The sequence below is a fragment of the Enterobacter sp. WPR_3_1 genome (genome assembly GCF_003635055.1).
GTDB classification, from domain to species: Bacteria; Pseudomonadota; Gammaproteobacteria; order Enterobacterales; family Enterobacteriaceae; genus Enterobacter; species Enterobacter ludwigii.
In genome coordinates this window covers 1,147,829-1,205,499 of the sequence record NZ_RBXU01000008.1, presented here as the reverse complement: position 1 = coordinate 1,205,499, position 57,671 = coordinate 1,147,829, and the positions used below count along the sequence as shown (strand labels likewise).

At 54.1% G+C, this 57,671-nt stretch carries 53 protein-coding genes (2 of these 53 running past the window's edge); 33 read left to right on the top strand and 20 right to left on the bottom strand.

Going from position 1 to position 57,671, the window contains the following annotated elements; genetic code table 11:
• Positions 1–223, bottom strand: partial view of an NmrA/HSCARG family protein gene (locus BJ887_RS07575; RefSeq protein WP_121339684.1) — the start only. 740 nt of this gene lie to the left of the window's left edge; 223 of the gene's 963 nt are visible here — the first part of the coding sequence; its start codon is at positions 221–223; the stop codon falls past the left edge of the window.
• Positions 224–315: 92 nt separating this feature from the next.
• Here BJ887_RS07575 and BJ887_RS07570 point away from each other — a divergent pair, with 92 nt between their 5' ends.
• Positions 316–1,227 (top strand): LysR family transcriptional regulator, encoded by a 912-nt coding sequence (locus BJ887_RS07570; RefSeq protein WP_229216819.1) that lies wholly within the window; start codon positions 316–318, stop codon positions 1,225–1,227.
• 61 nt (positions 1,228–1,288) lie between these two features.
• On the top strand, positions 1,289–1,771 hold the full coding sequence (locus BJ887_RS07565) for a GNAT family N-acetyltransferase (RefSeq protein WP_025204203.1): 483 nt from the start codon (positions 1,289–1,291) through the stop codon (positions 1,769–1,771).
• Here the strand turns inward: BJ887_RS07565 and BJ887_RS07560 are convergent.
• The gene (locus BJ887_RS07560) at positions 1,725–2,603 is read right to left on the bottom strand and encodes a LysR family transcriptional regulator (RefSeq protein ID WP_014170051.1); all 879 of its coding nucleotides are present in this window, start codon (positions 2,601–2,603) and stop codon (positions 1,725–1,727) included. The genes BJ887_RS07565 and BJ887_RS07560 overlap by 47 nt on opposite strands.
• Positions 2,604–2,702: 99 nt before the next feature.
• On the opposite strand from BJ887_RS07560, the gene sad reads away from it, so the two are divergent.
• From sad to BJ887_RS07515, 9 genes are all read left to right on the top strand, one after another.
• Positions 2,703–4,091 carry a succinate-semialdehyde dehydrogenase gene (sad, locus tag BJ887_RS07555; RefSeq protein ID WP_121339682.1) on the top strand — a complete coding sequence of 463 codons (1,389 nt, stop codon included), beginning with the start codon at positions 2,703–2,705 and terminating at the stop codon, positions 4,089–4,091.
• A gap of 116 nt (positions 4,092–4,207) precedes the next feature.
• A complete protein-coding gene (locus BJ887_RS07550) occupies positions 4,208–5,797 on the top strand; it encodes a methyl-accepting chemotaxis protein (protein ID WP_121339681.1) in 1,590 nt (529 codons plus the stop codon).
• Between the two features lie 62 nt (positions 5,798–5,859).
• On the top strand, positions 5,860–6,786 hold the full coding sequence (gene glsB / locus BJ887_RS07545) for a glutaminase B (RefSeq protein WP_025204200.1): 927 nt from the start codon (positions 5,860–5,862) through the stop codon (positions 6,784–6,786).
• Positions 6,786–7,142 carry a DUF4186 domain-containing protein gene (locus tag BJ887_RS07540; protein ID WP_014170055.1) on the top strand — a complete coding sequence of 119 codons (357 nt, stop codon included), beginning with the start codon at positions 6,786–6,788 and terminating at the stop codon, positions 7,140–7,142. The genes glsB and BJ887_RS07540 overlap by 1 nt, the downstream gene beginning before the upstream one ends.
• 113 nt (positions 7,143–7,255) lie before the next feature.
• Entirely contained in the window at positions 7,256–8,701 is a 1,446-nt protein-coding gene (locus tag BJ887_RS07535; protein ID WP_020884148.1) for a GGDEF domain-containing protein, read from the top strand.
• Positions 8,702–8,810: 109 nt separating this feature from the next.
• Positions 8,811–9,776, top strand: coding sequence for a sensor domain-containing diguanylate cyclase (locus BJ887_RS07530; protein ID WP_014170057.1), 966 nt, complete (start codon positions 8,811–8,813; stop codon positions 9,774–9,776).
• An 82-nt stretch (positions 9,777–9,858) separates the two neighbouring features.
• On the top strand, positions 9,859–10,386 hold the full coding sequence (locus BJ887_RS07525) for a GNAT family N-acetyltransferase (protein WP_020884147.1): 528 nt from the start codon (positions 9,859–9,861) through the stop codon (positions 10,384–10,386).
• A 117-nt stretch (positions 10,387–10,503) separates the two neighbouring features.
• Complete coding sequence (locus BJ887_RS07520; protein WP_121339680.1) at positions 10,504–11,955, top strand: tagaturonate reductase; 1,452 nt, start codon at positions 10,504–10,506, stop codon at positions 11,953–11,955.
• A 202-nt stretch (positions 11,956–12,157) separates the two neighbouring features.
• Positions 12,158–13,072 (top strand): bestrophin family protein, encoded by a 915-nt coding sequence (locus tag BJ887_RS07515; RefSeq protein WP_014170060.1) that lies wholly within the window; start codon positions 12,158–12,160, stop codon positions 13,070–13,072.
• Here BJ887_RS07515 and BJ887_RS07510 read toward each other — a convergent pair.
• Positions 13,060–13,608: a GNAT family N-acetyltransferase gene (locus tag BJ887_RS07510; protein WP_020884145.1), complete on the bottom strand. Its 549-nt coding sequence runs from the start codon at positions 13,606–13,608 to the stop codon at positions 13,060–13,062. The genes BJ887_RS07515 and BJ887_RS07510 overlap by 13 nt on opposite strands.
• 143 nt (positions 13,609–13,751) lie before the next feature.
• On the opposite strand from BJ887_RS07510, the gene BJ887_RS07505 reads away from it, so the two are divergent.
• From BJ887_RS07505 to BJ887_RS07485, 5 genes are all read left to right on the top strand, one after another.
• Complete coding sequence (locus tag BJ887_RS07505) at positions 13,752–14,192, top strand: GNAT family N-acetyltransferase (protein ID WP_014170062.1); 441 nt, start codon at positions 13,752–13,754, stop codon at positions 14,190–14,192.
• Between the two features lie 145 nt (positions 14,193–14,337).
• Complete coding sequence (locus BJ887_RS07500) at positions 14,338–15,333, top strand: alpha/beta fold hydrolase (protein WP_020884143.1); 996 nt, start codon at positions 14,338–14,340, stop codon at positions 15,331–15,333.
• 44 nt (positions 15,334–15,377) lie between these two features.
• Positions 15,378–16,118 (top strand): response regulator, encoded by a 741-nt coding sequence (locus BJ887_RS07495; RefSeq protein WP_025204193.1) that lies wholly within the window; start codon positions 15,378–15,380, stop codon positions 16,116–16,118.
• Positions 16,115–17,413: an ATP-binding protein gene (locus tag BJ887_RS07490; RefSeq protein ID WP_121339679.1), complete on the top strand. Its 1,299-nt coding sequence runs from the start codon at positions 16,115–16,117 to the stop codon at positions 17,411–17,413. The genes BJ887_RS07495 and BJ887_RS07490 overlap by 4 nt, the downstream gene beginning before the upstream one ends.
• Before the next feature lie 137 nt (positions 17,414–17,550).
• A complete protein-coding gene (locus BJ887_RS07485; RefSeq protein ID WP_121339678.1) occupies positions 17,551–18,741 on the top strand; it encodes a cytochrome c biogenesis protein/redoxin in 1,191 nt (396 codons plus the stop codon).
• A 6-nt stretch (positions 18,742–18,747) separates the two neighbouring features.
• Here BJ887_RS07485 and tam read toward each other — a convergent pair whose 3' ends face one another.
• Positions 18,748–19,506, bottom strand: a complete 759-nt coding sequence (gene tam / locus BJ887_RS07480) for a trans-aconitate 2-methyltransferase (protein ID WP_104439986.1) — start codon at positions 19,504–19,506, stop codon at positions 18,748–18,750.
• An 82-nt stretch (positions 19,507–19,588) separates the two neighbouring features.
• The gene (locus BJ887_RS07475) at positions 19,589–20,173 is read right to left on the bottom strand and encodes an NUDIX domain-containing protein (protein WP_121339677.1); all 585 of its coding nucleotides are present in this window, start codon (positions 20,171–20,173) and stop codon (positions 19,589–19,591) included.
• A gap of 86 nt (positions 20,174–20,259) precedes the next feature.
• Here BJ887_RS07475 and BJ887_RS07470 point away from each other — a divergent pair, with 86 nt between their 5' ends.
• The gene (locus BJ887_RS07470) at positions 20,260–21,033 is read left to right on the top strand and encodes a DeoR/GlpR family DNA-binding transcription regulator (protein ID WP_121339676.1); all 774 of its coding nucleotides are present in this window, start codon (positions 20,260–20,262) and stop codon (positions 21,031–21,033) included.
• 60 nt (positions 21,034–21,093) lie between these two features.
• Here the strand turns inward: BJ887_RS07470 and BJ887_RS07465 are convergent, their stop codons facing one another.
• Entirely contained in the window at positions 21,094–21,456 is a 363-nt protein-coding gene (locus BJ887_RS07465; RefSeq protein WP_083599668.1) for a DUF4406 domain-containing protein, read from the bottom strand.
• A 226-nt stretch (positions 21,457–21,682) separates the two neighbouring features.
• On the opposite strand from BJ887_RS07465, the gene BJ887_RS07460 reads away from it, so the two are divergent.
• The 3 genes from BJ887_RS07460 to BJ887_RS07445 all read left to right on the top strand — a co-directional run bounded on the left by BJ887_RS07460 (position 21,683) and on the right by BJ887_RS07445 (position 24,845).
• The gene (locus tag BJ887_RS07460; RefSeq protein ID WP_121339675.1) at positions 21,683–23,290 is read left to right on the top strand and encodes a mechanosensitive ion channel family protein; all 1,608 of its coding nucleotides are present in this window, start codon (positions 21,683–21,685) and stop codon (positions 23,288–23,290) included.
• 833 nt (positions 23,291–24,123) lie between these two features.
• The gene (locus BJ887_RS07450) at positions 24,124–24,384 is read left to right on the top strand and encodes a protein L (RefSeq protein WP_229216818.1); all 261 of its coding nucleotides are present in this window, start codon (positions 24,124–24,126) and stop codon (positions 24,382–24,384) included.
• The gene (locus tag BJ887_RS07445; protein ID WP_121339673.1) at positions 24,381–24,845 is read left to right on the top strand and encodes a hypothetical protein; all 465 of its coding nucleotides are present in this window, start codon (positions 24,381–24,383) and stop codon (positions 24,843–24,845) included. Before BJ887_RS07450 ends, BJ887_RS07445 begins: the two co-directional genes overlap by 4 nt.
• 37 nt (positions 24,846–24,882) lie before the next feature.
• Here BJ887_RS07445 and BJ887_RS07440 read toward each other — a convergent pair whose 3' ends face one another.
• Positions 24,883–27,252 carry a hypothetical protein gene (locus BJ887_RS07440; RefSeq protein ID WP_229216817.1) on the bottom strand — a complete coding sequence of 790 codons (2,370 nt, stop codon included), beginning with the start codon at positions 27,250–27,252 and terminating at the stop codon, positions 24,883–24,885.
• A gap of 109 nt (positions 27,253–27,361) precedes the next feature.
• Here BJ887_RS07440 and BJ887_RS07435 point away from each other — a divergent pair, with 109 nt between their 5' ends.
• Together BJ887_RS07435 and BJ887_RS07430 are read left to right on the top strand one after the other, a co-directional pair.
• Positions 27,362–28,027, top strand: coding sequence for a putative quinol monooxygenase (locus BJ887_RS07435; protein WP_229216816.1), 666 nt, complete (start codon positions 27,362–27,364; stop codon positions 28,025–28,027).
• A 77-nt stretch (positions 28,028–28,104) separates the two neighbouring features.
• Complete coding sequence (locus BJ887_RS07430; protein ID WP_121339743.1) at positions 28,105–29,307, top strand: serine hydrolase domain-containing protein; 1,203 nt, start codon at positions 28,105–28,107, stop codon at positions 29,305–29,307.
• A gap of 156 nt (positions 29,308–29,463) precedes the next feature.
• Here BJ887_RS07430 and BJ887_RS07425 read toward each other — a convergent pair whose 3' ends face one another.
• From BJ887_RS07425 to BJ887_RS07405, 5 genes are all read right to left on the bottom strand, one after another.
• Positions 29,464–29,775 (bottom strand): hypothetical protein, encoded by a 312-nt coding sequence (locus tag BJ887_RS07425; RefSeq protein ID WP_020884130.1) that lies wholly within the window; start codon positions 29,773–29,775, stop codon positions 29,464–29,466.
• A gap of 221 nt (positions 29,776–29,996) precedes the next feature.
• Positions 29,997–33,131: a Cu(+)/Ag(+) efflux RND transporter permease subunit SilA gene (gene silA / locus BJ887_RS07420; RefSeq protein ID WP_047744664.1), complete on the bottom strand. Its 3,135-nt coding sequence runs from the start codon at positions 33,129–33,131 to the stop codon at positions 29,997–29,999.
• A 10-nt stretch (positions 33,132–33,141) separates the two neighbouring features.
• Complete coding sequence (locus BJ887_RS07415) at positions 33,142–34,392, bottom strand: efflux RND transporter periplasmic adaptor subunit (protein ID WP_014170082.1); 1,251 nt, start codon at positions 34,390–34,392, stop codon at positions 33,142–33,144.
• An 11-nt stretch (positions 34,393–34,403) separates the two neighbouring features.
• The gene (cusF, locus tag BJ887_RS07410; protein WP_047744665.1) at positions 34,404–34,745 is read right to left on the bottom strand and encodes a cation efflux system protein CusF; all 342 of its coding nucleotides are present in this window, start codon (positions 34,743–34,745) and stop codon (positions 34,404–34,406) included.
• A gap of 33 nt (positions 34,746–34,778) precedes the next feature.
• Positions 34,779–36,164, bottom strand: a complete 1,386-nt coding sequence (locus BJ887_RS07405; protein WP_041162607.1) for an efflux transporter outer membrane subunit — start codon at positions 36,162–36,164, stop codon at positions 34,779–34,781.
• A gap of 190 nt (positions 36,165–36,354) precedes the next feature.
• Between BJ887_RS07405 and BJ887_RS07400 the strand changes: the two genes are divergently transcribed.
• Positions 36,355–37,038, top strand: a complete 684-nt coding sequence (locus BJ887_RS07400) for a copper/silver response regulator transcription factor (protein WP_121339672.1) — start codon at positions 36,355–36,357, stop codon at positions 37,036–37,038.
• Positions 37,028–38,488 carry a Cu(+)/Ag(+) sensor histidine kinase gene (locus BJ887_RS07395; protein ID WP_047744666.1) on the top strand — a complete coding sequence of 487 codons (1,461 nt, stop codon included), beginning with the start codon at positions 37,028–37,030 and terminating at the stop codon, positions 38,486–38,488. Before BJ887_RS07400 ends, BJ887_RS07395 begins: the two co-directional genes overlap by 11 nt.
• Here BJ887_RS07395 and BJ887_RS07390 read toward each other — a convergent pair.
• On the bottom strand, positions 38,475–39,398 hold the full coding sequence (locus BJ887_RS07390; protein ID WP_047744667.1) for a LysR family transcriptional regulator: 924 nt from the start codon (positions 39,396–39,398) through the stop codon (positions 38,475–38,477). The two genes, BJ887_RS07395 and BJ887_RS07390, sit on opposite strands and share 14 nt — an antisense overlap.
• Positions 39,399–39,514: 116 nt before the next feature.
• Here BJ887_RS07390 and BJ887_RS07385 point away from each other — a divergent pair, with 116 nt between their 5' ends.
• The gene (locus tag BJ887_RS07385; protein ID WP_047744668.1) at positions 39,515–40,924 is read left to right on the top strand and encodes an MFS transporter; all 1,410 of its coding nucleotides are present in this window, start codon (positions 39,515–39,517) and stop codon (positions 40,922–40,924) included.
• Between the two features lie 35 nt (positions 40,925–40,959).
• On the opposite strand, the gene BJ887_RS07380 is transcribed toward BJ887_RS07385, so the two are convergent.
• Genes BJ887_RS07380 through BJ887_RS07370 form a run of 3 tightly spaced genes read right to left on the bottom strand, consistent with a single transcriptional unit; the run spans position 40,960 to position 43,687 of the window.
• Positions 40,960–41,955, bottom strand: a complete 996-nt coding sequence (locus tag BJ887_RS07380) for a DUF2891 domain-containing protein (protein ID WP_047744669.1) — start codon at positions 41,953–41,955, stop codon at positions 40,960–40,962.
• 26 nt (positions 41,956–41,981) lie between these two features.
• A complete protein-coding gene (locus BJ887_RS07375) occupies positions 41,982–42,968 on the bottom strand; it encodes a DUF979 domain-containing protein (protein WP_014170090.1) in 987 nt (328 codons plus the stop codon).
• Positions 42,965–43,687 carry a DUF969 domain-containing protein gene (locus BJ887_RS07370; RefSeq protein WP_014170091.1) on the bottom strand — a complete coding sequence of 241 codons (723 nt, stop codon included), beginning with the start codon at positions 43,685–43,687 and terminating at the stop codon, positions 42,965–42,967. The genes BJ887_RS07375 and BJ887_RS07370 overlap by 4 nt, the downstream gene beginning before the upstream one ends.
• Positions 43,688–43,931: 244 nt before the next feature.
• Between BJ887_RS07370 and BJ887_RS07365 the strand changes: the two genes are divergently transcribed.
• Entirely contained in the window at positions 43,932–44,480 is a 549-nt protein-coding gene (locus BJ887_RS07365; RefSeq protein WP_047744670.1) for a winged helix DNA-binding protein, read from the top strand.
• On the opposite strand, the gene glgX is transcribed toward BJ887_RS07365, so the two are convergent.
• From glgX to treZ, 3 genes are read right to left on the bottom strand one after another with little or no spacing between them, the layout of a single operon-like run.
• On the bottom strand, positions 44,481–46,556 hold the full coding sequence (gene glgX / locus BJ887_RS07360; protein ID WP_032680984.1) for a glycogen debranching protein GlgX: 2,076 nt from the start codon (positions 46,554–46,556) through the stop codon (positions 44,481–44,483).
• 16 nt (positions 46,557–46,572) lie between these two features.
• Complete coding sequence (gene treY / locus BJ887_RS07355) at positions 46,573–49,041, bottom strand: malto-oligosyltrehalose synthase (RefSeq protein WP_047744671.1); 2,469 nt, start codon at positions 49,039–49,041, stop codon at positions 46,573–46,575.
• Positions 49,038–50,825, bottom strand: a complete 1,788-nt coding sequence (gene treZ / locus BJ887_RS07350; protein ID WP_047744672.1) for a malto-oligosyltrehalose trehalohydrolase — start codon at positions 50,823–50,825, stop codon at positions 49,038–49,040. Before treZ ends, treY begins: the two co-directional genes overlap by 4 nt.
• A gap of 132 nt (positions 50,826–50,957) precedes the next feature.
• Here treZ and BJ887_RS07345 point away from each other — a divergent pair, with 132 nt between their 5' ends.
• The 4 genes from BJ887_RS07345 to BJ887_RS07330 all read left to right on the top strand — a co-directional run bounded on the left by BJ887_RS07345 (position 50,958) and on the right by BJ887_RS07330 (position 54,461).
• Entirely contained in the window at positions 50,958–51,485 is a 528-nt protein-coding gene (locus tag BJ887_RS07345; protein WP_020884118.1) for a GNAT family N-acetyltransferase, read from the top strand.
• Between the two features lie 178 nt (positions 51,486–51,663).
• The gene (locus tag BJ887_RS07340) at positions 51,664–52,407 is read left to right on the top strand and encodes a 5'-nucleotidase, lipoprotein e(P4) family (RefSeq protein WP_020884117.1); all 744 of its coding nucleotides are present in this window, start codon (positions 51,664–51,666) and stop codon (positions 52,405–52,407) included.
• A 142-nt stretch (positions 52,408–52,549) separates the two neighbouring features.
• Entirely contained in the window at positions 52,550–53,536 is a 987-nt protein-coding gene (locus BJ887_RS07335; RefSeq protein ID WP_121339671.1) for an MBL fold metallo-hydrolase, read from the top strand.
• 13 nt (positions 53,537–53,549) lie between these two features.
• On the top strand, positions 53,550–54,461 hold the full coding sequence (locus BJ887_RS07330; protein WP_047744675.1) for a LysR family transcriptional regulator: 912 nt from the start codon (positions 53,550–53,552) through the stop codon (positions 54,459–54,461).
• Here the strand turns inward: BJ887_RS07330 and BJ887_RS07325 are convergent.
• Positions 54,452–55,336 carry a LysR substrate-binding domain-containing protein gene (locus tag BJ887_RS07325; RefSeq protein ID WP_121339670.1) on the bottom strand — a complete coding sequence of 295 codons (885 nt, stop codon included), beginning with the start codon at positions 55,334–55,336 and terminating at the stop codon, positions 54,452–54,454. The two genes, BJ887_RS07330 and BJ887_RS07325, sit on opposite strands and share 10 nt — an antisense overlap.
• Before the next feature lie 115 nt (positions 55,337–55,451).
• On the opposite strand from BJ887_RS07325, the gene BJ887_RS07320 reads away from it, so the two are divergent.
• The 3 genes from BJ887_RS07320 to BJ887_RS07310 all read left to right on the top strand — a co-directional run.
• A complete protein-coding gene (locus BJ887_RS07320; protein WP_032680977.1) occupies positions 55,452–56,942 on the top strand; it encodes a UbiD family decarboxylase in 1,491 nt (496 codons plus the stop codon).
• A 153-nt stretch (positions 56,943–57,095) separates the two neighbouring features.
• Positions 57,096–57,383 carry a VF530 family DNA-binding protein gene (locus BJ887_RS07315; RefSeq protein ID WP_014170105.1) on the top strand — a complete coding sequence of 96 codons (288 nt, stop codon included), beginning with the start codon at positions 57,096–57,098 and terminating at the stop codon, positions 57,381–57,383.
• A gap of 7 nt (positions 57,384–57,390) precedes the next feature.
• A protein-coding gene (locus tag BJ887_RS07310; RefSeq protein ID WP_025204161.1) for a glycoside hydrolase family 10 protein crosses the window boundary here: on the top strand, positions 57,391–57,671 show its 5' end (the start). Its footprint extends 1,012 nt past the window's final position; 281 of the gene's 1,293 nt are visible here — the first part of the coding sequence; its start codon is at positions 57,391–57,393; its stop codon lies off the right edge, out of view.

The following is a 57,671-nucleotide window of genomic DNA, read 5'->3' as shown; positions in this document are numbered from 1 at the left end:
CGGCAAACGCCCCGATCAGATGCGCATCATTGCCCGTCTTAAGGGTGATTTGTCTCAGTTCAGCGCCCCGTTCCGCCAGCTGTTTCGCCGCAGCAGAGTCCGTGTTTTGCGTTAAGGCGCGCACCCGATAGCGCCCACTTTGCAGCAGGGTTGTGGTTACGCTACGTCCTTGTTTACTGGTGGCACCAAAAACTGTTATGAGTGGTTTTTTATCATACGACATTTCATTCTCGCTCTGTGTTGTTGCGGTAGTGCATTATCGGAATGCGGGCGGCGAGCGTGAAATCGATTTATTTCTTACATGATATCCATCCTATGAATACCAAAAAGCCTGACGTAAACCTGCTGCTGACTCTGGAAGCGCTGGTCGCGGAGCAAAATGTCACCAGGGCCGCCAGCCGGCTTTGTCTTAGCCAGCCTGCCGTCAGCGCGCAGCTTAACCGGCTGAGGGGGATGTTTAACGATCCGTTATTGATCCCGGGGCGCAGGGGGATGACGCCAACCCCCAAAGCTCTTGAGCTGATGGCGACGCTTGGCGGGGCGCTGGCAAAAATACGGGATACGCTGCAATCACATGAGGACTTTGATCCGCTGCACGATTCGCTAACGGTCTCTCTGGCCTGTACTGATTACGTGCAGGCCGCGGTCATTATGCCGCTGATTGTGACCCTGCAAGAGATTGCCCCCGGCGTGCGTATTGCTGTCAGGAATTACGATCCGCATCAGCTGGCCCATCAACTGAGCTCAGGCGATGTTGATGCTGCCATAGCCAGGCCAGACCCTGCTCAGGCGCAGCTCAGAACGCAATATCTCTATGACGAATCGTACGTGCTTATCGGACGCCCTCAGCATCCCGAACTGAACGATCAACTGACAATGGAAGCGTTCGCAAAACTTGAGCATATTATCGTGTCCCCCTCGGGAGGCGGTTTTACCACGCCGATGGATGTCATGCTGGCGGAGTCAGGGTTGCAACGTAAGGTTGCGGTGTCTGCAGCATCATTTCTGTTTGTTCCCGGCATGGTGCAGATGAGTCATCTGGTAGCACTTGTGCCCCGACGATTAATTATGGGAACCATTAACCCGCTCACCGTGATGGAACTCCCCTGGCTGAAAGAGACGTTTGACGTCAGTCTTATCTGGCATGAACGCAGCCATAACCACGCCGGACATCGCTGGTTAAGGGATACCCTCGTCAGCCTGAACGGCAATGCTGATATAAGTTAACGGTATGAAGCACGTGTGCAGGGCTGCGCTATGTTGAAATAAAAACAACAAGGAGCCCGCCATGTATTCCATTACCGCTGAATCTGCACATCACCCTGATATTTTGCATCTGATTGCCGCGCTTGACCGCTATCAGAGCGAACTCTATCCCGCTGAAAGTAACCACCTGCTCGATCTGACCAAACTGCCGACAGCCTCACTGATCCTGATGATTATTCGGGACCGGCAGCTTCATGCCGTCGGGTGTGGTGCCGTGGTACTCAACGGCGACGGGACCGGTGAAATGAAACGGGTGTATATCGATCCGGCTCATCGCGGGCAACATCTCGGCGAGATGCTGCTGGCGGCGCTGGAAGATGAAGCCCTGAGCCGTCACTGCCACACGCTTCGCCTGGAGACGGGCATCCGGCAACATGCCGCCGTCCGTCTGTATGAGCAGTGCGGCTATGAGCAACGTCCGGCGTTTCCGCCGTATGTTGATGACCCGCTGAGCCTGTTTATGGAGAAGGCACTGGTGGTTGACGTTCGTTTAGCAGCGCTATAAAAGCCTCCAGCGGGCGGGTCATAGCCCCGCGGCGCCAGACCAGCCAGGTGGTGAGCCAGCGCCAGTTTTCTGCCAGCGGCCAGGCTTCTACCTGATGGTGGCCTGGCATACTTTCCAGCATCGAACGAGGCATCAGCGCGATACCGGCGCCCGCGATGACGCAGGCGAGCATGCCGTGATAAGACTCCATCTCATGAATACGCCCGGGCGTGGCTCTGTCGGCGTGAAACCAGCTTTCCAGATGTCGGCGATACGAACAGTTTGCGCGAAAGGCGTAGACGTCACTGCCGCTTACCTGCGTGGCGCGTGCCACTTCTGCATGCCCGGCGGGCGTGACCAGCATCATCTCTTCCCGGTAAACCGGCATGCCTTCCAGTTCCGGATGCGAAAGGGGGCCGTCGACAAACGCGGCGCTTAAGGTTCCCTCCAGTACGCCGTCAATCATTGTGCCGGACGGCCCGGTAGAGAGGGCAAACTGGATACGTGGATAGCGCTGGTTAAACTGCGCCAGGCTTTCCGGAATACGCACGGCGGCGGTACTCTCCAGCGCACCAAGCGCAAATAATCCCTGCGGTTCATCACCGGCGACGACCATTCGTGCCTCATCGACCAGCGCCAGGATCTGCTTGCTGTAGCGCAGGAAATTATGCCCGGCAGGGGATAAACGTAAACGCTGGTTCTCACGAATAAACAGCTCAACGCCAAGATCGGCCTCCAGCTGGCGGATGCGGGTGGTCAGGTTCGACGGAACGCGATGCACCTTTTGCGCTGCCTGGGTGATGCTGCCGGTGAGCGCCACGGCGTTAAACATTTCAAGCTGAGTTAAGTCCATGCCATTCTCGATTCGTGAACAAGGTGGTTAGTATTATTCATTTTTAAGAAATAGCAGAGTGCGCCACAATGAATCAACCGTTATTACGTGGAGACCATCATGACTTATTCCTCTGCTACACATGCCCTCTCTGTTAACCCAGCCACCGGTGAGAAGCTCGCGGCGTATCCGTGGGCGAGCACCGACGACGTTGAACGCGCAATTGCGCAGGCTGATGCCGGTTTTCGTCAGTGGAGACGCGTAAGCGTTTCAGACCGGGCGCAGAAGCTGCGCGATCTCGCCAGCGCGCTGCGAAACCGTGCAGACGAGATGGCCCGAATGATCTCCCGTGAGATGGGCAAACCCATTTTGCAGGCGCGTGCTGAAGTGGCAAAATCCGCCAGCCTCTGCGACTGGTATGCGGAACACGGCCCGGCAATGCTGCAGCCTGAACCGACCCTGGTAGAAAACCAGAACGCGGTGATTGAATACCGGCCGCTGGGACCTGTTCTTGCCGTCATGCCGTGGAACTTCCCGCTCTGGCAGGTACTGCGTGGCGCGGTACCCATCCTGCTGGCCGGGAACAGCTATCTGCTCAAGCACGCGCCAAACGTACTCGGCTCGGCTGACCTTATTGCGCAGGTATTTGCTGACGCCGGTTTTCCGCAGGGTGTCTTTGGCTGGGTGAATGCCACGAATGAGGGCGTGAGCCAGGCGATCAACGACCGTCGTATTGCCGCTGTAACCGTAACCGGCAGCGTGCGCGCGGGTGCGGCGATTGGTGCGCAGACGGGGGCAGCACTCAAGAAATGCGTCCTGGAGCTGGGCGGTTCAGATCCGTTTATTGTGCTCAATGATGCTGATTTGGATCTGGCGGTGAAAGCAGCCGTGGCCGGACGTTATCAGAATACCGGACAGGTTTGCGCCGCCGCTAAGCGCTTTATTGTGGAAGAGGGCATCGCTGATGCTTTCACCCAGCGCTTTGTCGAGGCGACGGCAGCCCTGAAGATGGGGGCGCCGGATAGCGAAGAAAACTTTATTGGCCCGATGGCGCGATTTGACCTGCGTGATGAACTGCATCAGCAGGTGCAGGCCACGCTGGCCGAAGGCGCCACGCTGCTGCTTGGCGGGGAGAAAGTTGCCGGTGAAGGTAACTACTATGCACCGACCGTGCTGGGGAATGTCACTGCCAGCATGACGGCATTTCGTCAGGAGCTGTTTGGTCCGGTTGCGGCGGTTAGCGTTGCGAAAGACGCGGAGCACGCGCTGCAGCTGGCTAACGACAGCGACTTTGGTCTGTCCGCAACCGTCTTTACCGCGAACGATACGCTGGCGGAGAAATTTTCCCGTGAGCTGGAGTGCGGTGGGGTGTTCATCAATGGTTTCAGCGCCAGCGATGCACGCGTGGCCTTTGGCGGCGTGAAGAAGAGCGGTTTTGGTCGTGAGCTTTCCCACTTCGGTCTGCACGAGTTCTGTAACGTGCAAACGGTATGGAAGAACAGAGTCTAGTTCGCTCTCCGATAACGGCCTTCAGCACGAAGGCCGTTGTCATTTTCCTGCAATGGTTCTGTCATTTTCGTTTCGTAGACTCGCACGCGTCTAACGTCTTGTTACTGAAGAAAATTATGAACCTAACGCAAATTTTTCGCCGTATTGCGCAGCGCCTCATCCCTCGTCAGTTTGGCCTGTTGACCGGTATTTTCTGTATTATTGGTCTTTTCTCCGCACTGCAACTCTCCTCTTCATTTTTGCTCAATGCTTCCCTGAAGGACGCTCAGCGCAACGAGCAGCAAAATCTGCTGGCATACCAGCAACAGAGCAAACTGGATCTGGCCCGCGTGTCTCTGCTGGCAGCAAGCGATCTGCTTAACCGCTCCGGCGTCTGGTTTATGCAGGATAAAGAGACCGGCTCTGAAGGAAGCTGGCACAGCCTGATGGACGAAGCTCAGGCGTCGCTGACGGTTTCTCAGCAGGCCTGGAACGCCTGGCTGGCGCTCAATCCGCCAAAAGATGATGCCCTGATCACCAGCTACCAGCTTTTCTACGGTGCCATCAAGGAGCAGGCGGAAGGGCTCATCAAGACCAACACGATCGACGCCTTTTTTGCCGTACCTGCCCAGGCTTTTCAGACTGACTTCAACGAAAACTATGCCCGCTATCAGCAGGCCAGCGAGAAGCAGGCGATGCAGGGCCGCCAGAGTCTGATGGCGCAACTCTCTGGCCTGCAAACGCTCTTCCTGATTGCACCGGTTCTGCTACTTGCCATCGCCGTTCTGGTGTGGTTCGGCATGTCCCGCTGGGTCATTACGCCGCTGCGACGGTTGATTGCTCACATTAACCAACTGGCGGCAGGAGACCTGTCCGGTACTCCGCCGGGCGTACTGCGCTTTAACAAGGAGATCGGACAGTTAAGCGACAGTGTTTCCACCCTGCAGCACGGACTGCAGGAACTGGTGACCCAGGTCAGCAATGCCACCCACGAAATGGTTGAAAATATAGGATCTCTGGCACAGGGCAACCAGAAGCTGTATCTGCAGTCGGCTCGTCAGGCGAAAGAGCTTGAGGATGTGACGACACACATTGCCGCGCTGGAAAACCACGTGGAAGGGAATACAGGTTATGCAAAACTCGCCAGCTCCAGGGCGGACGAGGCGCGCCAGGTAGCCGCGGGCGGCGATCGGATGATGACAACCGTCAATGCCTCCATGCAGGCGATCGTTGACCGTTCGTCAGAGATGCGCGGGATCGTGGCGATGATCGACAGCGTGGCGTTTCAGACCAACATTCTGGCACTAAATGCGGCCATCGAGGCCGCCCATGCGGGGAACCACGGGCGCGGGTTCGCCGTTGTCGCCCGGGAAGTGGGGCTGCTGGCCAGAAAGAGCAGCCACTCGACGCAGACTATTCAGGCACTGATCAATCACTCTTTGCAGGGCATCGAAGACGGTTCCCGGGCCGTTAACCTGCTGGAAGATAATCTGCAGCAGGTGATCGGGCTGGTGGCTAATTTAAGCAGTCTGCTGAATGAGATCTCGGTAGCGACCCTGAGCCAGGGGGAGAGCATTCATCAAATGACGCGGCAGCTTCAGGCGTTGAATCAGGTTTCCCGTCAGACCGACATGCTGGTGTCTGACGCGTCGGATGCCTCTGAACGGCTGCATAAGCAATCCGATCTTTTATTGCAGGCGGTTTCGCGTTTTCGTCTTAGCGCCTGACGCAACATATAAGCCTCTGTTATACTCGCAGCCCGTTTTAGCCTGAGGGCAAGGAGCAAAGTGTGGCTGCGGTCATCCATAATGAGATGTTGGACGAGATTCTGTCGCAGGTTCGTCCGTTAATTGGAAAAGGGAAGGTTGCCGACTATATTCCGGCCCTTGCCTCGGTCAGCGGGAATAAGCTGGGTATTGCCATTTGTACGGTAGACGGGCAGCGTTACCAGGCCGGTGACGCCACCGAGCGTTTTTCAATTCAGTCCATTTCAAAAGTACTCAGTCTGGTTGCGGCCATGCGCCAGTATGAGGAAGACGAAATCTGGCATCGCGTGGGGAAAGATCCGTCCGGGCAGCCTTTCAACTCACTGCTTCAGCTCGAAATTGAACAGGGTAAACCGCGTAACCCGTTTATCAATGCCGGTGCGCTGGTGGTTTGCGATATGCTGCAAAGCCGTCTCAGCGCCCCTCGCCAGCGTATGCTTGAAATTGTCCGCCAGCTCTCGGGCGTCGCGGATATTGCCTACAATGCGGTGGTGGCGCGCTCGGAGTTTGAACACTCCGCCCGTAACGCGGCTATCGCCTGGCTCATGAAATCGTTTGGTAACTTCCATAACGATGTCGCCACCGTGCTGCAAAACTATTTCCATTACTGCGCGCTGGAAATGAGCTGTGTTGAACTGGCACAGACATTCTTGTTCCTCGCCCATCAGGGGCATGCGCCGCACCTCGCGCAAGATGTTGTCTCGCCCATGCAGGCGCGTCAGGTGAATGCCCTGATGGCGACCAGCGGGATGTATCAGAACGCCGGAGAGTTTGCCTGGCGCGTCGGTCTTCCGGCTAAATCGGGTGTCGGCGGCGGGGTGGTGGCAATCGTGCCTCACGAAATGGCGATTGCCGTCTGGAGCCCGGAGCTGGATGAAACGGGAAATTCACTTGCCGGTGTGGCAGTTCTGGAGAAACTGACCCAACGTCTGGGACGTTCCGTATACTGATGTCGACCCTGGATCCGCTTTTTGCCCGCCTGGCACGATCGCCTTTTCGTTCGCGCTTTCGCTTAGGCACGAAGGAACGGCAGTACTGCTGGGACAAAGGTGCCGAAACCATTGACCAGCACGCCGCCGATTTTATTGCCCGGCGTCTTGCACCGGCCCATCCCACCAATGACGGGAAACAGACGCCCATGCGCGGTCATCCGGTGTTTATCGCTCAGCATGCCACCGCCACCTGTTGTCGTGGCTGTCTGGCAAAGTGGCATAACATTCCGCAGGGTGTTCAGCTCAGCGCGCAGCAACAGCATTATATCGTCAGCGTGATCCACCACTGGCTGGTGCTGCAGATGAACGCCTAAATTTGACGAGTTATGATCCTGTTGTATTTGTGTTATAGATGCAGGTTAAGTTAGTTCAGATCCTGCTGACGATCGACATAATCGCCATAAGTTATTATACGGAATGATATTTAATGCGTTCTGCTCTCTCTGCCTTCAGGTTTTTTCAACCCGATACTCCGCTGCGTAATGCGTCGTGGATCTTTATTCTCACCACCTTATTCTATTTTGTGGGTGCTGAATTGCGTCTGGTTGAAGCGTTGTCGCTGTTCTGGCCACTGAATGGCGTTATGGCGGGAGTATTCGCCCGTTATGCTTATCTGAATCGTCTGCATAACTACGCGGTCGCGTATGTTGCCATGCTGATGTACGACGCGGTCACCACCAGCTGGGGAATGGCCTCGCTGGTGATTAACCTGTCGAATATGATTTTTATCGTCGTGGTCGCCATACTGGTTCTGCGTGATAAACGGCTGATGAAAACCCCCGATCCGCTTAATGCGCTGCGTCTGTTTAACTACTGCCTGATTGCTGCGCTGCTGTGTGCCTTGCTTGGCGCGGTGGGGTCGGTCGGTATCGACAGTCACACCTTCTGGCCGCTGTTTGCCGACTGGTTTAGCGAGCAGTTTTCAACGGGGGTGCTGATTGTGCCGTGTATGCTGACGATTAGCCTGCCCGTGCGTGATATTCAGTTACGTCTGGAGCAGCTGTTCCCGGTTATGGCGTTGATTGTCTCGGTGGTCGCATCGGTGGTGATTGGCGGCGCGGGGAGCCTCTGTTTCCCGCTGCCGGCGCTTATCTGGTGTGCGGTACGCTACCCGCTGCCCGTCACCTGTTTACTGACGTTTCTCACGGGCGCCGTTGAGATCATTCTGGTTGCCAACTCCATTATCAATATTGCCGTTGCGACACCGCTTTCGACCCCGATGATGTTCTCAGCCCGGCTGGGCATTGCCACTATGGCTATTTGTCCGGTGATGGTCTCCGTCAGCGTGGCGGCCATTAATTCACTGATTCGTCAGGTGTCACTGCGGGCAGATTATGATTTTCTGACGCATGTCTATTCCCGCTCCGGGCTTTATGAAGCGTTAAAGCAAGAAGAGGCGCACCGGCATTCGCGTTTTTTAACCGTCATGCTGCTGGATATCGATTACTTCAAAAGCATCAATGATAACTACGGTCACGAGTGCGGTGATCGCATACTGGCGGCCTTTGCCCGGCAGGTTCAGCAGGTTGTCGGTGAGGACGGTATGGTGGCGCGAATGGGCGGAGAAGAGTTCGCGGTGGTCGTGAACTCCGGGGATGCGCAGCACGGTTTTGAACTGGCTGAACGCATTCGAACCACCGTCGCACATCATCCGTTTACCTGGCGCCAGCAGACGCTGTATCTGACCGTCAGCATTGGCCTGGGCAGCGGTAAATCTGAATCATGGCAGTTGACGGAGGTCTTTAATAAGCTGATGGCTGAAGCGGACGATCATCTCTATCGTTCAAAGAAAGCGGGGCGAAATCGGACCAGCGCCCGGCTGTCGGATGAGCAGGTTACTGCAACGTCCGGCAGCGAAACATCACTGCATTAGTCGTCATGAGCCAGTGACGTTAACAAATAGCGTCTGAACAGGATATTCGTACACTGACAATGTCTCTGTTTAAGCTACGCTTTTAGTAAAGCTTGCGTCAGGAGACGTTATGAAAACACCTGCAACCCCTGAAAACGAAACGGAACGTCTGAACTCGCTGCGCGAATCAGGCCTGCTTGAAATCGACAGTTCGCCGGCCTTTGACCGCCTGACGCGTCTGGCAAAACGCTTTTTCCAGGTGCCGCTGGCGATGGTCAATCTTATCGATGAGCATTCGCTGATCGTGAAGTCAGCGGATGGCCAGGCACCGGACTCTGTCCCGCGCAATATCTCATTTTGTGGCCATACGATCCTCAGCGAAGCGCCGCTGGTGGTGGGGGACATGCGTCAGGATGACCGCTTTGCCGATAATCCGCTGGTGGCCGGTGAGCCCGGCGTTCGTTTCTACGCTGGTTTCCCGCTGCGTCTGCGCGACGGCGCGAGCGTCGGATCGCTTTGCCTGATTGATTATTCTCCGCGCGAGTTTACGGCGGCCGATCTTGCCGTGCTGGGAGACCTGGGCGCGCTGGCAGAAGATGAATTTGCCGCCGTCAGTGCGGCGACTACCGATGAACTGACGGGCTTATTCAACCGTCGGGGCTTTAATCAGCTCGTCCGGTTTACCCTGTCCGTCGCGCGACGCCGTGCAGAGCCGTTAACCCTCGGCTGGCTGGATCTGGATCGTTTTAAGGAGATAAACGATCGCTACGGCCACGAGGAAGGCGATAAGGCGCTGAACGTGATGGCGCAACTGATGCGTTCCTCCTTCCGTGAGGCGGATCTGCTGGTTCGCTTTGGCGGGGATGAGTTTGCCGTGCTGTTCGCCGATACGGATGAGCAGGGGGCCTGGATTGCGATGCAGTATCTGGCCGAGCAGGTCGAAAATTATAATGCCCGCAAACTGCATCCGTGGTCGCTTCTGTTCTCGTGGGGACTCAGTGAATTCGACCACAATGGCCATGACCTGCAACAGTGGCTAAAAGAGGCCGATGAAAAGATGTATGCCATGAAGCAGCAACGCCACCGCGAAAGATGACATAACAAAAGCCTATGATCGATCCGTTTGCGTTAATAAGATGTTAATTGCACAGTGACGGTATTCAACGTAAGGAAAAACAATGAATACCTCACTGCACATCAAAAACCTCACCCGGGAAGAGATCCTCACCCACCTTGATGCGTTGTCCGCGATCCTCGAAAACTGCGTTAACGGCGGCGCATCCGTCAGTTTTATGTTGCCCTTTAGCCCGGAAAAAGCGCGTGCTTTCTGGCGCGGTATTGCTGAGAGCGTGGGACGCAATGAACGTCTTGTGCTGGCCAGTATCGATCCGCAGGACGGTGTTATCGGCACGGTACAGTTGATCACCGATCAGCCGGAGAATCAGCCGCATCGCGCGGATGTGGCAAAACTGCTGGTCCATGAAAAAGCGCGCCGTAAAGGGGCGGCAATGGCCCTGATGGAAGAACTTGAAGTTCAGGCCAGAGCCAGAGGCATTTCGGTCCTGGTACTGGATACGTCGACTGGCAGCGGTGCCGAGACGTTCTACCAGCGTGCTGGCTGGCAAAAAGTGGGGGAGATCCCGCGCTATGCATTGATGCCGGATGGCGCGATGACCGCCACCTCCGTGTTCTATAAGTTCTTATAATTATTTTTCACAACTCCATCATGAATTGATCAAAACAGGGTTCCCGGTCGTAAAGTTTTGATAAGTTATCGTACCAATCTTATCAGGCTGTATGACTAATTATAAAAGGAACCCATTGTGAACACACTTAACCGTCATGATTTTCCCGGTCCACACTATCCGGAACGTATCATTCAGTTTGGTGAAGGCAATTTCCTGCGGGCGTTTATCGACTGGCAAATCGACCTGTTAAACGAACATACCGATCTCAACGCCGGTGTGGTGGTCGTTCGTCCCATTCAAAGTGATTTTCCGCCGTCGCTGAATACGCAGGATGGTCTGTATACCACGATCATTCGCGGCCTGAACGAGAAGGGCGACGCGGTGAGCGATGCACGTCTTATCCGTTCCGTTAACCGCGAAATCAACGTTTATAATGAATACGATGCGTTCCTCAGGGTGGCTCATAACCCGGAGATGCGCTTTGTGTTCTCGAATACCACGGAAGCCGGGATCGGTTATCACGCGGGCGACACCTTTGAAGATGCGCCTGCCGTCAGCTACCCGGCGAAACTGACGCGATTGCTCTTCGAGCGTTTCAGTCATTTTAACGGTGCGCCAGACAAAGGCTGGGTCATCATTCCGTGTGAACTGATTGACTACAACGGGGATGCGCTGCGGGAACTGGTGCTGCGCTACGCGCAGGAGTGGGCGCTGCCGACGGCCTTTACTGAATGGTTGAACGATGCCAACTGCTTCTGCTCGACCCTGGTTGACCGCATTGTAACGGGTTACCCGCGTGACGAAGTGGCCGCCCTGCAGGCTGAACTGGGTTATCAGGACGGGTTCCTGGATACCGCCGAACACTTCTATCTGTTTGTGATTCAGGGCCCTGACTCCCTTGCCAGCGAACTGCGTCTTGATAAGTTCCCGCTCAACGTATTGATCGTAGATGACATCCGGCCCTACAAAGAGCGTAAAGTCGCCATTCTGAACGGTGCGCACACGGCGCTGGTACCGGTAGCCTTCCAGGCCGGGCTGGACACGGTAGGTGAGGCGATGAACGATGCTGACGTGTGTGCTTTTGTCGAAAAAGCTATCTATGAGGAAATTATTCCGGTACTGGATTTGCCGCGTGATGAGCTGGAATCGTTCGCCAGTGCGGTAACGGGTCGTTTCCGTAACCCTTACATCCGGCATCAGCTGCTGTCGATTGCCCTCAACGGGATGACCAAGTTCCGCACCCGCATTCTGCCGCAGCTGCTGGCAGGGCAGAAAGCAACCGGGTCATTGCCTGCGCGACTGACGTTTGCTTTAGCGGCACTGATTGCGTTTTATCGCGGGGAGCGTAACGGGGAAAGTTACCCGGTTCAGGACGACGCGAACTGGCTGGCGCGTTTCCAGCAGCTGTGGACACAGCATCACGATCGCCAGATCACTACCCGCCAACTGGTAAAATCGGTACTGAGCGTGAGCGAACACTGGGAGCAAGATCTTACGCAGGTTAACGGCCTGGTCGAGCAGGTTACACGGGATCTGGATGCTATTCTGCTTCAAGGAATGCGTGCGGCCGTTAAACCGCTCTGTTAACACCGTTGCCCGGCTTCGGCCGGGTTTTAATGGGGATCTTATTAGTTACAACATACTATTTGCTCTGTTTTTAAAAAACACCTCTGGCACCGTGCGGTTTAGGCTAGCCAAGTCAGAAAATTCAATGTTTTATTAACATGCTTGCAACCGTGAGGGGGATCACGTTTAATAGCCACGCTCTTTTTCTTTCCTGAAACTCACTATGATTGTTCGTCCTAAACAGCACTGGTTACAACTCATCTTTGTCTGGCATGGCTCGGTACTGCCTAAAATCTATACCCGCTTGCTACTCAACTTTTTGCTTTCTATCGCCGTGATCCTGATGCTGCCGTGGTACACGTCCCTTGGCATCAAATTTACCGTTGCGCCATTTAGCATTCTCGGTGTGGCGATCGCTATCTTTCTCGGTTTCCGAAACAACGCCTGCTATTCCCGCTACGTTGAGGCGCGCCAGCTTTGGGGGCAACTGATGATAGCGGCACGCTCTCTGTTTCGCGAGGTAAAAAACACCTTGCCGGACGATAAACATCTCGGCGAGTTTGTCCGCCTGCAGATTGCCTTTGCCAACTGTTTGCGCATGACCCTGCGCCGGGAAACGAACGCCGAACAACTTTCCCGTTATCTTCCGGAAGATGATTTACGCAAGGTGATGAACGCCAACTCGCCGGCGAACCGTATTTTACTGATCATGGGGGAGTGGCTTGCCGTCAGGCGCCGCAATGGCGAGCTCTCAGATATCCTGTTCCACAGTCTCAACAACCGGCTGAACGACATGTCCATCGTCCTGTCGGGTTGCGAGCGTATTTTGACGACACCTGTACCGTTTGCTTACACGCTGATCCTTCATCGTACGGTGTATCTGTTCTGCATCATGCTGCCGTTCGCGCTGGTCGTCGATCTGCACTACATGACACCTTTTGTGTCGGCGCTGATTTCTTACACCTTTATCTCGCTGGATACGCTGGCGGAAGAGCTGGAAGACCCGTTTGGTACCGAAGATAACGACCTGCCGCTAGACGCCATCTGCAACATGATGGAACGTGACCTGTTGCAGATGAACGATGAAGAAGAGATCCCCGAAAGACTGTTACCGGATAAGTATTATCAACTGACCTGACGGGCATTCCATTCGTCACGGGTGATTTCCCACAGTTCGGAATCCAGCATGCCGCTGACGTACGCTTTCTTTTCTGTCCTGATAAGCCGCATGCCGCTACTGTCTGAAATACGACGGGAGCGGCTGTTAGCAGCCGCTTTTGGCGCACGCAACACCGGCTTGTTCAGGGTGTTAAACCAATAATCCGTCGCCGCAATACTGGCCTCACGCATGTATCCCTTACCCTGAAACTCCGGCGCCAGCCAGAACCCACGGTTATTATCTTCAACATCGTACAGGCAGATAATCCCCATCAGCTCATCCGGCGCCTCGCGACGTCGAATACTCCAGAACCAGGCAATGCCTTTTTCCATATCCGGCAGCGCAACGTTATTAACATAATACTCCGCGCCGTTATCCGGGTAGGGCCAGGGCACTGAGGAGACCATATAGCGAACGATTTCCCAGCGTGGATAAAGCCGCTGTATCTGGACGGCATCTTCCGCGACCAGGGGAATGAGTAACAGGCGGTCTGTCGTTAGCGTCGGTATTGTCATCCGTGGTTCTCCCTGTTTAAGCGTTATGTTTTTGTTCACCTTCTGGTATTTTCATCTCTATCACATTCTTTTTCGGTGTGCTGGAATTCTTTACTACCAATAACTGCTTTTAAAAGGCTTTCGATTTGTAATATGAGGAATATATGGCTGTTACGGTAAGAGCTTTACGCGCAGAAGATTATTCCCAGTGGCGTCCGCTGTGGGACGGCTACACCCATTTTTATGACTGTGTCCTCGATGAGTCCGTGACCGCCGCGACATGGCAAAGGGCGCTCGACGAGCGATCATCGATGTTTTGCCGGGTTGCGGAAAGCGACGGCAACGTCATCGGCTTCGCCATGTGTATTTTGCACGAAGGAACCTGGTCGACAGCGCCCGTTTGTTATCTGGAAGATCTGTTTGTTGCTGCCAGCCAACGGGGAGCAGGGACTGGAAAAGCGCTCATTGACGCCCTGATGGACGAAGGCAAGCGCGAAGGGTGGTCAAAACTTTACTGGGTCACGCGGCAGAACAACCCGGCACGTAAACTCTACGACCAATATGGCGAAGCCGACGATTACGTTCGTTATCGCGTCTCGCTTTAAGACGCAATGACCTGTGTTTGTATCACATTGTATCAACGCCTCTGATACATACACAGGCTTGCAATAAAGGCCCATTCGCACATATCCGCTATACAAACCGATGTTGTTATATCCCCGTGAATCGTACTCAATCGGAGATAACAACATGTTCAGCAAACTCGCATACTCAACTCTCGCATTAACCGTTTCTCTTGGTACCGTCATGTCCTGTCAGGCCGAAGCAACCGGTACTGATTTCGCGACGGCGTTTGATCATCCTCAGCAGATTAACGCCGGCGACCTTAACGTCGGCTATGTCGACATCGGCCCGAAAAATGGTCAACCGATCATTTTATTACACGGCTGGCCCTACGATATTCATAGTTATGCGCAAGTTGCTCCCGCGCTGGCTGCCAAAGGATATCGGGTGATTGTGCCTTCTCTGCGTGGTTACGGAACTACCCGTTTCCTCTCAGATAAAACGCCGCGTAACGGCCAGCCTTCGGCCATGGCGAAAGACATTGTGAACCTGATGGATGCCCTGAACATCAAGCAGGCCGTTTTTGCAGGATACGACTGGGGTGCCCGTACGGCGGACATCGTCGCGGCGCTGTGGCCAGAACGCGTTAAATCGCTGGTCTCCGTCAGTGGATACCTGATCAGCAGCCAGCAGATTGGCAAACAACCCTTACCGCCGAAAGCAGAAGTTCAGTGGTGGTATCAGTTCTATTTCGCCACCGAACGTGGTGCTGAAGGCTACGCCAAAAACACCCATGACTTCGCCCGTTTGATCTGGTCACAGGCATCACCTGACTGGAAATTTAGCGATGCAACGTTTAACGCCAGTGCCAAATCCCTTGATAACCCGGACCATGTCGCGGTGACGCTCAGTAACTATCGCTGGCGTTTAGGACTGGAAAAAGGGGAGCGCAAATACGACAGTTATGAGCAAAAACTGGCAACGCTTCCGAATATTACCGTCCCGACGATCACCATCGAAGGCGGAAACAACGGGGCGCCGCATCCTGCACCACAGGCCTACGCCGGGAAATTCACCGGCAAGTATGAACACCGTACCTTTGGCAAAACCGTAGGTCACAACCCACCACAGGAAGATCCACAGGATTTCGTCAACGCAGTTGTGGACGCAGATAAACTCTGAAATGTGCTATTTTCAATACGTTACCCTTCAGTCTGGAGATTTCTGTGGAGCATATTGATCATATCCTTGTCGTCGATGACGACAGGGATATTCGTGAGCTGATTGTCGATTATCTCGTTAAGTCCGGATATCGCGCCTCTGGCGCGGCAAATGGCAAAGAGATGCGAGTTGTGCTTGATAAACAGCATATCGATCTTGTGGTGCTGGATGTCATGATGCCCGGCGATGATGGATTAACGCTGTGTCGTCAGCTCCGAAGCGGTAAACATAAAGACTTGCCCATTCTGATGCTCACGGCGCGTAACGAGGAAACAGACCGGATCCTGGGGCTGGAGATGGGGGCAGACGATTATGTCGTGAAACCTTTTGTTGCACGCGAGTTACTCGCGCGGATCAAAGCCATTTTACGTCGTTTCCGCACAATGCCCCCTAATTTACAGGTGACGGAAGCCGGACGACTGGTCACGTTCGGAGAATGGCAACTGGACACCGTGGCCCGTCATTTAATCGACAGTGAAGGGATGGTGGTGGCGCTCAGCGGGGCGGAATATCGTCTGCTGCGCGTGTTCCTCGATCACCCTCAGCGCGTCCTGACCCGGGATCAACTGCTAAATCTGACCCAGGGGCGCGATGCCGAGCTTTTTGAACGATCGATTGATCTGCTGGTGAGCCGGGTGCGTCAGCGTCTGAATGAAGACGCCCGCACGCCGGCCTATATCAAGACCGTGCGCAGTGAAGGCTATGTCTTTACAATGCCGGTGACCATAAAAGAGGCCAATGAATGACGCTTTGGCCACGCTCGTTGCTGTCCCGGCTGTTGGTCATCGTGCTGGCTGGACTCTTACTGGCCAATACCCTCAGCCTGACGCTGGTGATGGTTGAACGCATGCACAGCGCCCGCAGCGTAATGCTGGGTAATCTGGAAAACGATGTAGCCACTAGCGTGGCCATTCTTGACCGACTTCCCGCCCAGGAGCGGGCGGCCTGGCTGCCGCGGCTGGAGCGCGGTAACTATCGCTATATTCTCGGGCCTGGAGAACCGGGCGCACCGCCTGAGGATAAGCGTTCACGCGATGCCATTCGAACGCTAAAAGAGACCCTTACGGCTGACTACCCGCTCACGTTTACCGCCGTTCCCGGTCCCATTTCCCATATTCAGGCGCATCTCACCTTACGTGATGGCGCACCGTTGACCATCGATCTGACACCACGCATGCCCCCGGTCGCCAGCTGGTTACCTGTCGTGCTGGTATTGCAACTACTGCTGCTTGCGGCCTGTGCCTGGATCGCCGTGCGTCAGGTGATTCGGCCTTTTTCTCAGTTTACCCGTGCGGTTGACGCGCTGGACCCGGCGGCAAACACACCAATGACGGAGAAAGGGCCGGTAGAAGTGCAAAGAGCCGCGCATGCCTTTAACGCGATGCAGGCGCGCATTCAATCCTACCTTCGCGAACGCGCGCAGATCCTGGCATCCATTTCTCACGACCTGCAGACGCCCATCACGCGCATGAAATTGCGCGTCGAGATGGCCGATCAACCCGAGTTACGCGACAAGTTATTGAACGACCTCGATAACATGACCCGTCTGGTGCGGGAGGGGATTGCCTATGCCCGGTCATCAGAATCTCTAGAAGAGACCTCGCTAAAGCTGGAGCTCAATGCCTGGGTAAACAGCATTGCCTGTGATTATCAGGACATTGGTAAAAACGTGCAGTTTCAGGCAAACGACGCCCGCCTGCCGATAGTGACTCGGCCGCAGGCGCTTCGCCGGGTGATGACCAACCTCCTGGATAACGCGCTTAAGTTTGGTAGCTATGCCGTTATTGAGATTGATGATTCTTCAGCCGGACACATTGCTATCCATATTCTGGACGGCGGGCCGGGGATACCCGAGGCTGAACTCGACGCGGTATTACAGCCTTTTTATCGGGTAGAAACATCGCGTAACCGTGATACCGGCGGAACCGGCCTGGGGCTGGCGATTGCCGCGCAGCTGACCGCGCAGCTTGACGGGAAACTGCGGCTGGCAAATCTTCCTGAAGGCGGGCTGAAGGTCACGGTAACGCTGCCGCGTCGCTAATTGTACGGTTTTGTATCCGGTTGCGTGACCGATACGAGAGCAGACAAATCGTCCCGTTTTGCACACATCCCAAACACATCCGTACGATGAAATACCCTCACTGCAGCGTCGCAGGCCATCTGTAATGTGAGGTTTTTATGTTTTTGATAATCGCGTTTCTGGGCGGGATGATAAGCCTGCTCAGTCCATGTACGCTCCCGGTGATACCTCTTCTGTTTGCCGGTTTTCAGGGGCAGCGAAGACATATCCTGGCTCTGCTGGCAGGGATGATCGTGATGTTTACCGTGGTGGCGATGGTTGTCACGATTGCCAGTGAATGGATCACGGATGCCACGATAATAGGGCGCTGGCTGGCACTCATTATTCTGGCTACAGCCGCGCTGGCCTTAATTTTCCCGTCCTTCGCCCAGCGTATAGCCGGGCCTGCGGTCAGCGCGGGCAATATCCTCAATACCCGCAGCGGACAAACGCGCGGAATGTTTTCCGCTTTCCTGGCCGGACTGGCCGTCGGTCTGCTCTGGTCTCCCTGTGCCGGACCGATCCTTGGGGCTATTTTCAGTATCAATATTGCGGGTCATTCGGCCATCACTACCGGCGCGCTGTTGGCGGCGTATGGCAGCGGATGTGCGCTTATGCTGGGCCTGCTTATGGCCGGCGGTCGGAAACTGATGGCACCGCTGCGGGCCAAATCAGCGCTGATGGAAAGGTTGCGCAAGGGGGCGGGCGTGGTGATGTTAGCGGCTGTGGCGTTCAACGCCACGGGGATGAACTCGGTGCTGAAGGGTGCAAATGGGGTGGCAGACCGTCTTGAAACCACGCTATTGACCCTGGCGAAGCCCGCCACTGCGCCAGTAAAACTGCAGCCGGTCGTCATGACCGAACCCAGCAGTCAGTTGCCTTCGTTAAGTGGCGGAACCGGGTGGATTAATGGTGACCCTGTCACGTCTGAATCATTGCGGGGTAAAGTCGTCCTGATTGATTTCTGGACCTGGGACTGTATCAACTGCCAGCATACGCTCCCGCATGTCCGCGACTGGGCCACGCGATATCAGTCCCAGGGTCTGGTGGTCATCGGCGTGCATACGCCTGAATATCCGTGGGAAAAACCGCTCTCGTCGGTGAAAAACGCGGTGAACAAATGGCAACTGCCGTATCGGGTCGTGACGGATAATAACTACCAGATCTGGAACGCCTTCGGGAACCAGTACTGGCCGGCACATTACTATTTCGATGCCAAAGGGCAGTTACGTTATACCTCTTTTGGCGAAGGTAACTATGAAGAACAGGAAAAAGTTATCCAGCAACTGCTTAAAGAGGCCCGCTCATAACGTTGCTCAGGGCTGACGTTGAGCAATGATAAACAACCGTGGAAAAGCCAGCAGTATCTGCCCGTTTTCCTGGAGCGGATACTGCTCTTCCAGCATTTCATGGTAGCGCTTGAGAAAACGTTTCTGCTCGCTCTCATTAAGCTCCTGCAGCCACGGACGTAAACCGGTCGCGCTTACCCAGTCAATGATGGCCTGGTGAGAGCTCATTTTATGGAAATAGGTTGTCCGCCAGATATCCACATCACAACCGGCGTCTGTCAGAATGTCGTAATAGGCATGCACGCCGGGCAAGGCTTCACGACCCCGGTCAGGATAACCTTGTTCCCAGGCAACTTCACGCATCGCCACATGAGTGGGCTCAAGCCAGTTGTCAGGCATCTGAATGGCCAGTACCCCATTTAACGTGAGCAGAGAGACCAGGTGCGGCAGGAGATCGTAGTGGTCGGGCACCCACTGCAACGCGGCATTGGCGTAAATCAGGCTCAGCGGCTGGCCAGGCTTAAACTGGCGGATATCGGCCTCAACAAAGTGGCAATCCGGTAAGGCGCTGCGGGCTTCGTCGAGCATCGCAGGTGAGTTATCGACCCCTGTGACGTGCGCTGAAGGCCAGCGATGTTTTAACAGCGCCGTACTGTTTCCAGGCCCGCAGCCCAGATCGACGATGGATGACACGTCATCCAGGGGAATTCTGGCGAGCAATTCAGCGGCGGGCCGCGTACGTTCGGCTCCGTATCGCAGGTACAGGGAAGGGTTCCAGTCAGCCATCTTTGCATCTCCGTTGTGCATACTTCAGCAAGAATAGCACACGCAGACACCTGCACTGCGGCAGGTGTCTGTCCTGCGGCAATTACAGAATGCCTTTCAGGGCAACATGATAAAGCAGCATGATGGTTTTCCCGTCGACAATCCTGCCCGTTTCAATGCCGCGCAGTGCCTCTTCCAGCGTCATTTCCAGTACGTCGATATCCTCACCCTCCGTTTTGAGTCCACCGCCTTCACTGGTTCTGTCTTTCGGCTGGTATTCGGCGAGATAAAAATAGAGTTTTTCAGTGACGGAGCCCGGGCTCATGTAAGCTTCAAAAATTTTCTCAACGCGGGAAACGCTATAGCCGGTCTCTTCTTCCGCTTCTGCTTTAATCCGGCTTTCCGGATCCATGTTATCGAGCAAGCCCGCAGCAGCTTCAATAAGGTCATCTTCGTGCCCGTTAATAAAGACAGGGAAGCGGAACTGGCGGGTCAGGATCACCGTCTTTTTATCCCGGTTATAAAGCAGGATGGTGGCTCCGTTTCCCCGGTCGTAAACTTCGCGATTTTGCCGCTGCCATTCGCCATCGCGTCGCTGTAGATCAAAGGTATATTTTTTCAGGATGTACCAGTTATCAGACAGTGTTTCACTTTCTATGATGCGTACATCTGCACGTTTTGATTGCACGTTTGTTCCTCCTTACGTAGAGTAATTATCATAAACAGCATGGTCGTGCAGTTTCAAGATTAAACGTGCAATATCAGGAATTCCTTATGCTCACAACGCAGCGAAAACAATTGATCCTTGAAAAGCTCAAGGCTGAAGGTCAGGTCCAGTCGAAAGCGCTCAGCACGCTCTTCGCGGTGTCTGAAGACACCATTCGGCGCGATTTACGCGAGCTGGCGGCAGAAGGGCGTTTACAGCGTGTTCACGGCGGGGCGCTGCCGTCATCCTCGGCCATTGCCCCGTTTGCTGAGCGTAAATCGGTAAAGATGGATGCCAAGAAAAATGTCGCCCGTAAAGGTGCGCAGCTGATTTCTGACGGCCAGGTGGTGATCATTGACGGCGGCACGACCACGTCAGAGCTGATTACGTTTCTGCCTCCTGATTTGAAGATAACCGTGGTCACGCACAGCCCAGGCATTGCGCTGGGACTTGTCGAACATCCCTCCATTGAGGTTATCCTGATCGGTGGCCGTCTGTATAAACACTCTATTGTTGCGGTCGGCGCGGCTGCTATCGAAGGCATCGAAAAAATCCATGCGGACCTGTTCTTTATGGGAGTGACTGGTATCCATCCTGATGCGGGCCTGACGACCGGTGATTTTGAAGAGGCGAGTATCAAACGTGCATTTTCCGGCAGAGCCGCCGAAACGGTTGTGCTGGCTTCCCCCGAAAAAATCAATACCGCGTCATCTTTTGTGATTGGCGATCTGTCGCTGGTGAACACGATTGTCGTTGAAGACGATACCGATAGCGCCTGGATTAACGCGGTAAAAGAAAAGGGGGTTTCCGTGGTGATGACCTCTGAACCGGAAAAGGCATAACCCACGCGAAAAGCCTTTATGATCCGGCCTGTCGGTAAGCCGACAGGCTGGCAGGCAACATCAAACCTGAGGGATATCCTCAAGCGTAGTGTAAATCTTAAGCCCCAGCGTTTGCGCCACCTCAATGTCCATATCGGCCCCTTTGGACGCGCCGGCAATCCGGTAGATAGCATCACATTTCGCAATGAGTCGGTGCGCGACGGGATACAGCATTGCTTCACTGATTTCATCACCCATCGATTTCGAGCCAGCCGCTTTTGCCAACGGTAAGGCCAGCCATTCGCCAATAACCGGAACGTGGCCACGTTGATAGACGGCTAACGCCGCATTTTCAAGACGAGCAAGGTTTTCATCAATGCGCGCCTGCACGCCATCGGTGCCGCTACGATAGGGGCCGGCGATTAAAATCAACTGTTGTGTCATATCAACCTCAGTAAGTAAAAATGCATGAGTTTGCACGTTTGTGCATCTTTTGTTTCTCTCTTCATATTAATCGGTAGTTTCGTGCAATTTCAAGCAATATTGTGCATTGTGAGTTTTTTAAGACAGTTGCAGAAGAGTAGAGCTGGTCTATGCTCAAAAAGCAGAGATCAGCCATTCTCTGGGCGTATTGAAAAATAACAATAATCTTGCGTTTCAGGGGGTGGAAATGAAGAGGATCCTGCTCGTTACAGTGTCATGCTTGCTCTCGGTAATCTCCTTTCTCAGCGTAGCCGCAGAGCCGCGCCAGGAGCCGACAGATCGGGAGCGCGCCAGAACGGTTTATATTTTCCATCAGCCCATTGTTATGCTGCAGGCAAAATTCGGTCTGACCACGCCTGAAGAGCGAGTTTTGCGCATTCGTAATACGCTGCGCAATTTCTCTCAACAGGATGTTCGGGAGCCCCTGAAAATTATTCCGGTTACCCGTTACAACCAACCGGGAAGACTGATTGTGATGAACGGCAAGCCGGTGATGTTACTGGCACAAGCCGATCTCGATGAGGGTGACGACCTGACGCTTGATGAGGCTGCTCAACGTGTGCTGACCCGAATGGAGGCACAACGTACGGCGCTTCGCGATCAATATGACGCCGGGTGGCTGGCATTATCGGCAGGCAAAACGGCCGCAGGGGTGCTGGCACTGTTTGTTTTCTGGTACGGTGCCTGGCGGTCATGGCGTTTTTACCGAGGCCGCATTCTTGAGAACCACAGTATCATTCCACAACGCTGGCGCAGGTTTGTCGGCGCGATTGAGACTCGTTTGTATGCTTTGCTGATGATTATTCTGGGTATTCTCGGTCTTTATATCTGGCTAAGTTGGTCATTCAGTCTGTTTCCCTGGACGCGCGTTTGGGGGTCATCGCTGGGTGACTGGACCATGCGTGTTCTGCGGGATATCGCACTGTCCATTGTCTCGGCTATGCCGGGCATTTTGATCGTCCTGATTATTTTTCTTATCACAGCCTTCATTCTAAAACTCCTTAAAGTCTTGTTAAATCAGGTAGAAGCAGGGCGTTTACACCTTCCCGGGATCCATCCTGAAACCGTCGGCGCGACGCGGAAGTTAATTTCTGTGGTGGTATGGTTATTTGCTCTTTCTGCAGCATACCCGTTTTTACCCGGGGCCAATTCACTGGCCTTTAAAGGTATCAGTGTATTCTTTGGGCTAATGTTGACCCTGGGATCTGCCGGGGTGATGAACCATGCCATGAGTGGCCTGGTACTGATTTACTCGCGAGCCTTGAGAAAAGGCGACATCATTCGGGTCGCGGATAACGAAGGGTTGGTCACCGAGATAGGTATGCTCGCGACGAAAATCATTACGCGGGAGAATTACGTTGTAACCGTACCGAATGCTGTCGTAGTCAGCGGCAAAATCACTAATCTCAGCGCGCAAAATCCAGATGGTGGCGTGAACCTGACGACAGGTGTCACTATCGGATACGACACGCCATGGCGGCAAGTTCATGCCATGCTGGAGATTGCCGCCAGACGGGCGAAATGTATCGATCAGTCACAACAGCCGCTGGTAAGACAATTGAGTTTGATGGACTGGTATATTGCTTATGAACTTCAGGTGAAGCTGCGTGCCGGGCAGTCACTGGCGGAGGCCCGCAATGAACTGCACAGCAATATTCAGGATGTCTTTAACGAGTTTAATGTACAAATCATGTCGCCAAACTTTGTGATTCAACCAGAAGGCGCGGTCGTCGTGACGGAAGATAACTGGTATGCAGCGCCGGCAGAGAAGCCAGAGAATAAACAGCGTGAGTGAAGATGGCTATGCAGGTTTAGAGGATTCGGAGCAGATAAGGTGCATTAGAGGCTGTCAAACACCAGAACAAGGATGACCACAAAAAGCCAGATTCTGCCTTAATCCATGTAAGTGCGCATAATGTATATTATGTTAAATATGCTGGGTTTGAAGTTAAGTACATGAGGACCGCTCTTTCAGCAACTTACCGGCGAATCAGTCGTTTGCTAAAATTCAGTTGTGGCTTTACGATAACTTCATAACGCAACAATTATGGGGATATCGCTAAGTTCATGGCATATTCCATCTTACATTTATCCAGGAACAACCAGAGAACTCATCTCATGGTTGATACCGTAACTACCCTGCCCGTCATGTTCACCACAATTTAATGAAGACGACAAAGTCATTCAGGGTATGGAGCTTGATGCTTACATCAAGGCCGAGTAACTAGCTATGGTACATGAGGGGCTCGAAAAATCCCCCATTCAGCCTTCGACACTACATGCTCGACTTAAAGCAAAAGGAATTATGATTGAATCCGTTTTAAGGTTGGCTGTACTTTCAATGTAGAGATTTCATGGCTTTTGTCATACAATTAACATGCAACTGCGGAAGATTATGCAAAGTGGATGGCCATCTTTATACCTCACGTTTTCGAGAAGAAGCGCAATGAGCATGACGAAGCATACGTCGTGTTTGTTAAGTCAGCTGGCAACCGGGGAAATCTTATCTATGGAGTGATAATCTCCACTGCTATCGGATCCTTCAACACTGGCTCATTCCTTTACATCACGTATTACGGGACTTTGGCGATAGTTGAGTATATGGATTGAGTTCAAAAAGGAAAAATAATGGCTGCATTTACAAGCGAGACAGAGCAATTTTTACAGCGCGTTGAGGGCGACAAAGAGCGCTGGACGTCACAGTACAATCCTGGTGACACAGTTCCTGTTTCAGGAATTTACCGTTGTACCGTATGTGGCAAAGAAGTGACCAGTAATAAAGATGATCCATTCCCGCCACAAAATCACCATCAACATAGTTCTCACCATGAAACGGATACGGAGAATTGTCCGCTTTGTGCGGATGAAACCCTAAGGAGAAGCTTGTGATAAAGACAATTACCATTCTTTTAGTTGGCTTGTTTTTTTCTGCATCAAACGCTTTTGCAAATACAGAATTAGTTTTTCAATGCATGACAAAAAACAAAAAAATAATAAAAATAGAACGTACAGATGAAACGTTGAAATACACATATGGCAATGATAAAAAAAATGATTTAACTCTAGAGACTCGACTTTTCAGCGAGAAAATTCCAACTATTTTTTCATCAGATGTTCAACTTGGAAACAAATCCGGACCTTATGTTTTTAACACTGTTACATTCCATAATGGAGAATATACATATTCAGTCTCCGCATTAAGTGACATCAATGTTCCATCAGACGAAACCTTTACAGGGGTTTACGTCAGCGGAAACAACATAAAAACCAATAAAATCAAATGCATAGATGGTACGATACAAGATAATTTTGAGTCGCTCTTTACTTTTAACAGCTCACGCAACAAATAAAAAATGGGCTTACCATTAGGTAAGCCCATACATCGAATCAATAAATGTCAATAAATATTTTTTCGTCGGCAAACGTAATCAAATTTTTGTATCGGGCATCTTTTGTATTAGTACCCGGATTTACTATATTCGTCACACTATGTGATGCACTCTCTGTTATACCACCATCAGCTTTTTTATATGCATCATAAAAATCCCAAAAGAACAATGCTGAACGAACCACTTGCTTTGTTGATGCGGTAATTAACTCTGGATTCTCTTCATAATCCACTGGATCGCCCCAAACTTTATTAGCATACTGAGTAAAGGCTCTATAATTATATCTCCCTGTGAGTTGTTTCATCCCCCTACCCTTATAGCGCCATCCATCACCAGGCTCTGTATTACCATTACGTCCGCCATAAGCTTTATTGGCAATTGCTTCCTGATTTGCTCTGTGTGCACCTGTTCGCCCATCAATTTGCTGTTCATCAGGATGTCTTCGATAATAGCTGAAGAGACCAGGGAGTGCTGTTGCCGCATAATTTAAATCCTCATCAATCATGAACGTAGCTCCCGTTTCCTGATAGACCTGAGCCATAAAATGATACAGTCGAACCTCGGTATTAAGGTGACAACGTTCCAGATTATCATTTAGTTCATCCGCCACCTGCTGGAGAACCTCGTCGCTGACCTTGCGACTATTCGTCCATATCTTCCGCAACATTGGCAGCGTGATTTTCCCGCCTGCGGGCTTAAGCATCTCCAGAAATTCAAGCGGATGAAAATGCCATACATACCGCTGACTGGCGAACGGCGGAACCTTATCCATCCAGCGCGTCGCATCCAGAAATCCCCCGTTAGCCAGCTGCACAACCGGACTTTCGTCCCTGTCCTTAAATACCGATGACCAGCGTGTATCATCGCGTGTACTGTGCCAGTCGCTGTCGTGTTTCACTATCAGCCGCCGCACATATTCCGGGATGTTCATCTGGTTTGTATGCAGTGCGCCAAACAGCAATTCGTCCTGGGATTTATCAGGATACGGGTCGGGCGGTCTTCTGTTTTCAGCATTGTGGATCAGGCTGTCATAAAACATTTTTGCCTGTGCCGATGCGGGGCCTTTTTCACTGTCAAAGTGCGAATCAATGCTTTTCAGGGCATCAATAACCCAGTGTTCATCCAGCGTGCGGGTAAAATCGGTTGTATGTTCAGCTTCAATACAGTCAAAGTTTAGCCCGGCTAAATCGTGCTGGCTGAGCTGTTCCACATCGTCCTGGTGCATCCACGTATGCGGGCGGATCTGAAAGTATGTGACCCCGGTTTTATCCGTAAACGGGGACGTGGCATCACGCGGAATAATTTTCCCTGCATCAGCGCGGGTAATGGCACTCATCTGCTCAAAGGAACTTTCCTCGCCCTCCCCGTTTCGCAGGTACAGTGGCCGTTTCAGCTTCAGCTTAATGAACTGTTTGCCCGTTTTAATACCCTTCACGTTGGCCACAATATCCGGCACATGCTCGTCGAGGCTCAGCAGCTCGATATGGGCTTTATAGTCCGTGGTGATAATCTGCGGATAATTATCTTCGTCGGCCAGATCCTGAGCGCCGAGGAACCCGACCGAATCTCCCGCCTTCACCGTCACTTTCAGTGGAACAGACGGCACCACCACATCATCAAACACACCGTGATTCAGTGCGCTGTGCATCCAGTCAGGCAGGCACACGTAACACTCGCCGTCAGGCTCCAGAAATTCCGGGCGCATCGAGACCCAGAACAACTCGCCTGCGGGCTTACTGTCCAGAAGACGCTGCACCAGGGCGAACGGCTCCGGCTGTTGTTCCAGCAGAAACGATTTTTGTTGCAGTACGACCAGCGTTTCACCCTGCATCAGTCTTCTGGCGTGGCCGTGTTTATTTGCCAGCACGTCCGGCACGATTTCACGGCTGTCGTCATGGCGGGAGTGTTTGCGCATCCGCACCCCGTGACCTTTCTGCGTGACCCGGTAAAGCGGGCGTTTCGGAAATTCTGACAGTGGCGCGATGTGCATGTAAAGCTGGTAGAGCGTCAGCCAGGAGGATTCATCCTGCTCGTCGGGTTTGTAAACCGATTTGACCAGCACAAAGGTACCGGACTGGCGCAGGGGGCGTTCCTGGTAACACTCGATAGCCGTGTAATCCCGGTTAACCCGCCATGCCACCACCTCGCCGTCCATCATGAACTGGAGCGGCACCGATTTTTCCGGCGAATCTGCATCCAGCACCGAGGCCGGAGACGATGACGTCCCGATGTGGATCCCCCCGTGCCAGTAACGACTGATGCCAAGTAACCACCAACCGTGCGCGTTTTTACGGATGTCGGTCAGCAGCTCGTCATAGTTCTTATACTCCCGCCCGTCGGCCTTCCGTACCGGGTAACGTATGTTCATCGTCTTTCCTTAAGTGAAATCCCTAAAACCCTAATCATCGCAGGGACTTAAGAAGAAGGGGAGTAAAATTTATGCAAATTTTATTACTCAGATAATTCGCTATGCGCGAGTGCAACTAAAACCCGCTGGCAAACTATTTGAATTTATCCATTCGGCACCATTTTATGTATCCCGGGCGATTAACCAGGCGATCCTCAGTTTCAGCCCGCCTGATTATCAGGCAGCCGTAACACGCGGCGTGTACGCGCTGAAACGCAGTGACAATGCGCGTCAGGCATATATGGTTGAGCTTTATGCAAGCGAGTTGGCCTACCCCAAACATCTGGATGCCTCTCCATACAAAGCGTTTGTTACTCAAGCACCTGATATGATTGATCGGAAGCTGAAAATCACACTCGTGCCGCAATTTACAGGGGACAAACACATCATACCCGATGAGCGGACCATCAATAATCTGGTGGTAGTTGAGGTGAAGCCGGAATATCAGACTGAATTCAAAAACATTGTCCTTCCTGAAATGGCTCAGTCGCTCAACATAGAAAAAGGCGTGCTTGCCATGTATGCCGCGACAGACGTAGATGATCCCCACCGCTGGTATTTTTATGAGATTTACGCCAGTGAGGAAGATTATCAACTCCACAGACAGACGCCGCACTTTAGGGATTATCTAAAGCAAACGGCGCACATGAGTACCCGTAAAACGTCTATTCCTGTCAAACCACTATTTCTGCGTAATAAAGGCGGGATAACCGCAGAAATCGCCCCTGGCGGCTAAAGCGTAGAAAAATGGCGTTTACGCAGGCCCGGTGTGATACATTCCGGGCGCTCTAATGACCACCACACATGACAGGTATGCAGAACATAACTCAACATTTTCGCTGGCTTCTGCTTCTTATCCCGTCACTGAGCGGTTGTGGCACCCTCTCGCAAATGTCCTCCCCGGCAGGAACACAGGAACTCCTCACCCATAAATCGCTGGACGGCGACGTTGATAGCGTGGTCCGTCACTATATGGCGCAAAAATCCGTTCCCGGGGTGACGGTTGCGGTGATCCATAATTACGGTTCTCCGCAGTTTTACAGTTGGGGCGTAACTGATGCGGCCAATCGCTACCCGATCGGGTCCAATACCTTGTTTGCCCTCGGTTCGCTCAGCAAAGGGATTACGGCGGAAGTGGTGGCTTGTCTGGTGAACGAAGGAAGGCTGAGTTGGGACGATAACCTGGCGACATTGCTGCCACCGGGTACGCCCTTAAGCGCAGATGCACAAAAAATTACTCTACTGGAACTGGTGACCCACACCTCTGGCCTGCCCCGTCAGAATATGGATGTTCCGATGCTGGGAAAATTCATCAGCTATTTAAGCAGTGGCGATAACTTTTATGGCGAACTGGATAGCGATAACGTATTGCGCTATTTAGCCAACTGGCATGCACCGCAGCATAAAATGCCGCAATACTCTAATACCGGCTATGCCCTGATTGGCTATATCCTGAAACACAAAACCGGCGAAGATATTCAGAGTTTAGCCTCGCGCTATATTTTTCAACCGCTGCAAATGGCTAACAGTAGTTTTACTCCCCAGACGTTAAAGGGATACCCGCAGCGTGCGCTTGGCCACGCTGGCGATCAGCCCAAATTCATCCCGCGCGGGCAGCTGACGCCCGACTGGCATTTTTCCAACAACATGGTAGCGGCAGCGAGTTTATACAGTAACGCCGAAGATCTGGCCGCGTATGCCCGCTATCACGTGACGACAACCGACAATCGCTTATTGGATAGCGTCTTTGCTGAAGTCAGTAATACCGATATTCAACGCGCCGATGGTGTACAGGGTATTGCCTGGACCACCGACTTTATCGGTCTGGAAAAAATTACTTATCAGGTAGGCTATATTGGCGGCTACTCAAGCTTTATCGGTTTCGATAAACAAAAAGGCAATGCGGTAGTCGTGCTTCAAAATGCATTTAACTGGAGTAACTATATTGGTATCGCACTATTAATGGATATGGCGAAAAACGATAGCCAGAGAGAAGAACATTCTCGCGCGCTGTAACCTCGCCTGGTCATGCCTGCAAACCAACTGCAGCGCTTCTCCGTATCGGCATGATACTGCTCAGCGGTGGCTGCATTCTTACTGCGACCTTCTAAAAGATGCTGAAAACGCCCCTCACTCGAGGGGCGTATAGCCGTGACATCCACCACGCGCCAGTTAATTCGCCTGATTCATACGGCGATGTTTCTCTGCCTGTTGCTGGTGAATAACAGAAGACTGCCCATTGTTCACCGTTTCATGCACAACGGCGGCCTTCTCATGCTCATTCATCGCAGAGAAAGACTTTGCCGATTCGGGAGTAGTATTACAGGGGCCAGCTTTGAGCATTTTCTTGTGCATCTCAGCCATGGTTTGATGCGCAGTTGCCTGAGCGTTATTAACCTGGTCGTGCATGTTGATCGTTTCTGCTGCCCAGCCAGATGAGGTGACAGCCATAATGGTGACAATGGATAACAGGATCTTTTTCATGGTCGAATCTCCTAAGTTTACATGCTCTGCAATATCGCTGAATGAAAAGTCAGAGATAAATGCATCGGCGTCTGAATTATCATTGATTATAAAAACCGACCTCTGTTTATCCCGTGACGGGCTGATGACATTTCTGTCACTGGGCCATACGGGGAATAACGCCCTGCCCCATACGCATAAAAAAGGACACTCAAGCGTGTCCTTTTAATATCGTCGCGCGTTTATTTATGTCTTCGCAGCCAGATTAATTTGTAGGCGGCCGGAATAATGAACAGGGATAACAGCGGAGCCGTAATCATTCCTCCAATCATCGGCGCGGCTATCCGGCTCATGACTTCTGAGCCCGCACCGGTTCCCCAGAGGATGGGCAACAGACCGGCAATGATAACCGCTACGGTCATTGCTTTCGGTCTCACGCGGAGTACCGCCCCCTGATAAAGGGCTTCATCGAGCCCTTCCGCGGTAAAGGTTTCCCGCTGGGCAAGCGCCGGATGGGCTTCAATGGCATGACGCAAGTACATCAGCATCACCACGCCAAACTCTGCTGCCACCCCGGCCAGGGCAATAAAGCCGGTTCCGGTCGCCACGGACATATGGAAGCCCTGCCAGTACAGGAACCAAATTCCGCCGACCAGGGCGAATGGCAGACTCATCAGAATAAGCAGTGCCTCATCAACACGACGGAATGCCAGATATAACAAAATGAATATGATCATTACCGTCATCGGCACCATCAGTTTCAGTTTTTTATTGGCGTGTTCCAGCAATTCAAACTGTCCGGAGAAAGAGACACTGGTGCCCGGTCTTAATTTTACGTGCTGGCTGATAGCGGTTTTAATGTCGTTCACAACCGACACCATATCCCTGCCACGGGCATCAATATAAATCCAGCTGGCAGGACGGGCATTTTCCGTTTTCAGCATGGTAGGTCCGGAAACGACACGAATATCAGCGACATCGCCCAGGGTAATTTGCTGTTTCATGGGCGTCAGAATGGGCATCTGTTTCAGTGCCTGTGGGCTGTTTCGGTAATCCTGAGGGTAGCGGATATTGATCGGGTAACGGGCTACGCCCTCAACCGTCTCGCCGGTTGTTGCGCCACCGATGGCTGATGAGACAAACAGCTGCACATCACCCACCGTCATTCCGTATCGGGAGGCTTTCTCCCGGTTGATATCCACATCGATGTAGCGTCCGCCTTCCAGACGTTCTGCCAGGGCTGAAACCACGCCCGGCACGGTTTTAGCCACCGCTTCGATACGTTGTGCAGTGGCATCAATATCAGACAAAACGGTGCCAGACACCTTGATACCGATTGGGCTTTTAATGCCGGTGGAGAGCATATCTATACGGTTACGGATCGGCGGTACCCAGAGGTTAGCCAGGCCGGGTAAACGCACGGTCTTATCCAGCTCATCAACGATCTTGTCAATCGTCATTCCTGGTCGCCACTGATCTTCTGGTTTGAGCTGAAGGGTGGTTTCGACCATTTCCAGTGGCGCGGAGTCGGTCGCCGTTTCAGCCTTACCGGTCTTACCAAATACGGAGGCCACTTCAGGGACGGTTTTGATTAATTTGTCTGTCGTCTGCAAGAGCGCGGCAGCCTCTGCCGGCGATACGCCAGGTAACGTTGAAGGCATGTACAGCAGATCGCCCTCATTGATCTTTGGCAGAAATTCCCCCCCGACCTGACTCAGCGGCCATATGACCGTAAAAATAGTTAACGCCGCAATCAGCAAGGTCGTTTTCGGCCAGTGGAGCACGCGAAGCAATAACGGATGATAGGCATTAATCAGCAGTCGGTTCAGCGGGTTGCTGGTCTCCGCGGGGATTTTCCCTCTGATCCAGAACCCCATCAGTATAGGAATGACGATGATTGCCAGCGCGGCCGCGCCCGCCATGGCATACGTCTTCGTGAAGGCCAGCGGCCCAAACAGGCGCCCTTCCTGTCCCTCAAGCGTGAAAATGGGGATGAACGACAAGGTGATGATCAGCAGGCTGATAAACAGCGCCGGGCCCACTTCAACGGACGCATCGGTAATGACCTTCCAGCGGGTTGCGTTGTCTATCTGCTCCTCAGGGTGTTGATGATCCCACTCTTCCAGCTGTTTATGCGCATTTTCAATCATCACAATGGCGGCATCCACCATCGCCCCCACGGCAATGGCAATCCCGCCCAGAGACATAATATTGGCGTTTAGCCCCTGGAAATGCATGACGATAAAGGCAATGCACAGGCCAAGCGGCAGAGAAACGATCGCCACCAGCGCAGAGCGGATATGCCAGAGGAACAGCGCACAGACGATGGCCACCACGATAAACTCTTCAAGGAGTTTGTTACTCAGGTTATCAATGGCGCGGTCAATTAACTGGCTGCGATCGTAGGTGGTCACCACCTCGACACCCTCTGGCAGGCTGGCTTTCAGCGTCTCCAGTTTGTCTTTCACTGCGGTAATAACTTCACGTGCGTTTTTCCCCGAGCGCAGGATCACGACGCCACCAGCAACTTCGCCCTGGCCGTTAAGTTCTGCAATGCCACGCCGCATTTCCGGGCCCGTTTGCACGCGGGCCACATCGCGCAGATAAACCGGCACGCCGTTCTCGCCCGTTTTCAGGACGATATTATTGAAATCATCAATGGACTGAAGGTAACCGCTGGCGCGGACCATGTACTCCGCTTCCGCCATTTCAATGGATGATCCCCCTGCTTCCTGGTTAGATGATTCGAGAGCCTGTTTAACGTCGGGCAGCGTGACACCGTACTGCGCCAGCTTCAACGGGTTAACCTGAATTTGATACTGCTTAACCACGCCGCCTACTGACGCAACCTCCGCGACGTTAGGGATGGTTTTCAGCTCGAATTTCAGGAACCAGTCCTGAAGGGAACGCAGTTCTGCAAGATCGTGTTTTCCGCTGTGATCCACCAGGGCATATTCAAATATCCAGCCGACACCGGTGGCATCTGGTCCTATTCCTGAGCTTACACCGGCAGGCAATTTGCCCTGAACCTGGTTCAGGTATTCCAGAACGCGCGAGCGGGCCCAGTACAGGTCAGTACCGTCTTCAAAAATGACGTACACATAGGAGTCGCCAAACTGGGAAAAACCACGCACGGTCTTTGCGCCGGGTACCGACAGCATGGTTGTCGTGAGCGGATACGTGACCTGATTTTCAACAATCTGCGGAGCCTGACCGGGATAGCTGGTTTTAATGATCACCTGCACATCAGACAGATCGGGCAATGCATCGACAGGGGTATTGATGATAGTCCATGTTCCCCAGACGCTGAGAAACAAAGCGCCCATCATCACCAGGAAACGGTTGGCGACGGAGCGCCGGATAATCCATTCAATCATCATCGTCTCCTTAATGGCCCGAATGCGCGTCGTCAGTTTTTTCAGGATGACGCATGCGCTCCAGCGCACCGCTAATATTGGCTTCGGAGTCAATCAGGAACAGACCGCTGACCACGACAGCATCGCCTTCGTTCAGTCCGCTGCCAATCGCGGACTGTTGCTGAGATTCATGCAGAACATGAATGCTTTTCGGCACAAAACGCCCTTCCGCATCGACCACAATCACCCGCTGTTCTTTGCCCGTATCAATCACGGCCTGGGATGGGATCAGCAGCATCTCCTGGCTACTGGCGTTCAGTTTCAGGTAGGCGTTCATGCCGGGTTTCAGGCTTTCGTCTTGGTTGGAGACCTGCAGACGGACCTGCAGCGTGCGGGTAGTTTGATCCACGCTGGGGAGAATGTTCCATTTTTCAACGGCAAACGATTTATCCGGATACGCGGGCACTGAAATTTCAAACTGCGAGCTGTCTTTGAGAAGATACGCAATGGATTCCGGCACGGCCGCACTGATCCAGACCGGATCCATCCCCTGAATCTGTGCCACCACGTTATCCTTGGTAATGTTCATGCCCGTGCGCAGGTTAAACGCCGTAATCACGCCATCTATGGGGGCCTTGATAGTAAAACGGGTCTGGATACTCCGGGTCGCACGCAGTCGTTGAACATCCTCTTCCGGCATGCCGGCAAGACGTAGTCGCTCCAGAACACCTTTTATCTGGGTAGGGGTTCCGCCGGTACCCGATAACAACAGGAACTCGCTTTGCGCTTCCACCCATTCCGGAATGGTGATATCGATAAGCGGTGTCCCTTTTTTAACATGATCGCCCACGGTCAGTGGGTACACTCTCTCAACGAAACCCTCAGAACGCGCCTGCACAATGACAAACTGATATTCGTTATAACTGACGTTGGCCGGTATGGTCTGGGCGTAATTCAGCGCTCCCCGCGTCACTTTCTGCGTTTTGAGTCCCAGGTTCTGAACCTGCGTCGGATCAATACGAATACCCTCACTGCTTTTTTCGTCATTTTCATCGGCATATTTCGGCACCAGATCCATATCCATAAACGGAGACTTGCCGGGTTTATCAAACCGGGTATCCGGCTTCATCGGGTCATACCAGAAAAGTACCTTTCTCTCCGTCGTGGTCTGTTCTGTTTTTTCTGCGGGATGCACAGACTGCCAGGCGATAACTGAAATCAGCCCTCCTGCAATAAGGCTGCCGAGGGTGACGGCAGCAAACTTTATTCTTAAAGAGGCCATGCTTTTTCTCGCTATTTAATGCTCTTAAGTAAAGAGATATTGCCCTGCTGAACAAACGTAAAATTAACGTGGCTGCCGGCTTTTAAGACGAGAATAGTTTCGTCTGCCTGGACAAAGGTGAAACGCATGGTCATGGCGGGCCAGCCAATCGCTGGAATAGCATCATGCGCGATAGTGATTTTTTTAGTGCTCAGATCAACCGCTTTCACCACGCCGGTTCCCGCGATAACCTGCTCTGGCGTGGCTTGTGCTGCTGTGCTCATCTCCCCGTGCTGATGTGTTTCAGCATGCAGGCCTGCAGAAAATATAACGGAGAGTGCGCCCAGTACGACCGCGTTAAATAAACTGTTCATTTTTTGATTTCCTGATGGAGTAATTAAAAAGAATTACTCAACCCAACCGCCACCCAGCGCGGTGAATAAGTTAATTTCATTCACCTGTCGGGAATAGATAAGGTCGAGAATGGTTTGTTGTGTTGCAAAAAGAGAACGTTCAGCATCGAGCACTTCAATGTAACTGACCGCGCCACTGGAATATAAACCTCTGGCTCGCTGCAGGGTGATATGTAGCGAATCAAGATAACGCTGCTGGGCGTCGAGTTGCTGACTGATGCTGTCCCGCAATGCGAGCGCGTCGGCGACCTGTTTAAAAGCCGCCTGAATTTTTTGTTCGTAATTGACGATTGACTGCTGCTGGCGAATTTCAGCCAGTTTGAGATTGGCTTTATTCCTTCCGGCATTAAAAACAGGAATGTCAATTTTCGGAATAAAATTCCACATCCCGCTTCCTGCGGTGAAGAGGCTGGATAATTCCGTACTGCTTGCTGAAAGCCCGCTGGTTAGCGTAATGGACGGGAAAAAGGCGGCACGCGCCGCGCCAATATTGGCATCAGCCGCTTTCAACTGATACTCCGCTTCCATAATGTCCGGGCGCTGAAGCAATATTTCTGACGGCAGACGAGGCGGCAGTTTGACGGGGGTAATCTCATCGACGCTGCCTCCTTTCTCTGCCGGCAGCGCGCGATAGGTTCCCAGAACCTGCTGCAGGGCATTATTGGCCTGAGCCAGCTCGCCTTCTCTTTTCGCTATTTCTGCACGGGTACTTTCAATCTGCCCCCGGGCCTGTTCAAGTGCCAGAACGTTGGTGCTGCCCGTTACCAGCTGTTGTTCAACAAAAGCCCAGGATTGTTGATAATTTTTTAGCGTATCGCGGGCAATACGACGTTGTTTGTAGGCCAGCTGCTGGCTGAAATAGCTCTGCGACACGCTGGAGACGAGCAGGATATGCACGGCACGGCGGGCCTCCTCGCTGGCAAAATAGTTCTGTCTGTCAGCATCACTCATATTCCTGAGTTTGCCGAAGAAATCGAGTTCGTAACTGAGGTTCAACCCTGCGTCGTACTGCTGTGTGGTCGGCTTGTCCGTTTTCAGCCCGCCGCTGTAGGTCACACCTGACGAGGCATTTACCTGTGGATACCGGTCGGCATCCGTCACGTTGAACTGCGCGCGCGCTTCTTCAACCTTGAGGGCGGCCATTTTTAAATCACGGTTGTTATTCAGGGCTTCGGCGATCAGTGCTGCGACCTGAGGATCGGCAAAAAAGTTACGCCATCCGCTGTCGTGATACCCCGCTACCACCGGCGTGAGGCTATTGCGGGATAACGAGAACTGCTGCGGAACCGGTGCTGGCGGACGCGCATATTCTGGTGCCAGCGAGACGCAGCCTGCCAGGAAAAATATTGTGCTAATGCTAAGTCGTTTTAATGTGCACATCACGCTTCTCGTCCAGGCAGGCCTGGTAAATGTTTCAAATGAAGTCCAGAGTATTACCAGGGTTACTCTACAGCGTGCTTCCTGTTTGCCTGGTGACAGGATAATGACAATGTTGTCATTCTTAACGTAAGTCATTGATAACGGTTTGAGGCTCTCTAGAATGTCCAGAGCAGCCAGTCAGGGGAGCAAGATGAAAATACTGATCGTTGAAGACGAGATAAAAACCGGGGAGTACCTCAGCAAGGGGCTGACTGAGGCGGGGTTTGTGGTGGACCATGCTGACAATGGCCTGACCGGATATCATCTCGCCATGACCGCCGAGTATGACCTCCTGATTCTGGATATCATGCTTCCCGACGTGAACGGCTGGGATATCACCCGCATGCTACGTTCTGCCGGGAAGGGAATGCCGGTTCTGTTACTCTCAGCCCTTGGCACTATTGAACACCGGGTGAAGGGTCTTGAACTGGGCGCGGATGATTACCTGATCAAACCCTTTGCCTTTGCGGAGCTTCTCGCCCGCGTCAGGACGCTTCTGCGACGGGGCAATACGGTGATCACGGAAAGCCAGTTTCAGGTGGCTGATCTGATGATTGATCTCGTGTCCAGAAAGGTGAGCCGCGCGGGGAACCGCATCCTGCTGACCAGCAAAGAGTTCAGCCTGCTGGAGTTTTTTATGCGACACCAGGGGGAAGTGCTGCCCCGCTCCCTGATTGCATCCCAGGTCTGGGACATGAATTTTGACAGCGACACCAACGCGATTGATGTCGCCGTCAAACGGCTTCGCGCGAAAATAGACAATGATTTTGAGCCGAAGCTGATCCAGACGGTCCGCGGCGTGGGGTACATGCTGGAGGCACCGGATGCGCGTTAAATTACCCGGACGCCCTTTTTCACTAGCCCTGAGGCTGACGTTTTTTATCAGCCTCTCCACGATACTGGCATTTTTCGCCTTCACCTGGTTTATGCTGCACTCCGTTGAAAAGCATTTCGCCGAGCAGGATATCAACGATCTGCAGCAAATCAGTACCGCGATGCACCGTATCCTGCAGTCCCCGGCAGATCCGGACGAGAAGAAAATCAGTAAAATCAAAGAGTCAATTGCCAGCTATCGTAACGTTGCGGTTCTGCTTCTCGACGCGCGTGGGGAGGTGTTGTTCAGTACGGCGCAGGGGGCAGCGTTACGCCCTGCCGTGAACACGGCGGCGTTCAGCACGCACAGCCGGGCACGGGATGTGTTTCTCTGGACGGTGGATGACTCCACCCGGCAAAGTCATTCCGGCGCTGAGATGAAAAGTGACACGTACCGGATTATCGCCTCGTCAGGCACGGCAACGCTGCAGGGAAAAGCGCAGAATTACGTTATGCTGATCGGGCTTTCAATTAATTTCCACCTCCATTACCTCGATGCGCTGAAAAAGAACCTGATTGCGATTGCCGTGGTGATCAGCCTGCTGATTATTCTTATCATTCGAATCGCGGTCCGTCAGGGACACCTGCCGCTGCGTAACGTCAGCAATGCCATTAAAAATATCACCTCTGAAAATCTCGATGCGAGGCTGGAACCGTCGCGCGTTCCGGTTGAACTGGAGCAACTGGTGATTTCGTTCAATCATATGATTGAAAAGATTGAAGATGTGTTCACCCGCCAGGCGAATTTTTCTGCCGATATCGCCCACGAAATCAGAACCCCCATCACCAATCTGGTGACCCAGACTGAAATCGCACTCAGCCAGAACCGGACGCCGAAAGAGCTGGAAGATATCCTCTACTCCAGCCTTGAAGAGTATAACCGGATGACCCGGATGGTCAGCGATATGCTGTTCCTGGCGCAGGCGGATAATAATCAGCTGATCCCGGACAGGGTGATGTTTGATTTAAGCGCGGAGGTCATTAAAGTCTTTGATTTCTTCGAGGCCTGGGCGGAAGAACGTCATATCACGTTGACGTTTCACGGGATGCCCTGCCTGATCGAAGGCGATCCGCAGATGTTCAGACGCGCAATCAACAACCTGTTATCCAATGGCCTGCGCTATACGCCGGAAGGCAAGACGGTGACCGTCTCAATCGCCGAACGGGAAAACGATTTTGAGCTGATGATTGCCAACCCCGGGAAACCTGTCCCGCAAGAACATCTACCCAGGCTGTTTGACCGTTTTTACCGGGTGGATCCTTCAAGGCAGCGAAAAGGCGAAGGCAGTGGGATTGGTCTTGCCATTGTGAAGTCAATTGTCACCGCGCATCATGGCAAAGTCCGCGTCGAATCGGATGCTCAGTCGACACGCTTTATCTTGTCCGTGCCTAAGCGGGTTACTCAGCACTGAGTGGTTGCTGTACAGCCCAACACACGTCCAGCACTTTCTCTCTCAGCCAGCGGTGCCCCGGATCCCTTTCCATTCGCGGGTGCCACATCTGCGAAACCGTTATGGTTCGGGTTTTAAACGGCAGTTCAAAGACATGCACACTCTGCGCCATCGGCTGGTTCAGCAGATACAATGCCGGAACCATGGCGATCAGATCGGACGCCAGCGCCACGGATAGCGCCGTCGGAAAACCGGGCACGACGCTGGCAATTTTGCGCTTCATCCCCACTTCAGCCAGCGCATCGTCGACAAATCCGTGTAGCGACCCGTCGGGTGCGGCAACCACGTGGCCCCAGGAAACATAATCGTGAAGGCTGACCGTGGGTTGTGCCGCCAGCGGATGTCCCTTACGTACCGCGGCAATGAACCGATCCTGAAATAATCGCTGCAGGCGTATTTCAGGTCCCATGTTGCTCTGCACGCCAATTTCCAGGTCAACCAGCCCTTCCCGCAGATAGCGTGACGTTTTCTCGGGCTTCGGCGAGAACCGAATACACACATCGGGCGCAGCTTCGGCCACGGCGGCAATCAGCAATGGGCCAAATGCGACCACAAAACCATCATTGGCTCTGATGGTGAACAGCCGCTCGAGGTTTTCCACCTTCAGCGTTTCAGTGGAGGGCTGCAGTACGGCTCTTGCCTCATACACGGCCCCTCGGGCTCGCTCCCGGGTGGCCTCGGCCCAGGGCGTCAGCACCATATTACGCCCTGCCCGCACCAGGATCGGGTCGCCGGTCACCTCTCGCAGCCGGCTCAGGGTACGGCTCATGGCTGACGTACTCAGGTTTAAACGCCGCGCCGCGCCCGCCACGCTGGCTTCGGCCAGCAGGACGTCGAGGGCGACAAGCAAATTAAAATCTGGATCGGACATGATGCATCCTCAGATAAGGCGTTGTATGCAACTGAACAGTGCAACTGCTGCGTCTTCCGCCTTGTATATCCCATGATTATAGTTTCGTCATCAACATTCTTTCCGGAGTTACGACGATGACGCTATTTTCAAACCAGCCCGGCGACGAAGGATTGCCCGGCCATGAACGCGCCCGGGTGATGGCCGCGGTAATGACCACCACGCTGATGGGCGTTTTTGATGGCACCATGATCAACATCGCCTTGCCTTCGATGGCCAGCGCGATGCAGGTGCCCGCGAATGTGGCCGTCTGGTTCGCCAATGGGTATCTGTTGTCCGCGGCCATGACTCTGGCCATCTTCGCTGCCCTGGCGGCCCGGGTTGGCTACCGCCCGGTGTTTCTGACCGGACTTGCCGTCTTTACACTCACCTCGCTCGGCTGCGCGCTGGCCCGCACCCCGGACATGCTGATCGGGATGCGGATATTGCAGGGGATTGGCGGGGCGGCCACACTGAGTATTGCCCCGGCGATACTGCGCGCCGTCTTTCCCGGTCGACTGCTTGGCCGCATTCTGGGACTGCACGCCCTGCTGATCGCCTCCAGCACGGCCATTGCCCCCGTACTGGGCGGGACGATCCTGGACGTACTGCGCTGGCAGTGGTTATTCGCCATTAACCTTGTTCCCGGAACGATTGCCCTGCTGTTGGCCTGGAAGGCCTTACCTCGACAGCCGGCTTCAGATCCCTCTCCGTTCGATGCCCCGGGGGCACTGCTCTCCGCGGTCCTGTTGGGGGCGATGATCATGACGGCCAACAGTTTCCAGCATGCTTCGCACCACATCAGCCACGAGGCCATCAACTGGGCGCTGCTCGCCACGATTAGCGCCATCACCTTTGTCTGGCATATTCGCCGCACCCGAAGCCCCATACTGCCTCCCGTTATTTTCCACAACGGACGCTTTACGCTTGCCGCGCTCACGTCGCTGGCCTCGTTTGTGAGCCAGGGCATCACCTTTATCGCCCTGCCGTTCCTGTTTCAGAGCGTATATGGCTACAGTCCGGTGTTCTCCGCGCTGCTGTTCACGCCCTGGCCGATAGGCATCGTACTGATCGCACCGCATGCGGGTCGCTGGGCAGACACAATCTCAGCCCCGCTGATATCTACCCTTGGGCTTATCGTGTTTGTGGTGGGATTGATCCTGCTCGCGACACTGCCCGCCAGCCCTTCCGCATGGAATATCTGCCTGCGAAGCCTGGTGTGCGGGATTGGTTTTGGCTGTTTCCAGAGTCCCAATAACCGGGAAATGCTCTCTAACGTGGTGCGGGAGTATGCCAGCTACGCATCCGGCGTACTGGCTATCGTGCGGACGTTTGGACAATGCCTGGGGGCTGCCGTGGTCGGCGTTCTGCTGGCCACAACGCAGAATCAACCGGCCTTTGACGATCGGGCCGTTCATTATTCACTGTGGATTGCGGTCATTGCTTCAGCGGTTTCTGTCGTGTTTAGCGTGAGCCGGCTGCGCGCCACGCGTCAGGCTACGGCATAAACACGGTGCAGCGCACTACGCGCTGCACCTGTGATTTACTCCAGCGCCAGCAGCGCAAAACTCGCCAGCCAGTGTCCACCGCTGTAGTGGCTGCCCACCACATGCTCGACGCTTGCCGCCAGATGTCGGTTGACTGCCTCGCGCAGCGCCTGTTGTCCCGGATGGTTATCCGGCAACGCGCGGGCAATATGCTTCATGCACCAGGCGCGGCTGAGGTTTAACCCATCCAGATGGGCAATTTTCGGGTCGGTACGATCGCTCACCTCTGCCGGGTGCATCAGGGCCGAAACAGCCCCCACATCAGGAAGAAAGGCGTCAAACCACGTCGGGAAATGCTCCGCCACCTTACTCATCAACAGCGCTTCCGTCAGCGCGCCGGAAATATACTCATCACCACCCGGTTCATAGTGAGCCGGGTAATGCGTGTCAGCCAGATAAAAGCGCGTCGCCGCCGTCAGAATAGCCTGTTCAAGGGCGTTATCCTGCACTGCACGGGCGTAATCAATCCCCAGCGCCAGGGCAAAAGCGGTGTTGTAATGCGTACCGACACGGATCGGATAGGTGAGCTTGCTGAGGTAATCCACCAGCCTGTCGCGAATGTCCTGCGTTAACGGCTGCAGTGTCTGATACCAGCTGGCGGCCTGAGGTAACGCGGATTGCTTCAGCTCCTGCGTCAGCGCCAGAAGCCAGCCGTAGCCATAAGGGCGCTCGAACGAGGCGCGAAACGGTGCCTTGAAATAGGCCAGCTCTTTCGCCACCTTCTCCTGCGTGATGTGTTCATCAAACAGGGCGACAATTTCATCCCGGCACGACAGTTCAGGGTAAAGCCGCACGCAGCGCAGCAGCAGCCAGTAGCCGTGCACCGCCGAGTGCCAGTCGAAGCAGCCATAAAAAATGGGGTGCAGTTCGCGGGGTGGCAGGACATCACCATCATCATTAAGCAGGTGCATAATGTGGTTCGGATATTCCTGGCGTAAATAGGTCAAAGGCATGCGGGCAAACGCGTCGGCCTGGTGTTGCGTTAATTCCATATCAGCTCCTTAGATCGTTGCCGCGCTTAGCGAAAAACGAGGAAATACATTAAGAACACGTTGACCACCAGCAGGGTTAACGCCGTTGGGATCTGGATCTTGATCACCTGGTACTTATCTTTAAGCTCCAGCAGCGCGGCCGGAACGATATTAAAGTTGGCCGCCATCGGCGTCATCAGCGTGCCGCAATAGCCCGCGTACATGCCAATCGCCAGCAGCGGTGCCGGGTTACCATGATGAACGTTAATCAGGAACGGCAAGGCAATACCGGCGCTGAGCACCGGGAATGCCGCGAAGGCGTTGCCCATGATCATGGTGAAAAGCGCCATGCCCACGCAGTAAATCACCACCAGCATGAACCGGCTATCGGGGTTCACAAACAGGCTTACGACCTTCTGGACTGACTCGCCGGTGTTCGCCACCACAAACACCCCACCCAGCATGGCCAGCATCTGTGGCAAAATCACCGCCCAGCCAATGGTGTCGACCAGGCGCCGGGACTGGCGAATAGCTTGCAATGGCGTGCCTTTTGTCAGCCACCAGCCGGTCAGGATCGCCGCCACACAGGCGACGCACAGTGCCGCCAGCGTGAGCTGTTTCTGGTCAAGAAGGAATACGCCCCCTATCGACACCCCTTTCAGGAATAATGTCCCGATCACCGTAACCACCGGGATCATCAGCGCAGGCAGGAAAAGCCAGTTTTTCAGCCGCGTTGACGAGGCTTCGCGCTCGGCATCGGTAGCCATTTTATAATGCCCCTTCCCGACCAGACCAAAGCCCGCCAGCAGAGCAATCACAATGACGCAGCCGCCGATAATTCGATAAGCAAGGGATTTGCCCAGCTCCTGCACCATCAGGTCGCCAAACAGGAAGATCCCGCCGAACAGGAACCAGAATAGCGCGGTGGTAAAACGTTTAGGATTCGCGCGATCGCGCAGGGTCATCACGACCAGCAGCATCACGACAAAGCCGATCAGGTAATACACGCGGTTAATGGTGATCAGGGTCATCATGGCGCGATCTCCTGTGTACCCTGCTCAGCGCGCCAGGACATAACGTCACGACGGATGCTGGCATCCAGACGCAACAGGCGCGTCATATGAATAATCAATGCCGCGATGGCGGTCGGAATGGCCCACAGACCGATATGCAACGGTTCAATGCCCTGTATCCCATTCTCTTTCAGGAAAGCGTCGATCAGCAGCACCGCGCCAAACGCGATAAAAATATCTTCGCCAAAGAAAACCGCGATGTTGTCGCACGCCGCGGCATGCGCTTTGATCTTGTCCCGGATATGTTGCGGCAGTTCGCCATACTCATTGAGCGCTGCGCCTTCGGCCATCGGTGCCAGCAGCGGACGAACGGTCTGAGCATGCCCACCCAGCGACATCAATCCCAGCGCGGCCGTCCCTTCACGCGCCACAAAATAGAGCATCAGAATACGTGCCGAGGTGGCGCTGGCAATCTTTGCCACCCACGCCTGCGCCCGCTCTTTCAACCCGTAATATTCCAGCAGGCCAATAACCGGCAGGATCAGAATAAAGGTCGCCAGGGAACGACTGTTGACGAACTTCTCGCCAAAGGTCTCCAGCAACATCCCAAAATCCATGCCAACCAGCAGTCCGGTAGCCAGCCCCGCCACCACAACCACCAGTAGCGGGTTGAAACGCAGAGCAAAACCAATAACCACCACCGGTATACCGATGAGCGGCAACAGTGTCGAACCGTCCATAAACGTTTACCCTATCCAAAGTGAGCGTTGCGCGCCGGCGGCTATTTTTTTAATACTTCGCATCATGGCGAAGCGGGATGCAGTGCGGCGCGCGATGTTGTGTTTTGCGTCAGGCTCCGCAGAACCTGCACTAAAAAGCTATATCTGAACCACAAAAACATGTAAACAATTTATCAATAAAATGTTCTTATTTTATCGATGAGTTTACATTTCCGGGCCAACGTCACCCCCCGTAAGGAACGTTATGACTGCAAAGAAGAGTGCTGGATCATCAAATCACGACGATATAACCGATGGCCGTATCGTGTCCTCTCGCCATCTGGTATCGGAACGTTGCGCGGAATTATCAGAGCTGGAGTACGCGTTGATCATGACCAGCAACGCGTTTAACAAATGGATGGTGCGCTGCATGACCGCAGCCGGTGAGCCAGATATGGGCGCTTTTGATGTCTCGCTTCTGCATCACGTGAACCACCGCGACCGCAAGAAAAAGCTGGCCGACATCTGCTTTGTCCTGAACGTGGAAGATACCCATGTGGTGACGTATGCACTGAAGAAGCTGGTCAAGGCGGGCTACGTGACGAGTGAAAAAGCCGGAAAAGAGCTCTATTTCTCAACGACGAAGGAAGGGAAAGCGCTATGCATGAAATACCGCGACGTGCGGGAAGCGTGCCTGATCAATATCCATGCGGAGAGCGGGATTTCCGGAGCGTCTATTGGTGACACCGCGCAGCTGCTCCGGACCATATCTTCCCTGTATGACACCGCCGCGCGGGCGGCGGCATCACTGTAGTTAAGGGCGTCTGAAAAGCGAAATACTTCGTCCGGCCAGATGGTATTCCACGGCTTTGGTGATGACCGTCCCGGGGACAACGTCATCCGCCGTGGAGAGTTCCAGTACCCAGCCTCCTTCGCCAAACTGGGGGATCTGGAACGGCACGGTGCCTTCAAACGGGTTAAACAGCATCAGCACATCGTGCCAGAGGCCCGGCTCCTGTCTGAGGTCCGGTCTGCTGATGGATACGCCGAGGGTTGAACCTTCATCCCACTGCTCATCCTGCTGCGGGCCGCCGCCGGCGTTAAACCAGCGGATCTCAAGCCCGTCGCGCCAGCTTTCACGCCGCAGCAACGGCTGTTTCGCGCGAAGGGCAATCAGATGGCGGGTAAAGTCGCGCAGGGCAGTGTCGTTTTCCGATAACCCCTTCCAGTCGATCCAGGAGATCTCGCTGTCCTGGCAATACCCGTTATTGTTCCCCTTTTGCGTACGGCCAAACTCGTCCCCGGCCAGCAGCATTGGCGTGCCGTGAGAGAACAACAGCGTGGTAAGGAAATTACGCTTCTGCCGCTCCCGGGTAGCGATAATATCCGGATTCTCTGTCGGCCCTTCCTCTCCGTAGTTATACGACCGGTTATCGTTGTGCCCGTCGTTATTGTCTTCACCATTGTCGGCATTATGCTTTTCGTTGTAAGACACCAGGTCGTTCAACGTAAAGCCGTCGTGGGCGGTAATAAAGTTGATGCTGGCCCACGGACGGCGTCCGCGCAGGTCGTACAAGTCACCGGAACCGAGCAGGCGCGCCGCGAAGTCGTTAGACACGTTATCGCCCTTCCAGTACTCACGTACGGTATCGCGATATTTGTCGTTCCACTCCCCCCAGCCTGGCGGGAAACCGCCGACCTGATAACCGCCGGGGCCGATATCCCAGGGCTCACCAATCAGCTTCAGACGGGATAACACCGGATCCTGCGTGACGGCATCGAAAAAGCCACCGCGCGGATCAAAGCCTTCGGGCTCACGGCCCAGAATTGTCCCGAGGTCGAAACGGAAACCGTCAATATGCATCGATTCGGCCCAGTAGCGCAGTGAATCCATCACCATCTGCAGCACTCTCGGGTGGGAGGTATTCACCGTATTCCCCGTGCCGGTGTCGTTAATGTAATACCGGTGTTGATCGGGTAAGGTGCGGTAATAGCTGAAGTTATCGATGCCCTTAAACGACAGCGTTGGGCCGAGCTCATTGCCTTCTGCCGTGTGGTTATAGACAACATCGAGGATCACCTCGATGCCTGCGTCATGATAGGCGCGCACCATATCGCGAAAACCCTGGATCCCCGCCGGACCGTAATAGCGTGACGCCGGCGCAAAGAAGCCGAGCGTGTTGTAGCCCCAGAAGTTTTTCAGCCCCCTGTCGAGCAGGTGTTGATCGTCCGGGAACCAGTGAACCGGAAGCAGTTCAACCGAGGTGATGCCAAGGCTTTTGATGTAATCGACCGAGGCTTTGTGCCCCATCCCTTCAAACGTACCGCGCAGTTCAGGCGGAATCGCCGGGTTAAGCTGGGTAAAGCCCTTCACGTGGCTCTCATACACAACGGTATTCGGCCACGGAATGGTTGGCCGGTTATCATCCTGCCAGTCAAAAGCATTGGGGTCGATGACCTTGCATTTTGGCGTGAACGGCGCGCTGTCGCGGGTATCAAAACTGAGGTCGAGATCGTCATGACCCAGCTCATAGCCGAAATGGGCGTCGTTCCAGTCGATATCGCCCACCAGTTCACGGGCATACGGATCGATAAGCAGTTTATTGGGGTTGAAGCGATGCCCGTTTTCCGGGTCATAGGGGCCGTAGACACGATAGCCGTACAGCGCGCCAGGCTTCAGATCCGGCACATAGCCGTGCCACACTTCATGGGTATATTCCGGCAGCTCCAGCCGGGCGATTTCGGTTTTTCCTGAAGGGTCAAACAGACAGAGCTCAACCCGCTCCGCATGTGCTGAAAACAGCGCAAAGTTGACCCCCTTCCCGTCATAATTTGCGCCTTGCTGCTGGCCATGACCGGCCCGAATTTCAAACGTATTATCCTTTGGCATTTTTTGTTCTCCACGATCATTCGCAGGTAAGCAGAACCATTAAGCATCCCGTTTCAGACGTTACATCCAGCGCCTCTTGCAGAACCCGGCTTTCACCGGTGAACAGATCCCGGTAGCGTTTTCCTGCCAGCGCATCGGGTATAGCAATAGTGGTATTGGCCCACAGTGCTTCATGGGTTGTCACGTCGAAGACCAGCCGCGGCACGGCAACAATCAGCGCCTCCTCGTCTTTCACGCGTGCGTAAACAATCAGGTTCTCCGCCCGCTCGCCGCTCACCTTCAGCGGCAGCCAGTCACCGTAATGGAATAGCGCGGCATAATGCGGACGAAGCCGTAACAGCGTGGCGGTGACATATTGCTTAACGCTTCCGTCTCGCCAGCATTCCGGGCGGGCAAATACCCCGGCATCCGCCGTGCTGAGGTGGTGTACCAGCGCGGGGAAATCCGGTTCCCGTCGGTTATCCGGGTCGACAAGGCTAAAGTTAAGCGCTTCGCAGCCCTGATAGATGTCCGGTACCCCGGGTGCGGTAAGTTTGATCACCGTCTGGCTGAGGCTGTTCATCAGCCCGGCACGGATAAAAGGCTGCATCGCCTCACTGAAATCCTTCAGGAACAGCGTGTTGTCCGGTGAAAGCAGATGCCGGGCATAGCTCAGCACCACGCTCTCATAGCTTTCGTTGCTGTCTATCCAGTCTGTGCGTTGTTTGGCTTCGCGCAGCGCTTTCTCCAGGAAGCCGAGGAAGCGCTCTTCGAGTGATTTCAGCCCGTCGACATCGTCAGGTGACAGCGTGGCGGGCCAGACGCCGGCCAGAGCCTGATAAATCATCCAGGTATCGGCAGCGTTCGGCGCGGTACCGTCGCTCAGAAAACGCACGTGGGTTTGATTCATCTGCCGCCAGCGGGCCAGATTTTCGCCCCACTGTTCCGGCGCTTCCGTCAGGGTATAGAGGCGTGCCCGGGCATCTTCGCCGCGCTTCGTGTCATGGGTGGATGTCCCGAGTAAGGCGTCAGGCTGGCGGGCAAGACGGATGCGCATTTCCTGATGAAAACGCGATAGCGAAAAGGTGCGCGGCGTCGGGTCTGCCCCCACTTCGTTAAGCGCCAGCTCCAGGTTATGGCGAAAGAACAGCGTATCTTCCACGGATTTCGCCATCAGTGGCCCGGTGAGTTGCTGGAAGCGGGTTCTGAAACGTGCCGCGTCGTCGTGGCAATTTTCAGGAAGATCGCCGGTAAGAATGCATACGATCAGGCTCAGGGCCGCTTCAGAGGTGTTAACGCTTGCGACAACGCGATTGAGCAGCGCCACGTCAGAGGCGGTTAATCCTTCACGAGTGCCGTAGGTCCGATACACCGGAAACGCGATCAGCAGCTCGCGCAACGCATGGTGGATCTCATCGGGTTGCAGTTCAACCGCATTGCGTCGGGCAAGATCGATGGCGATAGTTAACAGGGTAGTGAATTCGCCCTCAAAATTGCGATCGGTCATCAGCCCTTTGGCATCCCGTAACGCTGCAAACCGATCAACGGTTTCCCCGAGCGTGTCGTCATGGATTTTCTCCAGGCGGTCAAGGCGGCTGTCGTCCACCAGAACTTCCGCCAGCGAGGCAATAAACTCGTACCCCGTGGTGCCAGAGACTGGCCATTCGACGGGCAGCTGTTCCCCCTTGGCGAGAATTTTTTCAACCGTGATGTAACACGCCGGTCCGGTTGCCTGTCGCAGACGCTGCAGATAGCCCAGCGGATCGGCCAGACCGTCGATATGGTCAATTCGCAGACCGTCAACGACGCCAGAATGAACCAGTTCAAGGATCAATCGGTGTGTATCACTAAATACCGACGCGTCTTCAACCCGCACGCCCACCAGGCCGGTGATTTCAAAGAAACGCCGCCACGAGAGCTGTTTCGGGGCTTCACGCCAGGACATCAGCCTCCAGCTCTGGGCCTCGTGCAGCGCCGCAATGCTTTTACCCTCCACAAAGGTCCCGGGGTTAAGAGGATAGGCGGTATCGTAGTAGACCAGCGCGGCTTTGTCCGTGACAGGGTCACGTTTTAAAGCAATCGCACCCTTTTCAAGCTCCGCCTCAAAGGTGTCGCCCAGAAACGGCAGCGTAAGCGGCCGTGACCAGTCAATATCGAAATAGCGTGCGTAGCGGCTCTGTTTGCCGTGCTCAATCACGTCTCGCCACCAGTGATTCTCCAGCGAGGTCGACATGTGGTTAGGCACAATATCCAGTATCAAGCCCATTCCCGCCTGCCTGAGCGCGGCCGCCATACGGTCGAATCCTTCTCGTCCGCCAATGGCGGGGTCAATTTCATTCGGGTCGGTCACGTCATAGCCGTGTGTAGAGCCGGTCGTAGCGGTGAACACAGGTGAGGCGTAAAGATGGCTGATGCCGAGATCTTTCATATACGGCACCAGTTCCACGACACGGTCAAACGTCATGCCGTTACGGAACTGAATACGGTAGGTCGCGGAAGGGATCATAACGATGCTTCTCCATCAGCAAAGCGAACAACAATACTGTTCGGCGGTAACACCTCGTTCACCTCCGGCCAGCTAAAGAGCGTTTCTCCTGCCAGTGCAGGCACATCAACAGCCTTATTGCCGGTATTGAACGCCAGAGACAACGTTCCGGTCGGGAATCGCCAGCTCACTGCAATCATGCCGGGTGCCGTCCTGATGACCTTGCCCTCCACCGTGACGCCCTTTCGCAGTAACGGAACGATATGACGATGGCGCAACGTCAGCAGCGTTCGCGTGAAGCGCAGCCACGTTTTACCGTCATCGGTGGCGACCTTATTCCAGTCAATTTTGGAGCGAACAAAGGTCTTCACGTCATTCGGGTCGGGGACGGACGCATCGTGCCCGGCATGGCCGGTAAACTCTTTTGCGCGCCCTTCTCGCACTGCTTTGGCAAGCTCACCGTGAAAATCGGTAAAGAACAAAAACGGATTGGTTTCACCAAACTCTTCCCCCATAAACAGCAGCGGAATATGGGGCGAAAGCAACAGTGCAGCAAGCAACACCCGTGTTTTATCGGCCCCCGCGAGGGCGATCAGTCTCTCTCCCTGAGCGCGGTTGCCGGTTTGATCGTGGTTTTGAATAAAATCGACAAAAAACTGTGGCGGCTGCGTGTGACATTCCACGCCGCGCGATTTGCCGGTCTGGAGAGAAACCTCGCCCTGATAGACAAAACCTTCCGTCAGCGCACGGGCGAGTTTTTTCTCCGGTTCAAAGGCAAAATCCTGGTAGTACGCATGCGTTTCGCCGGTGGCAAAGACATGCGCGGCATTGTGAAAGTCATCGTTCCACTCCGCGGTAAAAAGCGGTGTCGCACCGTGTGCGTCACGCGGATGCAGGAAGATAACGTTACGGCTGTCTTCGGTGGTGAGATGGATCTGCCGCCCGGGGATAGCCTCGCGAATGCGTTCGGCAATCTCCTGCAGGATATGTTTATCCGATGCGTCTTTAATCTGGTCGATGGCATCAAACCGTAATCCATCAAGATGGTATTCCGTCAGCCAGAACAGCGGGGCTTCGGTAATGTATTGCCTGACTGGCTCAGCCTCGTAAGCAATCCCGTTGCCCCAGGGCGTCATCCGTTCCGCGTCGAAAAACGCGGGTGACAGCACAGGCAGATAATTGCCTTCCGGGCCGAAGTGGTTAAGCACAATATCCAGCACGACAGAAAGCCCAAGCCCATGCGCGGCATCGATAAAGGCGTGGAAGTCTTCTGGCGTGCCATAGGCAGAGTGCGGTGCATACAGCAATACCCCGTCATATCCCCAGCCGCGCGATCCACCAAACTGTGAGACGGGCATGACTTCAATCTGGGTAATGCCAAGTTCAGCCAGGTAAGGCAGTTTTTCAATGGCGGCCCGGAAGGTGCCCTCCGGGGTAAAGGTGCCGATGTGCAGCTCGTAAATCACCGTGTCTTCCCACGGACGCCCTGCCCACTCCCGGTTGCCGGGCGGATACTGTCTGGCATCGATAACAACCGAGGGACCGTTAACATCCCCAGCCTGGGCGCGCGATGCCGGATCGGGTACGGCCATGCCGTTCTGCAAAACATACTGATATTCTGTGCCGTGCGTGACGCCGGGGACGTCAATCTGGAACCAGCCGCTGCCGACCGCCGTCATTGGCAAGTCGTTTTCTGCCAGACGTAGCGTAAGTTCTTTCTGTCCTTCTGCCCAGACGCGAAAACGTACAACGTCATTGGAAATAAACTCAGCACCCCAGTGTTTTTGAAATGTCCTGAATTCCATTCATTGTCCTCGAATGACCCACATTTTACGCGGAATGAAGTACAAGCTTAGTTCAGGATCAAAAGAGTGTTACGCCAGCGGTTTTAATGGCTTCATCTATTATTTATAAAAATATTCGCCACAAGGAATACCATGCAGATTCGAAAAGGATTAAATACCGACCTCGCACGTCTTGAATGCTGTGACTTTTCATTCACCGTCAGTCACGTTGCGCGGGAGCCTTTTATACATTGTGATTTGCATATCGACGCTGTCGCCGTGCCTTATCGTAAAACGTATGAGCTCGATATGCAGACCCTTGAAAATCATTGCGTTAATCCGGATGCCATATTTCTTGTGGCCGAAACAGATGAGGGAGAAATTGCCGGTTTTATCACCGCGTCAATGAGCTGGAATAAATTTATCGCCGTTGACTATATTGCCGTTGAGCGCACGAAACGCAGAGCTGGTGCGGCGCAAAAATTGATGGCGGCCGCACACGTGTGGGCGCGAAGCGTCAACGCGGCTGGATTAAGGCTCGAAACCCAGAATGTGAATGTTTCTGCCTGCCTGTTCTACCGTCATTATGGCTTTACGTTAGGCGGATACGATCGTTTCCTCTACAACGCATTACCGGAAAAAGACGAAATCGCCCTGTTCTGGTATTACATGCTGATCTGACTCTGGCTCTAACGGATATTGGCGGACGAAAGCGATTTGTCTGAAAATTATCCACCCGGCGCGCAAAGGAATGTGCGTCAGAATATGACTCGCCTGCCTCCCTTCATTTTTCTGTCACTTAATTTCAATACGCTTACATGATTTTGACAATGACGTTAAGGAAAGAAGAGTGAATTCAATGGCTAAGGCATTACTGTTGGCATTACCTGTTTTGAGCGCGACCGCCACGGCAGCCGACCACGAAATCTGTGAGCCGAAAGCGTATGAGATGGCGCTGCGCTACCAACAGAAATCGGCAGAAATCATGGCACTTCAGCTGCAGACCTACCGTTTCGCCACCGAGCGTTTTAACGAAAAAATAAAAGGGCTGACTGCGCCGGAGAACTATGCCGTTGTGATGGATCTTGATGAAACGGTGCTGGATAACACTCCGTTACTGGCGCGTGATGCCGAACAGTGCCACGACTACACGAAATGGGACACCTGGAGTGACTGGGAAAAGCAGGGAAAACCGGGATTAATTCCTGGCGCGAAGGCGTTTCTTGATCGCGTGAATCAAAGTAAGGTCCGTATTTATTATGTATCTGACCGGATGCAGGAAAACAAAGCAGATACGCTCAATACGTTAAAATCCCTTGGCTTACCGCAGGTTTCAGAGGATAGCGTTCTGCTCGATACGGTCAGTAAAGAAGCCCGCCGCCAGAGCATCCTGAAGAAACAGCAGATAATCATGCTCTTCGGTGACAGCCTGCCTGATTTCGCCGCGCAATTTAAAAACAAAAAGCCGAGCGAAGCGCAGCGTGAACTCGTTGAGGCCAGCGCCGATCGCTTTGGCAGTGACTGGATCGTGCTGCCGAATGCCGCGTATGGCTCGTGGTCAAAAGCCACGCTTGAAGGCTGGAAAGCCCCGCTGAAGCAATAACGTCTGGCTTGCCGGGTGGCACATTGCTGCCACCCGACATTTGACCCGACCTATCCATCCCGTTTATAGGTTCTATCATTATCAGGCGGGTTCATATAATTTTACGGAGAAGTAAGATGAGCTCTTTCTGAAGGAGACCCTTATGCTGACCGTAAAAAAACTTGCCCTGACAACGCTGATTTCCAGTTCGTTATTGTTCTACCCTGCGCTTCAGGCTTCGGCAGAAACGCCCCAGCACGTGGTTAAACAGCCTGACGGGGGCTACAGTGTGCAGGTTGGCGATATTATGGTGACCTCGTTTACCGACGGTACCGTGGCGCAAGACCTGCACAAATTACTTCGTCGGACGACCCCGCAGAAAACCGATGCCTTGCTCACACAAAATTTCCAGACCAACCCGGTAGAGGCGTCCATTAATGCTTTTCTGATTGCGCTACCCGGCCACAAGATTCTGGTGGATACCGGCTCAGGCCAGCTTTTTGGCCCCGGTAACGGCGGGCGACTGATTGAGAGTCTGGCAACGCAGGGGATCGCGCCGCAGGACATCACCGAGATTTTACTGACCCATGCGCACTCCGATCATGCCGGTGGCCTGGTCAAAGATGGCAAGGCGGTGTTTACCAATGCGCGCGTTTTTGTCGGCAAACCTGACATCGACTTTTTCTTTGACAACGATAATCAGAAAAAAACCGGCTACGACCAGAACTACTTCGATGTCGCGCAGAAAACCTTAAAACCGTATCGTGATGCCGGCAAGGTGGTTCCTTTTTCCGGAACCTCGCAGCTTCTGCCCGGGATAACCGGCACGGTTCACCCGGGCCATACGCCTGGTTCGGCCTTCTATACGCTGGAAAGTAAAGGCGAGAAAATCACCTTTGTCGGCGATATTATCCACGTCGCGGCGGTACAGTTCCCGCAGCCCGCCGTGACCATCGCCTACGACCAGGATCAGGACGGTGCGGCACGTGTCCGCCAGGATGCTTTTGCTGATTTTGTGAAAAACAGAGACCTTGTCGCAGCCCCCCACCTGCCGTTCCCGGGTATCGGTTACGTCACGAAAGGCGAGCACGGCGGTTACGCCTGGGTGCCCGTCACCTACACCAATCGCGACAGCCACAGCGCAAAGTAAACCGGATAACACGATGACGCCCGTTGCTGAGATGGATATCGACCTGATCCTGACGCTGGATGCATTGCTCCAGGATCAGAACATCACCCATGCGGCCGCGCGGCTCGGCATCAGCCAGCCCGCGATGTCCGCCCGTCTGGCGCGCCTGCGTTCGCTCTTTGGCGAACCGTTGTTTATCCCTTCCCCACATGGACGTGGGGTGTTGCCCACGCCCAGAGCGGAAGCGCTGCGACCGCAGGTCATGACCGTATTGCGGGGCATTAACGCGATGTTTGCTCCCACCACCTTTGATGCGCAAACCAGCCAGCGGACATTTGTGATTGCCCTGCATGAAAATCCGGCCCTGATGCTGGGTGCCGAACTGCTTAATCAGTTCCGGGCCCATGCCCCGGGGATCCGCTTGCGATTCGCGCTGCCAGAAATGGCAACCCTGCCACAGCAGCTGGAAAAGGGTGATGTGGATGTCTATATCGGTGTGAGCACCGGCGCGCACGACGGCTGGGTCAGACGTAAACTTTTCGATGACCAGTTTGCAACAGCCCAGCGAAAAGGCCACCCCCGCGGTGTCGGGCCACTGGATCTGGAGCACTATTGCGCGCTCTCTCATCTGGTGGTCTCTTCAGAGGGTGACCCGTTTACCGGCTTTGTGGATCAAACCCTGGGCGGACTGGGCTATCAGCGCAACGTGGTGATGTCCACACAGAGCTACGCCATGGCACCTCCGCTTGTCGCCAGCACGGACCTGCTCTGCACCTTACCGGAACGTATGCTGCAACGCTTTGCCTCGACGCTGGATATCTTTCCCCCGCCGCTGCCGCTGCAGCCGATTACCATCAGCATGTACTGGCACCCGAAAAACAGTCAGGATCCGGCAAGCCTCTGGCTGCGCGAGCAACTGCTGCTGGCCGCGGGACGTCAGATGTGATCGAGGGTGTGCAGGAATTTCTTTAACACCTCTGAGCGAATGATCCGGTGGCACACCAGCTTCAGCTCGCTTTCCCTGAGCCTGTCAATGATGTCGACGTACACGACATTCTCCACGCTGACTGCCCTGGCGGAGACCGGCAGTAGCGCCATGCCAAAACCCGCAGAGACCAGGCTGATGACAGTAGGTACGTCGGTGGCGTTTTGTACCACCTCAGGCTGGAAACCTGCGCCGTAACAAACGTCATAGAAGTACTGTTCGAGGCCCATTCCCTCCGGGTCGCGCAGGGAGATCCATTTTTCATCTTTCACCGAGGCGAGCGTAACCGCGGACGATTTCGCCAGAGGGTGCTGTGAAGAGAGTGCCAGCACCGTTTTCTCGGACGTAAACGGGCGGCTTTGCAGGTCGTCAGGCAGAGACGGCAGCGGCGCCCGGATGATGGCCACATCCAGCTGGTTGCTTTGCACGGCGCTATAGAGCGTCTGCACATTCCCCGTCATTAGCGACATGGTGATGGCAGGCCACCGACTGTGCATCTGGCGCAGCGCGGCAGGCAGCCTGGTGTCAAACATGGCGCTCGATACGCACCCGAGATTCAACACCCCTTGCTCCCCCCTCGCCGTTTGCCTGGCGTCCAGTACCGCCTGTTCCGTCAGGGCGATCGCCAGCCTGGCTTTCTCCAGGAAAGCTTCACCGGCCGGCGTCAGGGTTAAACGGCGGTTCGCCCGGCTAAAGAGCGTAACGCCTAACCGTTCCTCTAACGTTTTAATCTGCTGACTCAGCGCGGGTTGTGCCATGTTCAGGCGCTCCGCAGCCCGGTGCATGTGAAGCTCTTCCGCAACGACAATGAAATTACGCATCTGACGAAATTGCATAACGCTTCCCCGGATTTTTTGATAACAAGTTTATTATCAAAATAGCAGTAATGATGCAATTGATGCTATGGGCTATTGCCATAAAAATGGAGGCATGCAAACACGGGAGGAAAAAATGGAAAGCCCAGTCAACGATCTCAGAAGTGCCATCGCGTTACTGCAACGCCACGAAGGACAATATATTGAAACGGATCATCCGGTGGATCCCAACGCGGAGCTGGCGGGTGTTTATCGACATATTGGTGCGGGCGGCACGGTGAAACGCCCTACCCGAACGGGCCCGGCCATGATGTTCAATAACGTTAAAGGTTATCCGGATTCGCGTATCCTGGTGGGCATGCACGCCAGCCGGGAAAGAGCGGCACTCCTTCTGGGATGTGAACCCTCGACGCTCGCGCAGCACGTCGGTCAGGCCGTGAAAAACCCGATCGCGCCGGTTGTTGTCCCGGCATCGCAGGCCCCTTGCCAGGAGCAGGTATTCTACGCTGACGATCCTGATTTTGATCTGCGTAAACTGCTTCCGGCCCCGACCAACACGCCGATTGATGCTGGCCCGTTCTTCTGTCTGGGGCTGGTACTGGCAAGCGATCCGGAAGACAGTTCGCTGACTGACGTCACGATTCACCGTCTCTGCGTTCAGGAGCGCGATGAGCTTTCCATGTTCCTGGCCGCGGGGCGCCACATTGAGGTCTTTCGTAAAAAGGCTGAAGCAGCCGGAAAACCGCTGCCGGTGACGATCAACATGGGGCTCGACCCGGCGATTTATATCGGCGCCTGCTTTGAAGCGCCCACGACGCCATTTGGTTATAACGAACTGGGCGTTGCCGGGGCGCTGCGTCAGAAACCGGTCGAACTGGTGCAGGGCGTTGCGGTAAAAGAGAAAGCGATCGCGCGGGCTGAAATCATTATCGAAGGCGAACTGCTGCCAGGCGTGCGCGTTAGAGAAGACCAGCACACCAACAGTGGCCATGCAATGCCGGAATTTCCGGGCTACTGCGGCGAGGCAAACCCTTCTTTGCCCGTCATCAAAGTGAAAGCCGTCACCCTGCGTCACCAGGCAATCCTGCAAACGCTGGTGGGGCCAGGTGAAGAGCACACCACGCTCGCAGGCCTGCCAACGGAGGCCAGCATCCGCAATGCCGTTGAAGAGGCCATTCCGGGCTTCCTGCAAAATGTCTATGCGCATACCGCGGGCGGCGGTAAGTTCCTCGGCATTCTGCAGGTGAAAAAACGCCAGCCATCCGATGAAGGACGTCAGGGACAGGCGGCGCTTATCGCACTCGCGACTTATTCCGAGCTGAAAAACATCATTCTTGTCGACGAAGACGTGGATATTTTCGACAGCGACGACATCCTGTGGGCGATGACTACCCGCATGCAGGGAGATGTCAGCATCACCACTATTCCAGGGATCCGCGGCCACCAGCTCGATCCGTCGCAGTCGCCGGATTACAGCACGTCGATTCGCGGAAACGGCATTTCCTGTAAGACCATCTTCGACTGCACGGTACCGTGGGCGCTGAAGGACCGCTTCGAACGCGCGCCGTTTATGGAGGTTGACCCACGTCCGTGGGCACCAGATTTGTTTGGCACAAAACACGACTAGCGCGTTCGCGATACAGAAGAGCGTATGGCTTTCGGGTCATACGCTCTTCTGTTTTTCATCGCAGGTAAAAAGGGAAATTGCCGCTTCCCCTGCTTTCTTGTACCCTTTCGTCGTTAACCCCAACCCCACAAGAACTGAGACATCCGGACGCTTATGACTGCACACCTTTCTAAAGACCCTTTACATGGCGTAACGCTGGAGATGCAGGTCAATGCCCTGGTTGCACGATATGGCTGGAGTGAGTTGGGCGATCGAATCAAAATTAACTGTTTCAGAAAAGACCCAAGCGTTAAATCGAGCCTGAAATTTTTGCGCCGCACGCCCTGGGCTCGCGCAGAAGTTGAAGCCCTGTATCTTGATTCCCTGAATGATGAGGGGATCGCAGAACCGGACGAACCCGCCTTTAACCCCTGGGCTAACAGTCGGATAACCAAGAGCTAAAACGCAAATGACGCGACATGTAAAACGGATTGGTGCGCTGACTGCCTGCGCACTTTTACTTGTTAGTTGCTCCTCAAAACCACCAAAATCACTGGTAACGCCTCTCCCGACCGCGAGCAAACCGACCCAGCAGGCTAACGAGCCGATGCGTGGGATCTGGCTGGCAACCGTCTCACGCCTGGACTGGCCCCCGGTGGCCTCAGTGAATGGCCGCGATGCGCAAGACCGTATCGCGATGCAAAAACAGGCCCTGACGAACAAGCTCGACAAGCTTAAGCACCTCGGTAT

Excerpts from the sequence above, each read along its gene's own strand:
- BJ887_RS07345 (WP_020884118.1), top strand. The coding sequence starts at position 50,958 with ATGCAGATTCGAAAAGGATTAAATACCGACCTCGCACGTCTTGAATGC.
- BJ887_RS07415 (WP_014170082.1), bottom strand. The coding sequence starts at position 34,392 with ATGGCCTCTTTAAGAATAAAGTTTGCTGCCGTCACCCTCGGCAGCCTT.
- tam (WP_104439986.1), bottom strand. The coding sequence starts at position 19,506 with ATGGCTGACTGGAACCCTTCCCTGTACCTGCGATACGGAGCCGAACGT.
- BJ887_RS07505 (WP_014170062.1), top strand. The coding sequence starts at position 13,752 with ATGGCTGTTACGGTAAGAGCTTTACGCGCAGAAGATTATTCCCAGTGG.
- sad (WP_121339682.1), top strand. The coding sequence starts at position 2,703 with ATGACTTATTCCTCTGCTACACATGCCCTCTCTGTTAACCCAGCCACC.
- BJ887_RS07570 (WP_229216819.1), top strand. The coding sequence starts at position 316 with ATGAATACCAAAAAGCCTGACGTAAACCTGCTGCTGACTCTGGAAGCG.
- BJ887_RS07440 (WP_229216817.1), bottom strand. The coding sequence starts at position 27,252 with ATGAACATACGTTACCCGGTACGGAAGGCCGACGGGCGGGAGTATAAG.
- treZ (WP_047744672.1), bottom strand. The coding sequence starts at position 50,825 with ATGGAATTCAGGACATTTCAAAAACACTGGGGTGCTGAGTTTATTTCC.
- BJ887_RS07375 (WP_014170090.1), bottom strand. The coding sequence starts at position 42,968 with ATGATGACCCTGATCACCATTAACCGCGTGTATTACCTGATCGGCTTT.
- treY (WP_047744671.1), bottom strand. The coding sequence starts at position 49,041 with ATGATCCCTTCCGCGACCTACCGTATTCAGTTCCGTAACGGCATGACG.
- glgX (WP_032680984.1), bottom strand. The coding sequence starts at position 46,556 with ATGCCAAAGGATAATACGTTTGAAATTCGGGCCGGTCATGGCCAGCAG.
- BJ887_RS07515 (WP_014170060.1), top strand. The coding sequence starts at position 12,158 with ATGATTGTTCGTCCTAAACAGCACTGGTTACAACTCATCTTTGTCTGG.
- BJ887_RS07400 (WP_121339672.1), top strand. The coding sequence starts at position 36,355 with ATGAAAATACTGATCGTTGAAGACGAGATAAAAACCGGGGAGTACCTC.
- BJ887_RS07365 (WP_047744670.1), top strand. The coding sequence starts at position 43,932 with ATGACTGCAAAGAAGAGTGCTGGATCATCAAATCACGACGATATAACC.
- BJ887_RS07340 (WP_020884117.1), top strand. The coding sequence starts at position 51,664 with ATGGCTAAGGCATTACTGTTGGCATTACCTGTTTTGAGCGCGACCGCC.
- BJ887_RS07500 (WP_020884143.1), top strand. The coding sequence starts at position 14,338 with ATGTTCAGCAAACTCGCATACTCAACTCTCGCATTAACCGTTTCTCTT.
- BJ887_RS07385 (WP_047744668.1), top strand. The coding sequence starts at position 39,515 with ATGACGCTATTTTCAAACCAGCCCGGCGACGAAGGATTGCCCGGCCAT.
- BJ887_RS07325 (WP_121339670.1), bottom strand. The coding sequence starts at position 55,336 with ATGCAATTTCGTCAGATGCGTAATTTCATTGTCGTTGCGGAAGAGCTT.
- BJ887_RS07330 (WP_047744675.1), top strand. The coding sequence starts at position 53,550 with ATGACGCCCGTTGCTGAGATGGATATCGACCTGATCCTGACGCTGGAT.
- BJ887_RS07540 (WP_014170055.1), top strand. The coding sequence starts at position 6,786 with ATGTCGACCCTGGATCCGCTTTTTGCCCGCCTGGCACGATCGCCTTTT.
- BJ887_RS07490 (WP_121339679.1), top strand. The coding sequence starts at position 16,115 with ATGACGCTTTGGCCACGCTCGTTGCTGTCCCGGCTGTTGGTCATCGTG.
- silA (WP_047744664.1), bottom strand. The coding sequence starts at position 33,131 with ATGATTGAATGGATTATCCGGCGCTCCGTCGCCAACCGTTTCCTGGTG.
- BJ887_RS07380 (WP_047744669.1), bottom strand. The coding sequence starts at position 41,955 with ATGGAATTAACGCAACACCAGGCCGACGCGTTTGCCCGCATGCCTTTG.
- BJ887_RS07395 (WP_047744666.1), top strand. The coding sequence starts at position 37,028 with ATGCGCGTTAAATTACCCGGACGCCCTTTTTCACTAGCCCTGAGGCTG.
- BJ887_RS07465 (WP_083599668.1), bottom strand. The coding sequence starts at position 21,456 with ATGACACAACAGTTGATTTTAATCGCCGGCCCCTATCGTAGCGGCACC.
- BJ887_RS07430 (WP_121339743.1), top strand. The coding sequence starts at position 28,105 with ATGCAGAACATAACTCAACATTTTCGCTGGCTTCTGCTTCTTATCCCG.
- BJ887_RS07485 (WP_121339678.1), top strand. The coding sequence starts at position 17,551 with ATGTTTTTGATAATCGCGTTTCTGGGCGGGATGATAAGCCTGCTCAGT.
- BJ887_RS07565 (WP_025204203.1), top strand. The coding sequence starts at position 1,289 with ATGTATTCCATTACCGCTGAATCTGCACATCACCCTGATATTTTGCAT.
- BJ887_RS07315 (WP_014170105.1), top strand. The coding sequence starts at position 57,096 with ATGACTGCACACCTTTCTAAAGACCCTTTACATGGCGTAACGCTGGAG.
- BJ887_RS07335 (WP_121339671.1), top strand. The coding sequence starts at position 52,550 with ATGCTGACCGTAAAAAAACTTGCCCTGACAACGCTGATTTCCAGTTCG.
- BJ887_RS07560 (WP_014170051.1), bottom strand. The coding sequence starts at position 2,603 with ATGGACTTAACTCAGCTTGAAATGTTTAACGCCGTGGCGCTCACCGGC.
- BJ887_RS07530 (WP_014170057.1), top strand. The coding sequence starts at position 8,811 with ATGAAAACACCTGCAACCCCTGAAAACGAAACGGAACGTCTGAACTCG.
- BJ887_RS07510 (WP_020884145.1), bottom strand. The coding sequence starts at position 13,608 with ATGACAATACCGACGCTAACGACAGACCGCCTGTTACTCATTCCCCTG.
- BJ887_RS07550 (WP_121339681.1), top strand. The coding sequence starts at position 4,208 with ATGAACCTAACGCAAATTTTTCGCCGTATTGCGCAGCGCCTCATCCCT.
- cusF (WP_047744665.1), bottom strand. The coding sequence starts at position 34,745 with ATGAACAGTTTATTTAACGCGGTCGTACTGGGCGCACTCTCCGTTATA.
- BJ887_RS07425 (WP_020884130.1), bottom strand. The coding sequence starts at position 29,775 with ATGAAAAAGATCCTGTTATCCATTGTCACCATTATGGCTGTCACCTCA.
- BJ887_RS07470 (WP_121339676.1), top strand. The coding sequence starts at position 20,260 with ATGCTCACAACGCAGCGAAAACAATTGATCCTTGAAAAGCTCAAGGCT.
- BJ887_RS07450 (WP_229216818.1), top strand. The coding sequence starts at position 24,124 with ATGGCTGCATTTACAAGCGAGACAGAGCAATTTTTACAGCGCGTTGAG.
- BJ887_RS07405 (WP_041162607.1), bottom strand. The coding sequence starts at position 36,164 with ATGTGCACATTAAAACGACTTAGCATTAGCACAATATTTTTCCTGGCA.
- BJ887_RS07390 (WP_047744667.1), bottom strand. The coding sequence starts at position 39,398 with ATGTCCGATCCAGATTTTAATTTGCTTGTCGCCCTCGACGTCCTGCTG.
- BJ887_RS07370 (WP_014170091.1), bottom strand. The coding sequence starts at position 43,687 with ATGGACGGTTCGACACTGTTGCCGCTCATCGGTATACCGGTGGTGGTT.
- BJ887_RS07460 (WP_121339675.1), top strand. The coding sequence starts at position 21,683 with ATGAAGAGGATCCTGCTCGTTACAGTGTCATGCTTGCTCTCGGTAATC.
- BJ887_RS07535 (WP_020884148.1), top strand. The coding sequence starts at position 7,256 with ATGCGTTCTGCTCTCTCTGCCTTCAGGTTTTTTCAACCCGATACTCCG.
- BJ887_RS07320 (WP_032680977.1), top strand. The coding sequence starts at position 55,452 with ATGGAAAGCCCAGTCAACGATCTCAGAAGTGCCATCGCGTTACTGCAA.
- BJ887_RS07525 (WP_020884147.1), top strand. The coding sequence starts at position 9,859 with ATGAATACCTCACTGCACATCAAAAACCTCACCCGGGAAGAGATCCTC.